The 57,671-nt window shown below is 67.1% G+C and carries 48 protein-coding genes and 2 riboswitches (2 of these 50 cut by a window edge); of the genes, 28 read left to right on the top strand and 20 right to left on the bottom strand.

The genetic code is table 11. From position 1 onward, the window contains the following. Both ACZYZE_RS11140 and ACZYZE_RS11135 read left to right on the top strand, forming a co-directional pair. Positions 1-1,491, top strand: partial view of an AMP-binding protein gene (locus ACZYZE_RS11140; protein ID WP_463907687.1) — the 3' portion only. 159 nt of this gene lie to the left of the window's left edge; 1,491 of the gene's 1,650 nt are visible here — the last part of the coding sequence; its start codon lies beyond the left edge, outside the window; the stop codon is at positions 1,489-1,491. Positions 1,492-1,501: 10 nt separating this feature from the next. Beyond that, the gene (locus ACZYZE_RS11135; RefSeq protein ID WP_463907685.1) at positions 1,502-3,883 is read left to right on the top strand and encodes a bifunctional salicylyl-CoA 5-hydroxylase/oxidoreductase; all 2,382 of its coding nucleotides are present in this window, start codon (positions 1,502-1,504) and stop codon (positions 3,881-3,883) included. A gap of 3 nt (positions 3,884-3,886) precedes the next feature. On the opposite strand, the gene ACZYZE_RS11130 is transcribed toward ACZYZE_RS11135, so the two are convergent. Then, on the bottom strand, positions 3,887-4,336 hold the full coding sequence (locus tag ACZYZE_RS11130; RefSeq protein WP_463907683.1) for an acyl-CoA thioesterase: 450 nt from the start codon (positions 4,334-4,336) through the stop codon (positions 3,887-3,889). 60 nt (positions 4,337-4,396) lie between these two features. Between ACZYZE_RS11130 and ACZYZE_RS11125 the strand changes: the two genes are divergently transcribed. The 4 genes from ACZYZE_RS11125 to dcd all read left to right on the top strand — a co-directional run bounded on the left by ACZYZE_RS11125 (position 4,397) and on the right by dcd (position 8,914). Further along, a complete protein-coding gene (locus ACZYZE_RS11125) occupies positions 4,397-6,151 on the top strand; it encodes a thiamine pyrophosphate-binding protein (protein ID WP_463907681.1) in 1,755 nt (584 codons plus the stop codon). Between the two features lie 142 nt (positions 6,152-6,293). Then, a complete protein-coding gene (locus ACZYZE_RS11120; RefSeq protein ID WP_459319436.1) occupies positions 6,294-7,604 on the top strand; it encodes an MFS transporter in 1,311 nt (436 codons plus the stop codon). A gap of 172 nt (positions 7,605-7,776) precedes the next feature. After that, positions 7,777-8,223: an SRPBCC family protein gene (locus ACZYZE_RS11115; RefSeq protein WP_459319435.1), complete on the top strand. Its 447-nt coding sequence runs from the start codon at positions 7,777-7,779 to the stop codon at positions 8,221-8,223. 115 nt (positions 8,224-8,338) lie between these two features. After that, positions 8,339-8,914: a dCTP deaminase gene (gene dcd, locus ACZYZE_RS11110; protein ID WP_459319434.1), complete on the top strand. Its 576-nt coding sequence runs from the start codon at positions 8,339-8,341 to the stop codon at positions 8,912-8,914. Between the two features lie 40 nt (positions 8,915-8,954). On the opposite strand, the gene ACZYZE_RS11105 is transcribed toward dcd, so the two are convergent. The 3 genes from ACZYZE_RS11105 to ACZYZE_RS11095 are packed head-to-tail and all read right to left on the bottom strand — an operon-like array spanning position 8,955 to position 12,082. Next, positions 8,955-10,151 carry a cation:proton antiporter gene (locus ACZYZE_RS11105; RefSeq protein WP_459319433.1) on the bottom strand — a complete coding sequence of 399 codons (1,197 nt, stop codon included), beginning with the start codon at positions 10,149-10,151 and terminating at the stop codon, positions 8,955-8,957. Positions 10,152-10,156: 5 nt separating this feature from the next. Beyond that, positions 10,157-10,639 (bottom strand): cation:proton antiporter regulatory subunit, encoded by a 483-nt coding sequence (locus ACZYZE_RS11100; protein WP_459319432.1) that lies wholly within the window; start codon positions 10,637-10,639, stop codon positions 10,157-10,159. A 39-nt stretch (positions 10,640-10,678) separates the two neighbouring features. Continuing rightward, positions 10,679-12,082: an MFS transporter gene (locus ACZYZE_RS11095; protein ID WP_463907677.1), complete on the bottom strand. Its 1,404-nt coding sequence runs from the start codon at positions 12,080-12,082 to the stop codon at positions 10,679-10,681. A 186-nt stretch (positions 12,083-12,268) separates the two neighbouring features. On the opposite strand from ACZYZE_RS11095, the gene ACZYZE_RS11090 reads away from it, so the two are divergent. From ACZYZE_RS11090 to mnhG, 6 genes are read left to right on the top strand one after another with little or no spacing between them, the layout of a single operon-like run. Beyond that, the gene (locus ACZYZE_RS11090; RefSeq protein WP_463907675.1) at positions 12,269-15,319 is read left to right on the top strand and encodes a Na+/H+ antiporter subunit A; all 3,051 of its coding nucleotides are present in this window, start codon (positions 12,269-12,271) and stop codon (positions 15,317-15,319) included. After that, complete coding sequence (locus ACZYZE_RS11085; protein ID WP_463907673.1) at positions 15,316-15,903, top strand: Na(+)/H(+) antiporter subunit C; 588 nt, start codon at positions 15,316-15,318, stop codon at positions 15,901-15,903. The genes ACZYZE_RS11090 and ACZYZE_RS11085 overlap by 4 nt, the downstream gene beginning before the upstream one ends. Then, positions 15,900-17,513 (top strand): Na+/H+ antiporter subunit D, encoded by a 1,614-nt coding sequence (locus ACZYZE_RS11080; protein ID WP_463907671.1) that lies wholly within the window; start codon positions 15,900-15,902, stop codon positions 17,511-17,513. Before ACZYZE_RS11085 ends, ACZYZE_RS11080 begins: the two co-directional genes overlap by 4 nt. After that, positions 17,510-18,055 carry a Na+/H+ antiporter subunit E gene (locus ACZYZE_RS11075; protein WP_463907669.1) on the top strand — a complete coding sequence of 182 codons (546 nt, stop codon included), beginning with the start codon at positions 17,510-17,512 and terminating at the stop codon, positions 18,053-18,055. Before ACZYZE_RS11080 ends, ACZYZE_RS11075 begins: the two co-directional genes overlap by 4 nt. Then, positions 18,052-18,330: an MrpF/PhaF family protein gene (locus ACZYZE_RS11070; protein WP_459319426.1), complete on the top strand. Its 279-nt coding sequence runs from the start codon at positions 18,052-18,054 to the stop codon at positions 18,328-18,330. Before ACZYZE_RS11075 ends, ACZYZE_RS11070 begins: the two co-directional genes overlap by 4 nt. Further along, positions 18,320-18,742, top strand: a complete 423-nt coding sequence (gene mnhG / locus ACZYZE_RS11065) for a monovalent cation/H(+) antiporter subunit G (RefSeq protein ID WP_463907667.1) — start codon at positions 18,320-18,322, stop codon at positions 18,740-18,742. Before ACZYZE_RS11070 ends, mnhG begins: the two co-directional genes overlap by 11 nt. Before the next feature lie 31 nt (positions 18,743-18,773). On the opposite strand, the gene ACZYZE_RS11060 is transcribed toward mnhG, so the two are convergent. Next, entirely contained in the window at positions 18,774-19,037 is a 264-nt protein-coding gene (locus ACZYZE_RS11060; protein WP_459319424.1) for a DUF4235 domain-containing protein, read from the bottom strand. Between the two features lie 37 nt (positions 19,038-19,074). Next, entirely contained in the window at positions 19,075-19,653 is a 579-nt protein-coding gene (locus ACZYZE_RS11055; RefSeq protein ID WP_459319423.1) for a heme-degrading domain-containing protein, read from the bottom strand. A 171-nt stretch (positions 19,654-19,824) separates the two neighbouring features. Then, positions 19,825-19,968: riboswitch (TPP riboswitch) on the top strand. Between the two features lie 67 nt (positions 19,969-20,035). On the opposite strand from ACZYZE_RS11055, the gene ACZYZE_RS11050 reads away from it, so the two are divergent. The 5 genes from ACZYZE_RS11050 to ACZYZE_RS11030 all read left to right on the top strand — a co-directional run bounded on the left by ACZYZE_RS11050 (position 20,036) and on the right by ACZYZE_RS11030 (position 26,057). Next, positions 20,036-20,683 carry an ECF transporter S component gene (locus tag ACZYZE_RS11050; protein ID WP_459319422.1) on the top strand — a complete coding sequence of 216 codons (648 nt, stop codon included), beginning with the start codon at positions 20,036-20,038 and terminating at the stop codon, positions 20,681-20,683. A 22-nt stretch (positions 20,684-20,705) separates the two neighbouring features. Then, positions 20,706-22,316 carry an ABC transporter ATP-binding protein gene (locus ACZYZE_RS11045; RefSeq protein WP_459319421.1) on the top strand — a complete coding sequence of 537 codons (1,611 nt, stop codon included), beginning with the start codon at positions 20,706-20,708 and terminating at the stop codon, positions 22,314-22,316. Beyond that, positions 22,313-23,116 (top strand): energy-coupling factor transporter transmembrane component T family protein, encoded by an 804-nt coding sequence (locus ACZYZE_RS11040; RefSeq protein WP_459319420.1) that lies wholly within the window; start codon positions 22,313-22,315, stop codon positions 23,114-23,116. Before ACZYZE_RS11045 ends, ACZYZE_RS11040 begins: the two co-directional genes overlap by 4 nt. A gap of 96 nt (positions 23,117-23,212) precedes the next feature. Next, positions 23,213-24,736 carry a UDP-N-acetylglucosamine 1-carboxyvinyltransferase gene (locus tag ACZYZE_RS11035; protein ID WP_459319419.1) on the top strand — a complete coding sequence of 508 codons (1,524 nt, stop codon included), beginning with the start codon at positions 23,213-23,215 and terminating at the stop codon, positions 24,734-24,736. A 127-nt stretch (positions 24,737-24,863) separates the two neighbouring features. Further along, complete coding sequence (locus ACZYZE_RS11030) at positions 24,864-26,057, top strand: glutamate--cysteine ligase 2 (protein ID WP_463907665.1); 1,194 nt, start codon at positions 24,864-24,866, stop codon at positions 26,055-26,057. 62 nt (positions 26,058-26,119) lie between these two features. On the opposite strand, the gene ACZYZE_RS11025 is transcribed toward ACZYZE_RS11030, so the two are convergent. The 7 genes from ACZYZE_RS11025 to ACZYZE_RS10995 all read right to left on the bottom strand — a co-directional run bounded on the left by ACZYZE_RS11025 (position 26,120) and on the right by ACZYZE_RS10995 (position 35,634). Further along, positions 26,120-27,328: an O-succinylhomoserine sulfhydrylase gene (locus tag ACZYZE_RS11025; RefSeq protein WP_463907663.1), complete on the bottom strand. Its 1,209-nt coding sequence runs from the start codon at positions 27,326-27,328 to the stop codon at positions 26,120-26,122. Continuing rightward, complete coding sequence (locus ACZYZE_RS11020; RefSeq protein ID WP_459319416.1) at positions 27,329-27,748, bottom strand: rhodanese-like domain-containing protein; 420 nt, start codon at positions 27,746-27,748, stop codon at positions 27,329-27,331. After that, positions 27,745-27,993, bottom strand: coding sequence for a DUF1737 domain-containing protein (locus ACZYZE_RS11015; protein ID WP_459319446.1), 249 nt, complete (start codon positions 27,991-27,993; stop codon positions 27,745-27,747). Before ACZYZE_RS11015 ends, ACZYZE_RS11020 begins: the two co-directional genes overlap by 4 nt. A 106-nt stretch (positions 27,994-28,099) precedes the next feature. Next, positions 28,100-28,214, bottom strand: a riboswitch (SAM riboswitch). A 134-nt stretch (positions 28,215-28,348) separates the two neighbouring features. Next, positions 28,349-29,119 (bottom strand): hypothetical protein, encoded by a 771-nt coding sequence (locus ACZYZE_RS11010; protein WP_463907661.1) that lies wholly within the window; start codon positions 29,117-29,119, stop codon positions 28,349-28,351. A 116-nt stretch (positions 29,120-29,235) separates the two neighbouring features. Further along, the gene (locus ACZYZE_RS11005) at positions 29,236-30,525 is read right to left on the bottom strand and encodes a heparan-alpha-glucosaminide N-acetyltransferase domain-containing protein (RefSeq protein ID WP_463907659.1); all 1,290 of its coding nucleotides are present in this window, start codon (positions 30,523-30,525) and stop codon (positions 29,236-29,238) included. A 37-nt stretch (positions 30,526-30,562) separates the two neighbouring features. Further along, entirely contained in the window at positions 30,563-31,501 is a 939-nt protein-coding gene (gene dapA, locus ACZYZE_RS11000) for a 4-hydroxy-tetrahydrodipicolinate synthase (protein ID WP_459319413.1), read from the bottom strand. Then, positions 31,498-35,634, bottom strand: a complete 4,137-nt coding sequence (locus tag ACZYZE_RS10995; protein WP_463907657.1) for a Pls/PosA family non-ribosomal peptide synthetase — start codon at positions 35,632-35,634, stop codon at positions 31,498-31,500. Before ACZYZE_RS10995 ends, dapA begins: the two co-directional genes overlap by 4 nt. A 1,654-nt stretch (positions 35,635-37,288) precedes the next feature. On the opposite strand from ACZYZE_RS10995, the gene ACZYZE_RS10990 reads away from it, so the two are divergent. The 4 genes from ACZYZE_RS10990 (at position 37,289) to ACZYZE_RS10975 (ending at position 41,504) form a co-directional block, all read left to right on the top strand. Further along, positions 37,289-38,194 carry a PIG-L deacetylase family protein gene (locus ACZYZE_RS10990; protein ID WP_463907655.1) on the top strand — a complete coding sequence of 302 codons (906 nt, stop codon included), beginning with the start codon at positions 37,289-37,291 and terminating at the stop codon, positions 38,192-38,194. Next, complete coding sequence (locus tag ACZYZE_RS10985; protein WP_463907653.1) at positions 38,191-39,135, top strand: ATP-grasp domain-containing protein; 945 nt, start codon at positions 38,191-38,193, stop codon at positions 39,133-39,135. The genes ACZYZE_RS10990 and ACZYZE_RS10985 overlap by 4 nt, the downstream gene beginning before the upstream one ends. A gap of 66 nt (positions 39,136-39,201) precedes the next feature. After that, positions 39,202-40,416, top strand: a complete 1,215-nt coding sequence (locus ACZYZE_RS10980; RefSeq protein ID WP_463907651.1) for a glycosyltransferase family 2 protein — start codon at positions 39,202-39,204, stop codon at positions 40,414-40,416. Beyond that, on the top strand, positions 40,413-41,504 hold the full coding sequence (locus tag ACZYZE_RS10975; RefSeq protein ID WP_463907649.1) for a hypothetical protein: 1,092 nt from the start codon (positions 40,413-40,415) through the stop codon (positions 41,502-41,504). Before ACZYZE_RS10980 ends, ACZYZE_RS10975 begins: the two co-directional genes overlap by 4 nt. A gap of 91 nt (positions 41,505-41,595) precedes the next feature. Here the strand turns inward: ACZYZE_RS10975 and ACZYZE_RS10970 are convergent, their stop codons facing one another. Continuing rightward, complete coding sequence (locus tag ACZYZE_RS10970) at positions 41,596-42,564, bottom strand: aminodeoxychorismate lyase (RefSeq protein ID WP_463907647.1); 969 nt, start codon at positions 42,562-42,564, stop codon at positions 41,596-41,598. 114 nt (positions 42,565-42,678) lie between these two features. Between ACZYZE_RS10970 and cls the strand changes: the two genes are divergently transcribed. After that, positions 42,679-44,133 carry a cardiolipin synthase gene (gene cls / locus ACZYZE_RS10965; protein WP_463907743.1) on the top strand — a complete coding sequence of 485 codons (1,455 nt, stop codon included), beginning with the start codon at positions 42,679-42,681 and terminating at the stop codon, positions 44,131-44,133. Positions 44,134-44,135: 2 nt separating this feature from the next. Here the strand turns inward: cls and pabB are convergent, their stop codons facing one another. After that, entirely contained in the window at positions 44,136-46,220 is a 2,085-nt protein-coding gene (pabB, locus tag ACZYZE_RS10960; protein ID WP_463907645.1) for an aminodeoxychorismate synthase component I, read from the bottom strand. Beyond that, entirely contained in the window at positions 46,217-46,798 is a 582-nt protein-coding gene (locus tag ACZYZE_RS10955) for a low molecular weight protein-tyrosine-phosphatase (RefSeq protein ID WP_463907644.1), read from the bottom strand. Before ACZYZE_RS10955 ends, pabB begins: the two co-directional genes overlap by 4 nt. A gap of 411 nt (positions 46,799-47,209) precedes the next feature. On the opposite strand from ACZYZE_RS10955, the gene ACZYZE_RS10950 reads away from it, so the two are divergent. Continuing rightward, entirely contained in the window at positions 47,210-48,019 is an 810-nt protein-coding gene (locus tag ACZYZE_RS10950; protein WP_459319404.1) for a S1C family serine protease, read from the top strand. 33 nt (positions 48,020-48,052) lie between these two features. Here ACZYZE_RS10950 and ACZYZE_RS10945 read toward each other — a convergent pair whose 3' ends face one another. The 3 genes from ACZYZE_RS10945 to ACZYZE_RS10935 form a co-directional block, all read right to left on the bottom strand. Continuing rightward, complete coding sequence (locus ACZYZE_RS10945; RefSeq protein ID WP_459319403.1) at positions 48,053-48,676, bottom strand: LysE family transporter; 624 nt, start codon at positions 48,674-48,676, stop codon at positions 48,053-48,055. 522 nt (positions 48,677-49,198) lie between these two features. Further along, positions 49,199-50,014 (bottom strand): class I SAM-dependent methyltransferase, encoded by an 816-nt coding sequence (locus ACZYZE_RS10940; protein WP_459319402.1) that lies wholly within the window; start codon positions 50,012-50,014, stop codon positions 49,199-49,201. A 36-nt stretch (positions 50,015-50,050) separates the two neighbouring features. Continuing rightward, on the bottom strand, positions 50,051-50,587 hold the full coding sequence (locus tag ACZYZE_RS10935; RefSeq protein ID WP_463907641.1) for a MarR family winged helix-turn-helix transcriptional regulator: 537 nt from the start codon (positions 50,585-50,587) through the stop codon (positions 50,051-50,053). A gap of 204 nt (positions 50,588-50,791) precedes the next feature. On the opposite strand from ACZYZE_RS10935, the gene ACZYZE_RS10930 reads away from it, so the two are divergent. Continuing rightward, positions 50,792-53,008 (top strand): MMPL family transporter, encoded by a 2,217-nt coding sequence (locus tag ACZYZE_RS10930; RefSeq protein WP_463907640.1) that lies wholly within the window; start codon positions 50,792-50,794, stop codon positions 53,006-53,008. A gap of 38 nt (positions 53,009-53,046) precedes the next feature. On the opposite strand, the gene ACZYZE_RS10925 is transcribed toward ACZYZE_RS10930, so the two are convergent. Then, positions 53,047-54,054 (bottom strand): NAD-dependent epimerase/dehydratase family protein, encoded by a 1,008-nt coding sequence (locus tag ACZYZE_RS10925; RefSeq protein ID WP_463907638.1) that lies wholly within the window; start codon positions 54,052-54,054, stop codon positions 53,047-53,049. Between the two features lie 124 nt (positions 54,055-54,178). On the opposite strand from ACZYZE_RS10925, the gene ACZYZE_RS10920 reads away from it, so the two are divergent. From ACZYZE_RS10920 to ACZYZE_RS10905, 4 genes are all read left to right on the top strand, one after another. Further along, positions 54,179-54,907, top strand: coding sequence for a TetR/AcrR family transcriptional regulator (locus tag ACZYZE_RS10920; protein ID WP_463907636.1), 729 nt, complete (start codon positions 54,179-54,181; stop codon positions 54,905-54,907). Between the two features lie 181 nt (positions 54,908-55,088). Continuing rightward, positions 55,089-55,439 (top strand): hypothetical protein, encoded by a 351-nt coding sequence (locus ACZYZE_RS10915; protein ID WP_459319397.1) that lies wholly within the window; start codon positions 55,089-55,091, stop codon positions 55,437-55,439. 294 nt (positions 55,440-55,733) lie between these two features. Continuing rightward, on the top strand, positions 55,734-57,596 hold the full coding sequence (gene dnaK, locus ACZYZE_RS10910) for a molecular chaperone DnaK (protein ID WP_463907634.1): 1,863 nt from the start codon (positions 55,734-55,736) through the stop codon (positions 57,594-57,596). A gap of 2 nt (positions 57,597-57,598) precedes the next feature. Next, a protein-coding gene (locus ACZYZE_RS10905; RefSeq protein ID WP_459319395.1) for a nucleotide exchange factor GrpE crosses the window boundary here: on the top strand, positions 57,599-57,671 show its start. It continues 602 nt past the right edge of the window; only the first 73 of its 675 coding nucleotides appear in the window; its start codon is at positions 57,599-57,601; the stop codon falls past the right edge of the window.

Genomic DNA, 57,671 nt, shown 5'->3' with positions numbered 1-57,671 from the left:
GGTGCCGACCGCCCGGCCCTGCTCACGCCCGACGGCGGGTCCTGGAGCTACGGGGAACTGCAGCGCCGCGCCAACCAGGTGGCACAGGTCCTGGTCGAGGACTTCGGGATCGTCCCCGGCAACCGCGTGATGCTGCGCTCGCCGAACAACCCGTGGCTCGTCGCGGCCTGGCTCGGAGTACTGAAGGCCGGCGGCGTGGTCGTCACCATCATGCCGGCCCTGCGCGCCGGCGAAATCCGGACGCTGCTGGAACTGACCCGTCCGGCCGCCGCCCTGTGCGACAGCCGGTTCCTCGAAGACCTCGCCGAAGCCGCCGGAAACGACGTGCCGGTGCTGGCCATGGGGGGCAGCACCGGCGCGGACCTCGTCGCCCGTTGTGCTGCCAAGAGCGGCGAGTTCAGCGACGTCCCGACGGCGGCGGACGACGTCGCGCTGCTCGGCCCGACGTCGGGCACCACCGGGACGCCGAAGATCACCATGCACTTCCACCGCGACATCCTCGCCAACGCGGACACCTTCGCCCGGCACATCCTGGCGCCCACGCCGGAGGATGTGTTCGCGGGGTCCCCGCCGCTGGCCTTCACCTTCGGGCTGGGCGGCCTTGTGGTCTTCCCGCTGCGCTTCGGCGCCGCCGCGCTGCTGACCGAACGCGCCACCCCGCTTGAACTGGCGGAGGCCGTGCACACGGCGAAGGCCACCATCCTGTTCACCGCCCCGACTGCCTACAAGGCGATCCTCAAGGAAGGCGCCGAGGGGCTGCTCGCCAGCCTCCGCACCGCCGTCTCGGCCGGTGAGCACCTGCCGGCCGAAACCTGGCGCACCGTCCATGAACGCACCGGACTGAAGCTGGTCAACGGCATCGGCGCCACCGAAATGCTGCACGTCTTCATCTCCGCGGCAGGCGAGGACATCCGCACCGGCGCCACCGGCACGGCCGTCCCCGGCTACCGGGCCACCATCCTTGACGAGGACGGCCGGGAACTCGGCCCGAACGCCGTCGGACGCCTCGCCGTCATCGGCCCCACCGGCTGCCGCTACCTCAACGATTCACGCCAGCTTGACTACGTCGTCAACGGCTGGAACGTCACCGGTGACACCTTCAGCCGGGACGACGACGGCTACTTCTATTACCAGGCCCGCTCCGACAATATGATTGTTTCCTCCGGCTATAACATCGGCGCCCCCGAGGTCGAGGCCGCGATTGACCGGCACCCGGACGTGATGGAAAACGCCGTCGTTGGCCGGCCCGACCCGGACCGGGGCAGTGTCGTCTGCGCCTTCATCGTGCTGCGCGAGGGCGTCGAGGCCGATGACGCCAAACGCAAGGAAATCCAGGACTTCGTCAAGCAGACCATCGCCCCGTACAAGTACCCGCGCCAGGTGAACTTCGTCGACGGCCTGCCCCGCAACCCCAGCGGCAAACTCCAGCACTTCCGGCTGCGCGAGCAGCTGGCCGCTGACACCGCCACCCCCGAACACCAGAACGTTTGAGAGGCACCACATGAAAATCGCAATCATCGGCGGCGGTCCGGGCGGACTGTACTTCGCCGCCCTCATGAAGCAGCTGGACCCGAACCACGAGGTCACCGTCTGGGAACGCAACGCCGCAAGCGACACCTTCGGCTTTGGCGTCGTCTTCAGCGACGAAACCCTCGGCGGAATCGGCAACGCGGACACCGTGATCGCCGAGTACATGTCCGAGCGCTTCGCCCGCTGGACCGACATCGACATCCACTTCAAGGACGTGCAGCACACCGTCGGCGGGCAGGGATTCGCCGCCATGAGCCGCAAGGAACTGCTGGAGCTGCTGCAGCGCCGCTGCGCCGAACTCGACGTCGACCTGTGCTTCAGCACCCTGGCGCCCGACGTCGAGGAACTCAGCCGGGACTACGACCTGGTCCTCGCCGCTGATGGCCTGAACTCCGCCGTCCGCTCCCGCTACGCCGAGGTCTTCCGGCCCAGCCTGGACGTCCGCAAGTCCAAGTACATGTGGCTCGGCACCGACCTCGTCTTCGAGGCGTTCAAGTTCTTCGTCAAGGACACCGAGCACGGTGTTATGCAGATCCACGGCTACCCCTACTCGGACGAGGGCAGCACCTTCATCGTCGAAATGCACGAGGACGTCTGGCGCAGCGCCGGCTTCGACGCCACCGAGCACCAGGCCTTCGCACCCGGCGAAAGCGACGAGGCGGCCGTGGGCGCCATCCGCACCATCTTCGCCGAGGAGCTGGATGGCCACGAGGTCCTGGTCAACAACTCCAAGTGGATCAACTTCACCACGGTCCGCAACGAGGCCTGGCGGCACGGCAACATCGTGCTCCTCGGCGACGCCGCCCACACCGCGCACTTCTCCATCGGCTCCGGCACCAAGCTGGCCATGGAGGACTCCCTCGCCCTCGCCGCCTGCCTGCACGAGCACTCCGGGCTCGGGGCCGCCCTGGAAGCCTACGAAACGGAGCGCCGGCCCGTCGTCGAATCCACCCAGCGCGCCGCGCAGGCCTCGCTGGAATGGTTCGAGAACATCGGCATGTACAAGGACCAGAACCCGGTGCAGTTCTGCTTCAACCTGCTCACCCGCAGCCGCCGGATCACCTACGACAACCTCAAGCTGCGCGACCCCGCGTTCGCGGCCCGGGTGGACGAGGAATTCGCCCGCACCCAGGGCATCACGGGCAGTGCGCCCGCCATGTTCCAGCCGTACCGGATCGGCGGGCTGGAACTGAAGAACCGGATCGTTGTCTCACCGATGGACATGTACTCCGCCACCGACGGTGTCCCGGGCAACTTCCACCTGGTCCACCTTGGCAGCAAGGCCCTCGGCGGTGCCGGCCTGGTCATGACCGAGATGGTCTGCGTCTCCGAGACCGGCCGCATCACGCCGGGCTGCGGCGGCCTCTACAACGAGGCCCAGCAGGAGAGCTGGCGCGCGATCGTCGACTTCGTGCACCACCGCTCGACGGCGGCCATCGGCGTCCAGCTGGGACACTCCGGCCGCAAGGGCTCCACCAAACTCATGTGGGACGGCATCGACGAGCCGCTGCCCGAGGGCGGCTGGGAGCCGGTGGGACCTTCGGCCATCGCCTACGGCCCCGGCAGCCCGGCCCCGCGCGAAATCGGCCGCGCCGAAATGGACCAGGTCCGGGACGAGTTCGTTGCCGCCACCATCCGTGCGGCCGCCTCGGGCTTCGACCTGCTGGAGCTGCACTGCGCGCACGGCTACCTGCTCTCCTCGTTCCTCTCGCCGCTGGCCAACCGGCGCACCGACGACTACGGCGGATCGCCGGAAAACCGGCTGCGCTACCCGCTGGAGGTGTTCGACGCCGTCCGCGCCGCCTGGCCGGCGGACAAGCCGCTGACCGTGCGGCTTTCGGCGACGGACTGGGCGCCCGGCGGCAACGATGAGCACGACGCCGTCGCGATTGCCCGGGCGTTCGTGGAGCACGGCGCCGACGGGGTGGACGTCTCCTCCGGCCAGGTGGTCAAGGAGGAGAAGCCGGCCTACGGCCGCAGCTACCAGACCCCGTTCGCGGACCGCATCCGGCAGGAAGTGGCGCACAAGGCAGGCGTGGCGGTGATCGCCGTCGGGGCGGTGTCCTCCTACGACGACGTCAACTCGATCCTGCTGGCAGGCCGGGCGGACCTCTGCGCCCTCGGCCGCACGCACCTGTTTGACCCGCAGTGGACGCTGCACGCGGCGATTGAGCAGGACTACCGCGGCCCCGGCGCCGACTGGCCACAGCAGTTCCGGGCCGGCGGCCGGAAGCCGCCGTCCGCGCGGACCGACGCCGTCCGGCCGCGGCTGGCATTGGTGCGGGAGCCGGAGATCGCCGAATTGCCGACCCACCTGCGCTGGACGCCGGCGAAAGTGCCGGCGTCGGTGTAGCAGCTAGCCCTGGCTAGCGGCGTCGCGGGCGGTGACCTTGGCCGTCAACTCGGCCGGCCACGGGCTCGCGGCCGCGGCGCCCTGGGCTACATGGGCCGTGACGAAGGATCCGTGGGCGGCGAGGACACGGGGCTCGCCCCGGAATTCCTCGCCCCACACTTCAAAGCCGAACGTCATGGACGTGCGGCCGATTTTTTCCACCACTACGGTGGTGGTGACCCGCTGGCCGAAGTACAACTTCGCCCGGTAGTTGAGCTCGTGGCGAACCCGCGGTGCCGACGGAAAATACTCCGGCAGATCCAGCTCCCGGAAGAGCCGGGCTTCGCAGGCCTCTACGAAGCGGAGCACCGCCGAATTGTGCTGGTGGCCCGCAGCATCGGTATCCACCCATTCGATGGTCCGTTCCAGCGACGCCGCCGTCGCAGTGCGGGGGAGGGGCCCGGTGGGGTTCATGGATGCCGCCTGGAAGTTCGAAGAGCAGGAACAGTGCATTACTTAGTGGGAGGTAAGTCCATGCTATTAGCTTCACAAGATTCCCCCGGCGCGCTGGAAGCAGCCGTCGAGGCCCCGCAGCAGACCGCGACCGAAACCGTGGCCCAGCTGGTCGGCCGCACCCTGGCCGGGCTCGGCGTCGGCCATGTTTTCGGCGTCGTCGGCAGCGGCAACTTTGAGGCAACCAACGCCCTGCGCCACGCCGGCATACCCTTCACCGCCGCCCGGCACGAGGGCGGCGCTGCCACCATGGCGGACGCCTATTCGCGGATGTCCGGACGCGTCGGCGTCGTCAGCACCCATCAGGGCTGCGGGCTGAGCAATGCCATCACCGGCATCGGCGAGGCGGCCAAGAGCCGCACGCCGCTGATCGTGCTGACGGCCGACACCCAGGGCTCCGCGGTCCGCTCCAACTTCAAGATCGACCAGGACGCCCTGGCCCGCAGCGTCGGCGCCGTGAGCGAGCGGATCCATTCCCCGGCCACCGCGGTCGCTGATACCGTCAGGGCCTTCCGCACGGCCCGGAACGAGCGCCGCACGGTGGTGCTCAACCTGCCCCTCGACGTCCAGGCCGCCCCGGCGCCGGCGGCTGTCTCCGAGACAGGTGCTGCTGCGCCCACGGTTACTGCCGCCCGGCCCATCCGCCCGGCCGCCGAGAGTGTCCGACAACTCGCGCATCTCATCAACGCCGCCGAGCGCCCGGTATTCGTGGCAGGCCGCGGTGCACGGAACGCGCGGGAGGAACTGCTCAGCCTCGCCGCCCACGCCGGCGCCCTCGTGGCCACGTCCGCCGTGGCGAACGGGCTGTTCCATGATGAGGACTTCAACCTCGGGATCTCCGGCGGCTTCTCCTCACCGCTCGCGGCCGAGCTGATCCAGCGCGCCGACCTGATCGTTGGCTGGGGCTGCGCCCTGAACATGTGGACCATGCGGCACGGCCACCTGATCTCGGACGGGACCGCCGTCGTCCAGGTCGACGTCGAGGATTCCGCGCTCGGCGCCAACCGCCCCGTCCACCTGGGCGTGGTAGGGGATGCCGCGCTGACGGCGGCGGACGTCCTGGCCGAGCTGCACACGCTGCAGCCGGACCCGGCGGAGCGGTACCGCACGGCAGCCAACGCGGGGGCCATCGCCGAACGCTCGCGCTGGAACGACGTCGAAACCCCGGACCTCTCCGGCGGCGGACGGATCGATCCGCGGGTGCTCACCCGCGAACTGGACGCCATCCTGCCCGCGGACCGGATCGTTTCGATCGACTCAGGCAACTTCATGGGCTACCCCAGCACTTATCTGAAAGTCCCGGACGAGTTCGGCTTCTGCTTCACCCAGGCCTTCCAGTCGATCGGCCTCGGGCTCTCCACCGCGATCGGCGCCGCGCTGGCCCGGCCGGACCGGCTGCCCGTGCTTGGCGCCGGGGACGGCGGCTTCCTGATGGGCATCAGCGAGCTGGAAACCGCGGTCAGGCTGTGCCTGCCGCTGCTCTGCATCATCTACAACGACGCCGGCTACGGCGCCGAAGTCCACCACTTCGGTGCGGCCGGCGCTGACGGTGGCGGCCCCGCCGTCGACCTCGGCGCCGTCACCTTCCCGGACACGGACATCGCCGCGATCGCCCGTGGCTTCGGCGCGGACGCGGTCACGGTCCGCGACGTCACCGACCTGGCGGCGGTGCGCAGCTGGGTGCACGAGCGGCCGGCCCGCCCCCTCGTGATCGATGCCAAGATCGCGTCCGACGGCGGCGCCTGGTGGCTCGCGGAGGCGTTCAAGGGGCACTGACACGGCTCCGGCGAGACCATGACGATCGTTATGCAAACGATATATACTGATTTGTTTACTGTCGGAATCAAAGAGTGACACAGTGGATACAGCATGTGAGCTACCACACAATTCCTTCGCAACATCAACGAGAGGTACATCCATGACGCAGTCAATGTCGACTGAGTTGCGCAACGAGGCATCATCCCGCTGGAAGGGCCACTCGGTTCTCATCCTGTGCTTCCTGGCCATCGTGTTTGATGGCTACGACCTGGTGGTCTACGGCTCCACCGTGCCCACCATCCTGAAGTTCCAGGACTGGGGCATCAACCCCGCACAGGCGGGGCTGATCGGTAGCCTGGCACTCGTCGGCATGCTGGTGGGCACGCTGTCCGTCGGCATCCTGACCGACAAGCTGGGCCGCCGCCGCATCATGCTGGCCTGCATCGCCTGGTTCTCCGTCTGCATGCTGCTGACCTCCCTCGCGCCGTCCGCGGAGGTCTTTGGCCTGCTGCGCTTCCTGACCGGCCTGGGCCTGGGTGGCATCGTCCCGACCTGTATCGCGCTGACCGTGGAATACGCCCGCAAGGAACGGCGCCAGATCGCCAACGCCGCAATGTTCAGCGGCTACTCCGTCGGCGGCGTCGCCGCCTCGCTGCTCGCCATCAACCTGCTCCAGCACATCGACTTCCGCTGGATGTACGCCATCGGCGCACTGCCGCTCGTCACGCTGCTCCCGTTCGCCTGGAAGTTTCTGCCGGAATCGGTCGCCTACCTGGCCCGCAAGCAGCGTACCGACGAGGCCAAGGCCACCGCGGAGCGCTACGGCCTGGTCTACTCGGACATCGTTACCGCCGAGGACGTCAAGACCGGCCCCGAGGCGCCGAAGTCCGCCATGAAGACGCTCTTCACCCGCAAGTGGGTCCGGTCCACGATCCTGTTCGCGCTCGCCAACTTCTGCGGGCTGCTCCTTGTCTACGGGCTGAACACCTGGCTCCCGCAGATCATGCGCCAGGCCGGTTTCCAGCTCGGCGATGCCCTGACATTCCTGCTGGTGCTCAACGCCGGTGCGATCGTCGGGTCCATCAGCGCCTCGGTGCTGGCAGACCGGATCGGAATCCGGAAGGTCGTCACGGCATCCTTCCTGCTGGCGTTCGTTGCCATCCTGATGCTCAGCCTGAAGCTCCCGCTGGCCATCCTGCTCGTGATCGTCGCCTTCGCCGGCCTCGGTTCGGTCGGCACACAAATCCTGGTGGGTGGCTACTGCGCCACCCACTATCCCCAGTCCCTCAGCGCGACCGCCCTGAGCTGGTCCCTCGGCATCGGACGCATCGGCGCAATTTGCGGCCCGCTGATCGGCGGACTGATCGCCGGCCTGGCCTTCGGCTGGGAAGTGAACTTCTACATGTTCGCCGTCTTCGCCGTGATCGGCGCCGGCGTGGTCTTCTCGGTGCCGAAGCTGACAGAGAAGTAGGCAACCGGAATGGGCACCCAGACGTAATACAGCAGGGGAGTCCATAACTGTTCGATAAAGGCCCGCCGCGCGGCAGCGTGCGGCGGGCCTTGCTGTCTATCCTGAAAGAGTTAGCTGCAGTCTCCGGGGAAGCGGGCTACGCCCGTCAGCCGTCCCCAGAGCAAGGATTTCCGTGGCATTCGCAGAGTACGACGTCGTCATCCAGCGTGATGCCTTGAGCGTGTACAACTTCCTGGTGGATGCGGAAAATCTGCCTCGCTGGCGCGCCGGAATCCGCAGCATCGAGCTGGAATCAGGCGCCCCCGGGTCAAAGGGTGCCGTCTACCGGCAGACCCTCGCCGGCCCGCGCGGCCGCCCCATCGCCGGCGATTTCGAGATCACCGAAGCCCGGCCGGGGGCGGAAATCCAGTACAGGGTCCTTGTCGGCCAGACGCGCCCGCACGGCGGCTATTACCTCAGTACCGAAGGCCAGCGCACGCGCGTCCGCTTCGCCCTGGAGTGCGAGCCGCGCGGGATCCTCGCCCGGCTGAAGTACCCGTTCCGTCGGCAGATGAAGGCCGAAGTCTGCCAGTTGGAGCGGCTCAAGACGTTGCTGGAAGATATACCCGAAACGGAATAGATGCCATCCGGGCGTCAGTCCGGCGGGGACCCGGGCGTCCTTGCCGGCGGCCGTTCGGTCCGTAACACTGGCACCCCGCGCGCCCGCCTTGGACGAGTACGGTAATTTTGAGACTGTGCTGATCTCAGACCGCGACATTCGCAAAGAAATTGACTCCCAACGGATCGTTTTGGAGCCGTTCGACCCTGCCATGGTCCAGCCATCGTCAGTGGACGTCCGGATCGACAGGTTTTTCCGGCTCTTCGACAACCACAAGTACGCCCACATTGATCCGGCGGAGGAACAGCCCGAGCTGACCCGCCTCGTTGAGGTTGAGTCCGGCGAGCCCTTCATCCTGCACCCGGGCGAGTTCGTCCTGGGTTCTACTTACGAGACAGTGTCCTTGCCGGACGACATCGCCGCCCGGCTTGAGGGCAAGTCGTCGCTGGGCCGGCTGGGCCTGCTCACGCACTCGACCGCCGGCTTCATCGATCCGGGGTTCTCGGGCCACGTCACCCTGGAGCTGTCCAACATGGCGACGCTGCCGATCAAGCTGTGGCCGGGCATGAAGATCGGCCAGCTGTGCTTCTTCCGGCTCACCTCGGCCGCAGAGCACCCCTACGGCTCCGGCGAATACGGCAACCGTTACCAGGGCCAGCGCGGCCCGACAGCGAGCCGCAGCCACCTGAACTTCCACCGCACCGACCTGTAGGCCGCGCCGACCTCTAGGCCGCGCCGGGCAGGACGGCTGCCTAGACCCCGCCGGCCGTACGCACTGCCGGTGGCTGTGCCGGCCGCCGCAGCTTCGCGACGATGGGTTCCACGTACTTTGCCGCCAGTGGACCGGTGATGGCCATGATCAGCACATAGGCCGTGGCAAGGGCCGCGAGCTGCTGCGGGACCACGCCGGACGCCACCGCCAGGCCGGCAATGACGATCGAGAACTCGCCGCGGGCAATCAGCGCCGCGCCGGCACGGAAGCGGCCGGGCACACCGATCCCTGCCCGCTTCGCCGCCCAGATTCCGGTGATCATCTTGGTCGACGCCGTCACCAGGGCCAGCAGGAGGGCCCAGCCGAGGACCGGCGGGATGGTCGAGGGATCCGTGTTCAGGCCAAACACCACGAAGAAGATGGCAGCGAACAGATCCCGCAGCGGCTCGAGGATCCGGGTGGCGTTGTGCGCCGTCACACCGGAAATGGCAATCCCGAGCATAAAGGCGCCAACGGCGGCGGAGACCTGCATGGCGGCAGCCAGCCCGGCCACGAGCAGCGCTGCGCCGAGCAGGTTGAGCAGGAACACCTCGGAGTTTTCGCTGTGCACAGCCTTTGAGACATGGTGGCCGTGCCGCAGCGCGACGAGCAGCACAACGGTGACGACGGCGAGGGAGATCCCCACGGTCTGCAGCCCCACGACGAAGCTGACGCCGGCCAGGGTAGCCGTCAGGATCGGCAGGTAGACCGCCATGGCCAGATCCTCAAACACGAGGATGGACAGCACCACCGGAGTCTCGCGGTTGCCGATCCGGCCCAGATCGGTGATCACCTTGGCCGCGATGCCGGACGAGGAAATATAGGTGACGCCGCCCATCACCATGGCACCTACGAGGCCCCAGCCCAGCATGACGGCCAGCCCGGCGCCGGGGAGGAAGTTCAGGACCAGGTCCAGGACACCGGCCTGCCAGGACCGGCGCAGCCCGGTGACCAGCTCGGCAGCGGAATATTCCAAACCGAGCATAAGCAGCAGGAGAATGACGCCGATCTCGCTCGAGAGATGCGTGAACTCGTGCATCCCCTCGAGTTTCACGAGCCCGCCGGAGCCGAAGAACAGTCCGCCAACGAGGTACAGCGGGATCGGGGACATTCCGATCCGCCCGGCCAGCCGGGCCAGCAGGCCCAGGCAGAACACGACGGCCCCGAGTTCGATCAGGGTCAGTGCGAGCGGATCCATGCCGTTTAGCCGTTGCGCAGGATAGCGGCCGCTGTATCCAGGCCTTCTTGCGTTCCCACCGCAACGAGGAGGTCACCGGGGTGCAGGACGACGTCGGGCCCCGGGGAGGGGACAACTTCGCCTTCGCGCATGATGGCCACGATCGAGACGCCGCTGCGGGTCCGGATGCAGGCCTTGCCCATCGGCTGGTTGTGGAAGGGAGATCCGGCGCCGATAGAGAATTGCCGGGTGACGATCCCCGGGACTTCCCGGTGCGCTTCCGAGAGCTGCATCGCCAGGCGCTGGCCGCCCAGGAGGTTGCCCAGGGCCGCGGCCTCATCGGCGGTCAGCGGGATGGACGCCTGGCAGGTGTCCGGATCGTCCCAGGTAGAGACGATGAGTTCGGTCTGGCCTTCCCGGTATTCAACGACGCCGATCCGGCGCCCCGAGGCGGTCATGAAGTCCTTGCGCCGGCCGAGGCCGGGGAGGTCAGTCTCATCCACGTTCATGCCTTCAGCCTAGTGCGCGGTGCGGCTTTTCGCGCAGGATCAGGCTTCGGGGACGACGGCGATTTCCACCTTCCCCGGCGGCTTGACCGGCAGCAGCACCAGGAGTCCTGCGAGCAGCACCACCATGATGCCGAGGATGCCCCAGCGCTGGGCTTCGCCGGCCGGCACGAGCGGGGCGGCGACGGTAATGCACAGGGTGAAGAGGGCCGGGGCCAGGAAGCTGACGGCCCGGCCCGTGGTGGCGTACAGGCCGAAGAGTTCGCCGGACTCGCCGTGCGGGGCGAGCCGCGCCAGATAGGCGCGCGAGGAGGACTGTGCGGGCCCCACGAAGAGGCACAGGAACAGCCCGAAAACCCAGAAGGTCGTGGTGCCGGCCCACTCCGTGCCGAAGAAAACATAGCTTCCGTTGCCGAGGACCAGGATCACGGAGCCGGCAATCAGTAAGCCGATCAGGGAGCCGATGATGACAGCCTTCGGCCCGATCCGGTCATCCAGGAAACCGCCGAGGATGGCGCCCACGGCGGCCACAACGTTGCCGAAGATGGCGAAGAAGATGACTTCCTTGAGCTCGAAGCCAAAGGTGCCGGCCGCGATGATCCCGCCGAAGGTGAACACGGCAGCGAGCCCGTCCCGGAAAATTGCGCTGGCCAGCAGGAAGAAGATGGTGTGAGGGCTCGTCTTGTAAATCGCCCGGATCCGGCGCACCAGAAGGCCGTAGGAAGCCAGGAAGCTGATTCCGGCGCCTTGTTTGGTCCTGGGTAGTTCCGGGACGGCGAACAGCACCGGCAGGGCAAAGATGACAAACCACAGGGCGGAGAACACGGCCACGAGACGGATGTTCAGGCTGTCCTCGGTGGAGGAACCGAACCAGTCGAAGCTGGGCTGGACGAAGAGCTGAAGCACAATGAGCAGCGCCACGATGCCGCCGACGTAGCCCATGCCCCAGCCCAAGCCGCTGACCTTGCCGATGTTCGTCGGGGTGGAGATCTGCGTCAGCATGGCGTTGTAGTTGACGCCCGCGAACTCGAAGAACACATTGCCCAGCGCAATAAGCGTCACACCCAGCAGCAGGAATTCCGGGCGCGGGAAGACAAAGAAGCAAAGACCGGTCAGGAGCGCCACGGCGGCCGTGTTGACGCCCAGCCACAGCCTGCGGCGTCCGCCGGCGTCGGAGCGCTGCCCGGTGACGGGCGCCAGCAGGGCGATGGCGGCGCCGGCGATGGCCAGCGCCCCGCCGAGGACGGCGGAGGCCTGGTCCTCGCCGCCGAATGCCCTGGACGTCAGGTAGACCGTGAAGACAAAGGTGGTCATTACTGCGTTGAAGGCTGCGGAACCCCAGTCCCACGCGGCCCATGCAAGGACCCGCCCCTTGTTGGCGACCTGGCTTCCCGATTCCAGTTCCGAGGGCGGTCGCATTGACTCGGGGGCGGGGGCGGAGTTCATAGCGTGAATAGTATCCGCCGGCGGTGAACTCCGGCAGGACAAACAGGGCGGTTTCACGGAAGCCGTGTGTAGGACCGAGGGAAAAGAATTTGTCGACGCTTGGTAAACTGTCCGCACTGAACCTAACGACTACCCGCCTGCTCCAACTTATTGACAATCGAATTCCTGACGTTGCGGAGATAACCAGTGATCACAGTCCTTGCCGTGCACTTTGCGGTGGCTGCTGTGGCGCCGTTTATCTTCCGGAGATTCGGCAGGAACTCCTTCTACGCCCTCGCCGCGGTCCCCGCCGGTTCGTTCGTCTGGCTCATCCTGCAGCATGGCGCCGTCTACGCGGACGCGGGAACTCCAGGCGCAACGGCAGAGGTGCTGCCGTGGATCCCCGACCTTAAACTCGAGCTCGCCTTCCGGATGGATGCCCTGGCCTGGGTCATGTCACTGCTGGTCCTGGGGGTCGGCGCGCTGGTGCTCGCCTACTGCGCCCGCTACTTCAAGGACAAGGACGACTACCTGGGCGGATTCGCCGCCCAGCTGCTCGCCTTCGCCGGCGCCATGTTCGGCCTGGTCACCGCCGACGACCTGCTCCTGATGTTCATCTTCTGGGAACTGACAACGGTACTGTCCTACCTGCTGATCGGCTACGCCCGGACCCGGTTGTCCGCGCGCCGCTCAGCGCTGCAGGCCCTCGTGGTGACTACAGCCGGCGGCCTGGCGATGCTTGTGGGCCTGGTCATGCTGGGCTTCAGCGCCGGAACATACCGGATCTCCGCCATCCTGGGGCAGGCCCCCACACTGGTCAACGGACCCGCCGGGGCGGCCGTGGGCGCCGCCGTCGTCCTGATCCTGATCGGCGCGATCACGAAGTCGGCCCTCGTCCCGTTCCACTTCTGGCTGCCGGGCGCCATGGCCGCCCCCACCCCGGTGAGCGCCTACCTGCACGCCGCCGCGATGGTAAAGGCGGGCATCTACCTCGTGGCGCGGCTCGCCCCGGGCTTCGCCGAAACGGCGTTCTGGCTCCCGGTGGTGCTGGGCCTGGGGTTGGCCACCATGCTCGTGGGCGGCTACCGCGCCCTCCGCCAGACGGACATCAAGCTCATCCTGGCCTACGGCACCGTCAGCCAGCTGGGCTTCCTGACCATGGTGGTGGGACTCGGCAAACCCGACGCGGCACTCGCCGGCCTTGCCCTGCTCCTGGCGCACGGGCTGTTCAAGGCCACGCTGTTCCTCGTGGTGGGCATCATCGACCACCAGGCCGGAACCCGCGACATCCGCAAGCTCTCCGGTGTCTACGGCTCCTCCCGGGCGCTGGCCGTGGTGGCCGCGATCGGCGCCGCCTCGATGGCCGGTCTCCCGCCGCTGGCCGGCTTCGTCGCCAAGGAATCGGTCTTCGAGGCCTTTGTCCACTACTCCGCGGACCCCGCCGCGGGTCCCTGGGGCATGGTGATCCTGATCGGCCTGGTCCTGGGCTCCGTCCTCACCTTCGCCTACAGCGCACGTTTCATGTGGGGCGCCTTCGCGGTCAAGCCCGGCGTCGAGGCCACCCCGTTCAAGCCGATCAAGCCGGCGTTCCTCGCCGCCCCGGCCATCCTGAGCGTCCTGACCATCGTGTACGGCGTCTGGCCGGACCCCGTGGACGGCTGGATCCAGCCGTACGCCGCACTCTTTTCGAGCAGCACGGTGAACGGTCCGGCGGCCGACGGCGGCGCCGCCGGCCATTTGGCGCTGTGGCACGGCTTCACGCCGGCGCTGGGGCTGACTGCCATCACCTTCGCCTTTGGCCTGGCCATGTTCTACGGCCGGAACGCGATTTCCCGGGCGCAGGACCTGGTTCCCGGCTGGATCGACGCCGACCGGAGCTACCAGCTGGCCATCGGAGCCCTCGACGACGCCGCCGTCTGGGTCACCGGCCGGACCCAGCGCGGCTCGCTGTTCTTCTACCTCTCCGTCATCCTTACCGTGGCGTTCGTCCTGCCGCTCACCGCGCTGGTCCTCGCCAACAAGCCGCTCCCCGGTGACGTTTACTTCATCGACCCGAACTCCCCGCTGCAGATTGTGGTCGGCGCCGGAATCGTGATCGGGGCACTCGCCGCCGTCCGGGCCAACAAGCGCTTCCTGGCCGTGCTGATGGTCTCCGTGACCGGCTACGGCATCGCCCTGATGTTCGCCCTGCAGGGCGCCCCCGACCTCGCATTGACCCAGATGCTCGTGGAGACCATCGTCCTGGTGGCGTTCGTCCTCGCGATGCGCAGCCTCCCCGCCGAACTGCGGGACCGCACCGGCGGAAAATACCGTGTCGCCCGCGTGATCATTGGCGCCGCCTTCGGCGTCACGATGATCTTCGTCGCCATCTACGCCCTCGGCGCCCGTGTGGCGCAGCCCGTCTCGCTCGAGTTCCCGAAGCTGGCCTACGAGGGCGGCGGGGGACTGAACATCGTCAACGTGACCCTCGTGGACATCCGGGCCTGGGACACCTTCGGCGAGATCTCCGTCCTGGCCCTCGCCGCGACGGGCGTGGCGAGCCTCATCTTCGTCCGGGGCCGCGGGGACCGCATCCGCCCCTCTTCCACCGCGGACGAAGGGACAGTGGGCCGCCGCACGGCCGTCCCGGGCAACACCCGCGACGACGCCGCACTGGCCATGAGCCGCCGCTTCGCCGCCGCCAGCCGCGACGCCTGGCTCGTGGCCGGGCGGACCTTGGCGCCGGAACGCCGCTCGATCATCTTCGAGGTGGTCACCCGGCTGATCTTCCACTCGATGATCGTGTTCTCCATCTATCTCCTCCTGGCCGGCCACAACCTGCCCGGCGGAGGTTTCGCCGGCGGCCTCACCGCCGGGCTGGCCCTGACCCTCCGCTACCTCGCCGGCGGACGCTACGAACTGCGCGAAGCCACCCCGATCAGTGCCGGAACCCTGCTCGGCATCGGACTCGCGACGGCGGCGGCCTCCGGAGTAACGCCCCTGCTGCTGGGCGGCCAGGTATTCCAGAGTGCCATCATCGAGCTCTGGCTCCCGGTGTTCGGGGACATCAAGTTCGTCACCTCGACGCTCTTCGACATCGGCGTCTATATCGTCGTCATCGGCCTCGTGCTGGACGTGCTGCGCAGCCTCGGCGCGGAGATCGACGAGCACTTCGAGGAGCAGTCGGCGGAATCATCCGAGGACCAGGAAAGCGGCGGAGCCGCCGCGGAGGCCGCCGACGCAGAACCAGCGGAAACCACTGCCGGGGGGAAAGCATGAGCGTCAACCTGACCCTGCTGACGGTCATGGGAGCCCTGTACGCGTGCGGCATCTACCTGATCCTGGAACGCAGCCTCACCCGGGTCCTCCTGGGCCTGATGCTGCTGGCCAACGCCACCAACCTGCTGATCCTGGCCACCGGCGGCTACGCCGGGCTGGCGCCGCTGTTCAGTAAGGACACGGACCCGCGGGACTACAACGATCCCCTCCCGCAGGCGCTGATCCTCACCTCGATCGTGATCTCCTTCGCCGTCACGGCGTTTATGCTCGCCATGATCTACCGGACCTGGGTCCTAGCCCGCCAGGACGAGATCCAGGACGACGCCGAGGACCGCCGCGTCGCCGAAACCCCCAGCTTCGACGCCGAGGACGACTCCGTCATCCCCGCCGAAACCTCCGAATTCCCGCTCACCATGATCGGCTCGGATGGCGACGGCATTTCCAACACCCCCGGAAACAGCGCTGCCGCAACCGCCACCGTCACGGTAGGCGACCGCAAGCTGACAGTCGAGGACGCTGCCGCGGAAGAACAGCCAGGCTCCCTAAACGTCACCCCACCAGGCCAGGAAGGAGGGGATAAGTGAACATCGCAAGCTTCGCCCCGCTCGCCGTCGTACTTCCCCTCCTCGGCGCCGCCCTGACCTTCCTGCTGATCCGGCACTCCCGGGCCCAGCGGACCGTCAGCATCGGGCTGCTGTCCCTGACGCTTCTGCTCGAATGCCTCCTGCTCGCCTCCGTCTGGGACGGCGGCACCGAGGCGGTCAACATCGGCGGCTGGCTGCCGCCCTGGGGCATCGTGATGGTGGTGGACCAGTTCTCCTCGCTGATGCTGGTGGTCTCCTCCGCCGTCAGCCTCGCCGTGCTGATCTACGCCACCGGGCAGGGCATGGCCGACGGCGACCAGGACGCGCCGGTCTCGATCTTCCACCCGACCTACCTGATCCTGGTGGCCGGGGTATCCAACGCCTTCCTGTCCGGGGACCTGTTCAACCTCTACGTGGGGTTCGAGATCCTCCTGACGGCCAGCTACGTGCTGATGACCCTCGGCGGGACCGGTCCGCGGATCCGGGCGGGCGTGACCTATGTGGTGGTCTCGGTGGTCTCCTCGGTCCTTTTCCTGATCGCGATCGCGATGATTTACGGCGCCACCGGAACCATCAACATGGCCGACCTCGCCATCAAGCTCGCCGACCTGGACCAGGGCACCCGGACACTGCTGCACGTGATGCTGCTGGTGGCCTTCGGGATCAAGGCCGCAGTGTTCCCGCTGTCCTTCTGGCTCCCCGACTCGTATCCGACGGCTCCGGCACCCGTCACCGCGGTGTTCGCCGGGCTGCTGACGAAAGTGGGCGTCTACGCCATGGTCCGCACCGAAACGCTGCTCTTCCCGGGCGACACCCTCAACTCTCCGCTTATGGTGGCCGCGCTATTGACCATGCTGGTCGGAATTCTGGGCGCACTGGCCCAGAGCGACATCAAGCGGCTGCTGTCCTTTACGCTGGTCAGCCACATCGGCTACATGGTGTTCGGCCTGGCCATGTCCTCGGTGGCCGGCCTCGGTGCCGCCGTCTTCTATGTGGCCCACCACATCACTATCCAGACCAGCCTGTTCCTGGTGACCGGACTGATTGAACGCCGCGGCGGAAGTTCCTCGGTGGACCGCCTGGCCGGGCTGGCCAAGCTCAGCCCGGTGCTGGCGGTGCTGTTCTTCATCCCCGCCATGAACCTGGCCGGGATCCCGCCGTTCTCCGGCTTCCTGGGCAAGCTCGGGCTGCTGCAGGCCGGCGTGGAACTCGGCACGCCGCTCGCGTTCGCCCTGGTGATCGGCGGAGTGCTGACCAGCCTGCTGACCCTGCTGGCGGTTGCCAGGGTCTGGAACCGTGCGTTCTGGCGCAAACCCGAGGACGCGGAACACCCGGACCCCGTACTGCTGTCCGCTCCCGGGGACGCAGCCACGGGGGACCGGGCCGGGAAGACCAACGTCACCCTGTTGCCGCGGACCATGGTGGGCTCCACCCTGGGACTGGTGGTCTTCGGCGTCGCACTGACGGTGTTCGCCGGGCCGCTGTTCCGGGTTGCGGACCAGTCCGCCGGGGAGATGCTGGACCGGACCGCCTACATCCAGGCCGTGCTGGGCGAGGACGCACCCGTCCCCGCGCTGTCACAGCCGCAGCATCCGGGGGATGGCAAATGAGCCGGAAGCGGATCTCGCTGCGCCAGGAACTGCCCCTGCTGGTCTGGCTGGTGGTTGTCTGGTGCTCCCTCTGGCAGGACTTCAGCCCGGGCAATCTGCTCTTCGGTGCCCTCATCGCCATCGTCGTGGCCAGGCTGTTCTACCTGCCCCCGGTGGAACTCGGCGGCCGCTTCAACCTGTTGCGGGCCATCCCGTTTGCCCTGATCTTCCTCGTCAGGGTCGTGGCAGCGAGCTTCCAAGTCCTGTACCTGGCCGTCGCCAAGGGTCCCAGGGTGATCAGCGCCGTCGTCGCCGTCCCGCTGCGGAGCCACTCCGACCTGTTGGTGACCGCCACCGGACACGTGATCTCACTGATCCCCGGCTCGCTCGTGGTGGACGTGGACCGGTCCACGTCGACGCTCTACATCCACGGCATCAACGTCCGTGATGCCGCGGATGCCGCCAAGCTCCGCAAGGACGTCCGCGACACCGAGGCCGGGCTGATCCGGATCATGGGCACGAAAGACGAACTATCCGCACTGAAGCAGGAGGCGGGCCCATGATGCAGCTTGTCCTGACCGTCACTTCGGTGGTGTTGTCCCTGGCCGCCGCGGGCGCCATCATCCGGATCTCGCGGGGCCCTTCGCTGCTGGACCGGGTACTGGCGGCCGACGTGCTGCTCGCCATCCTGGGCGCGGCGCTGTGCATCGACATGGCCGTGAACCGGCACCTGAACAACCTGATGCTGGTGGTGGCCGTGTCCATCATCGGGTTCATCGGATCCGTGACCGTGGCCAGATTCGTGGCCGACCGGCGGGAGCATACCCGTGAATCCTGAATCGTTCCCCGGCGACACCGTGATCGACGCCGTCTCGGCCGTCTTTATGGTGGTCGGAGCGCTGATGTCCCTGGCCGCGGCCGTGGGCCTGCTGCGCTTTCCGGACCTCATGAGCCGGATGCATGCCGCCACCAAGCCGCAGGTGCTCGGACTGTTCCTGCTGCTTTCCTCCGTGGGGCTGCAGATGCGCAGCTGGTGGGTGTGGCCGGTGCTCGTGGTGGCCTGGATCTTCCAGCTGCTGACCGTGCCGGTATCCGCGCACATGGTGGGCCGGGCCGGCTACCGCACCAAACACCTGCACCGCGAACTGCTGAGCAGCGATGAGCTGGAAGCCGTGGTGCAGCACGCGGCGAATACGCGCGGCCTCACGGACGACGGCGACGGCGGCGCCGCGCCTACCGACGAGCGGTGATGGCTAGACGATGCGCCCTAAACCAGGCGCCTTAAACCAGGTCTTGGGACTTGGCGAAGCGGGTGACAGCGCGCTGGGTGCCGCGGTTCGCGAGGACCTGGATGATGGCGCTGACCGAGGCGGAGATCAGCGCGAAGGTCAGGGCCGAGCGCAGGGTGGTGGGAACGTCGTCGTCGTGGCCCTTGGGCGGCTTGTTGCCGGTGGACTTCTCCCAGACGGTGTCGACGAGCTTGGTGCCGACGAAGCCGGCCAGCAGGCTGATGCCGGTGCCGAGCAGTTTGATGAAAATGTTCATTCTTCGCAACTCCTTGCGGGAGGAAACAGGGCTTCCCCTAGCCTAGCGTTCCCGGCCCGGTGCCGGGACCCCAGGCTGGCGGTCCCGTCTGGCCGAGGATTTCCGACAGTGCTTCCACCACCAGCTCATGATCGGCTTTCTGCGGCAAGCCCGAAACCGTGACAGTGGCTATGGCCCCGGTTCCCCGCACATAGATGGGAAAGGCGCCGCCGTGCGCCGCGAACACCTGCTGGTCGAACCAGGCGTTGTCCTCGATCCTCCCGCCGGCAGCCCGCGCCCGAAGACCCACGAGCAGGGACGGGACTTCGTAGCGGACGGCCGTGCGCTGCTTGGCCCTGATCCAGCGTTCGTTGTCCGGGGTGGCACCCTCCAGCGCCGCGTGGAAGAGCACCTGCTCACCTTTGGTGATGTCGATGGCGATGGGGTGCGAGCGTTGCCTGCCGAGTTCGACCAGGAGGAGCCCGAGGTCCAGGGCATCGTCTTTGCTGAACGACTGGAATTGCAGCTCGTCGATTTCGGCCAGGATGCGGCCGATGAGTGCCGCGAGGGATCCGTGCGGCTGGGGTTCCGCGGAGTCCGGGTCGTAGCCGGGGGAAGACTCTGGTGGGTTGGTCATGTGATCCAGCCTCCGATACTTGGCCGTCTTTGGCCAGCCCTGCCGGCTCTGCGAACCGGGGTGTCCGGCCGGGTGGAACCTGCGGCAGCGCGGGCCGCAGGATTGTGACGGCGGGCCACGGAATTCGCGGCGCAGCGGGTGTAAACTAGGCAACGCCCACAAGGGCGATCTTTAATACGACAGGGGAGCGCCGCCGTCGGGCATCACTGGAGAAATCCAGCGGAACCGCAGGTGGGCGCTGAGAGTGCGGACAGCCGCAGACCCTCGAACCTGATCCGGTTAGTACCGGCGCAAGGGAGTCGAGTTCTCAGAGTGCCCGGAGGGGCGGCGGAAGCCGTGACCCGCCGGGACACTCTCCCCTCCTGTTCCTCAGGAGGACGACATGACTGATACATCCGCAAAGCATGGTTCTGCACGGAAGGTACCCACCCGGCCCGGTCACAACTGGCGTGTGGTGGATATTGTGGTGGCCGCGTTGATCGCGGTGGCCGGGGGCGTAATTTTCTGGGCCTGGTCCCAGGGCGCCAACCTCATCTCCGCCCCCGTCAACGCGTTCTACCCGCCGCTGACCGGGCTCTACGCTGGTGGCTGGATGATCCCGGCGGTGCTGGGCATGCTCATCATCCGCAAGCCGGGCGCCGCCCTGTTCTGCGAAGCCGTGGCCGCCACCGGCGAGCTCATTATGGGCTCGCAGTACGGCACCACGGTGCTCATCTCCGGCCTTCTGCAGGGCCTCGGCGCGGAACTGGTGTTCGCCGCGTTCGTTTACAAGAAGTTCAACCTGCCGGTGGCCCTGCTGGCCGGTGCCGGCGCGGGCCTGTTCTGCGGACTGAACGATTCGTTTATGCCCTGGGGCTGGAATATTGCGTACGCCGGCGGCGACAAGCTCGCCTACATCATTTTCACCGCCATCTCCGGCGCCCTGATCGCCGGCGGACTGTCCTGGCTCGCCACCCGCGGGCTGGCCAGGACCGGGGTGCTGAGCTCCTTCGCGTCCCGCAAGGCCGCATCGGAACCCGTCTTCTCCTGATAGCCATAGCCGCACACGACTGATGACATCTGAGACGGCCGGCCGCCCGGCCGCGATCACCGCGCGCGGCTGGGGCTGGCGGCACGCAGGGAGGGCCAAACCTGCCGTCAGCGGCCTGGACCTGGACATCCGGCCGGGCGAACGCGTGCTGCTGCTGGGGCCCTCCGGCGCCGGCAAATCCACGCTGCTCCATGCCCTGGCGGGGGTGCTGGGCGATGGTTCCGCCGGTGACGCCCCGGCGGACACCGGGGACTCGGACGAGACCGGCAGCCTCCTGATCGACGGTGCCCCGCCGCGGGCACAGCGCGGCCGGGCCGGGCTGATGCAGCAGGATCCCGAGACCCAGGTGGTGCTCTCGCGCCTCGGCGACGACGTCGCGTTCGGTGCGGAGAACCTGTCCGTGCCCCCGGCGGAGATCTGGTCCCGGGTAGCGGAAGCACTCGACGACGTCGGGCTGGGCCGGCTGCCGCTCGACCATCCGACGTCGTCTCTCTCCGGCGGCCAGAAGCAGCGACTGGCGCTCGCCGGCATCCTGGCGATGCGCCCCGGGCTGATCCTGCTGGACGAACCCACCGCGAACCTGGACCCCGCCGGCGTCCTGGAAGTCCGCGACGCCGTGGGTCGCTGCCTGGACAAGACCGGCGCAACCCTGGTGGTGGTGGAGCACCGGGTCTCGGTCTGGAAGGGCCTCGTGGACCGGATTGTGGTGCTGCAGCCAGGATCGGCCACCGACGCCGCCGTGCTGATCGACGGTCCGCCGGACCGGGTCCTGGCACAGGCACGGGACATGCTCACAGCTGCGGGCGTCTGGGTGCCGGACTATGTGCCGCAGACCCGGGCACGCACCACGGAAGGTTCCGGCAGCGGCACCTCCGGGGCCGGATCCGCGGGGAATTTGCTGCTCGCCGCCGGGGACCTCGCTGTCTCCCGCGAACGTCCCCGCCGGGCCGGTCTCCGCGGCGGGTTCCGCACCGTCGCGCCGGAACCCGTGCAATCCGGCATCACCGCCCGGATCCGCGCCGGAGAAGCGCTGACCATCACGGGCCCCAACGGCTCGGGGAAGTCCACGTTCGCCCTGACCCTGGCGGGCCTGCTCGCGCCGGTGTCCGGCAAGGTGTCCGCCACACCGGAACTGAGCGCAGGCGCCGGGATCGATCCGTACACGTGGAAGGCGCAACAGCTGATCGCCAGGATCGGCACCGTATTCCAGGAGCCTGAGCACCAGTTCGTCACCGGCCGTGTGCTTGACGAGCTGATGTTCGGGCCCCGGCACCTGGGCCACGGCGAAGATCGGGTGGACGAACTGCTGGAACGACTGCGGCTGACCAAGCTCGTGGACGCCAACCCCTACACCCTCTCCGGCGGCGAAAAACGGCGCCTCTCCGTGGCCACTGTGCTCGCCGCGCACCCGCGGGTGCTCGTCCTGGACGAGCCGACCTTCGGCCAGGACGCCAACACCTGGGCCGAGCTTGCCTCCTTCCTCTCCGAACTTCTCGACGCAGGCACCGCCGTCGTATCCGTGACGCACGATGCGGAATTCACCGAAGTCCTGGGCGGCACCGAGCTCAGCCTCCGTGCCCCGGAGTGCGAAGGACCTGGGCACCGCGAACCGGGGAAGGTGGGCGCGCCATGAGGGAAGAGCAGACGCTGCGCGGAAACCACGCACTCCTGACCCGCGCCAACCCGCTGGCGAAGTTCGCCGCCGTCGTGCTCATCACGATGGTCCTGGCGCTGTCCATCGACTGGGTGTCCGCCTCGGTGGCGCTCACTTTCGAGCTGGCGCTTTTTCCGCTGGCCGGGCTGACCCTCGGCCTGCTCTGGCAGCGCGGCTGGCCGCTGGTCCTGGCGTCGGCCCTGGGCGGGTGGAGCACGACGATCCTGGCGCCGGATTCCGGGGGCATACTGTTCGACGCCGGGATCTGGTCCATCAGCGAGGGATCCCTCGAGCTGGGGCTGGGTTTTATGCTCCGCGGACTGGCGATCGCCCTGCCGGCAGTGCTGCTGATGAGCTGCACCGACCCCACTGACCTCGCCGATGCCCTCGCGCAGAACGCGAAACTTCCGCACCGCTTCGTCCTGGGCACGCTGGCCGCGATGCGGCTCGTGGGGCTCATGGCCGAGGAATGGCAGACCATCGGCATGGCGCGCCGTGCCCGCGGCGTGGGCTCCCGCGGAAATCCGGTGCAGCGGCTCCGGGCCACGCTGGGGCAGAGCTTCGGGCTGCTGGTCCAGGCGGTCCGGCGTGCCTCCCGGCTGGCGGTCACCATGGAGGCACGGGGGTTTGGCGGCTCACAGCGGACGTGGGCGCGGACATCGACCTACAGCATCCTGGACGTGTGGGTGCTGCTGGGCGGGCTGGGTATCGCCGTGGCTTCCGCCGCCGCGGCACTGGGGGCCGGGACCTGGAATATGGTCTTCCTGACGCGGCAGTAGCGGGCAGTATCGCACAGTACGGATATCCCTGTGAGCTTAACGGCATTCCGGCGGCAATCCCCGGGGTGAATAACTCATCCGTGATATTTTCTTGTGATGACTCAACAGACTGCTGAACATGTAGGTGTGCTGCTCCGCGATGCCCGCGGCCAGAAGGGCTGGACCCAGGGACAGCTCGCCGCCGAGCTGGGAACCAGCCAGAGCGCCATCGCCAGAATGGAACAGGGCAAGCAGAACCTGAGCCTGAAAATGATCCAGCGGCTCGAGTCGATCTTCGGCCGCACCATCGTCAAGGTGGGCCGCCCGGCCATGGCCCACCTCCGGGTCGAGGGCGGCCGCAGGCTCTCCGGCGCCGTTGACGTCAACAGCAGCAAGAACGCCGGCGTCGCCCTGCTCTGCGCAAGCCTGATCAACCGCGGCACCACGACGCTGCGCCGGCTGGCCCGGATCGAAGAGGTCAACCGGATCGTGGAGGTGCTGACCAGCATCGGCGTCGAATGCACCTGGCTCAACGCCAGCGATCTGCAGATCCGCCGTCCCGCCGTCCTGGACCTCGGCTCCATGGACGTGGAGGCTGCCCGCCGCACCCGCAGCGTGATCATGCTGCTGGGTCCCCTGCTGGACGAATCCAGCGAATACCGGCTGCCCTACGCGGGCGGTTGCGACCTCGGCACCCGCACCGTGCAGCCGCACATGCAGGCGCTGCGCCAGTTCGGCCTCAGCGTGGACGCCAAGTCCGGCTTCTATGCGGTGCAGGCACCGCCGTCGGACGGGCTCGACCGCTCCTTCGTGCTGGGCGAACGCGGCGACACCGTCACCGAGAACGCCATTATGGCCGCCGCCCACCGCCGCGGCACCACGATCATCCGCAACGCCAGCCCCAACTACATGGTGCAGGACCTGTGCTTCTACCTGCAGATGCTCGGCGTCGAGATCGACGGTGTGGGAACCACCACCCTGAAGATCACCGGCCGGCCTTCGATCGACGTCGACATCGAATACTTCCCGTCCGAGGACCCGATCGAGGCGATGAGCCTCATCACCGCCGGCATTGTGACGAACTCGGAAGTGACCATCCGCCGCGTCCCCATCGAGTTCATGGAAATCGAACTTGCGACGCTGGAGCAGATGGGCCAGCGGCTGGAGGTGTCCGGCGAATACCTGGCCCGCAACGGCCGCACGAGGCTGGTCGACGTCACCACCAGGCCGTCCGAGCTGCGCGCGCCGGAGGACAAGATCCACCCGATGCCGTTCCCCGGCCTGAACATCGACAACCTGCCGTTCTTCGCGGTCATCGCCGCGAATGCCAAGGGCCAGACGATGATCCACGACTGGGTCTATGACAACCGCGCGATCTACCTGACCGAACTGAACAAGCTCGGTGCCCAGGTGCAGCTTCTCGATCCCCACCGGATCTACGTCAACGGACCCACCAAGTGGCGCGCGGCCGAGGTGGGCTGCCCGCCCGCGCTCCGCCCCGCCGCCTGCCTGCTGCTGGCGATGCTCGCTGCCCGCGGCGTCTCGGAGCTGCGGAACATCTACGTGATCGAGCGCGGCTACGAAGACCTGGCCGAGCGGCTCAACACCATCGGCGCGAAGATCGAGTACTTCCAGGACTGACCCGGCTGACCCGGCTGGCCCAAGCAACGCGGGGTCACTCCGCGCCCGTCCGGCGGCCCGGCATGGGCGCGGAGCGACCCCGCGTTGGGGTAGCGCGCTTGGACGGGTCCTGACGCACAATAGATGCATGCGCACCTTCGGCGTGGAGGAAGAACTGCTGATCGTCGACCCGGAAACAGGGATGCCCCTTGCCCTGGCCGACGTTATGCTGCCCACTCTGGTCCCGCCAAAGCCGGACACCGGCCGGGACGTGTCAGCTGCGGCGCCCGAGCCGCCGGTCCACGAGGACGCGGGGTTCAGCTTCGAACTCAAGCTCGAACAGATTGAAACCCAGACGCCGCCGTGCCTGGACTACGCGGAGCTGCTCCGGCAGGTCAACCAGGGCCGAGCCCGCGCAGACCAGGCCGCACGGGAACACGGCGCCCGCATCGCTGCCCTGGCCACCTCGCCCCGGGGCTCCGCGACCCACACCACGCCCAAGCCGCGCTACGTCACCATGCAGGAACGCTTCGGGCTCACCGTCCGGAACCAGCTGACCTGCGGCTTCCACGTCCACACTTTCGTGGAGTCCCCGGAAGAGGGGGTGGCGGTGATGGACCGGATCCGCGACAAGCTGGCCGTGCTGATCGCCCTCAGCGCGAACTCGCCCTACTGGAACGGCGCAGAGACAGGATTTGAAAGCTACCGCACGCAGGCCTGGAACCGCTGGCCGGGCTCGGGCCCCACCATGATCTTCGGCAGTCTTCCGGCGTACCGGAGGGTGGTGACCCGGCTTGTGGACAGCGGGGTGCTGCTGGACGAGGGGATGATCTATTTCGACGCGCGGCTCTGCCGGCACCATCCCACCGTTGAGGTTCGGGTCTCCGACATCTGCCTCCGCGCCGAGGACGCGGCGCTGATCGCGGTGCTGGTGCGGGCACTCGTGGAAACGGCGTGCCGGGAATGGCACGACGGCGTCGAACCCGCCCCCGTGCCCACGCTGCTGCTGCGCATGGCGGCCTGGCAGGCCAGCAATTGCGGGCTGCGCGGGCAGCTGCTGGACTTCGGCACCTTCACGCCCGCCCCCGCCCGGCAGGTCGTCCATGCCTTCGTGGACTATCTGGCCCCCGTGCTGGCGGACCAGGGCGAGCTGGACCTGGTCCGGGAGGGCGTCGCGCGGATCCTCGCCGAGGGCACCGGCTCGCAGCTTCAGCGCCGGCCGTACGCGCAGGGCGGACTGGTCGCCGTCGTCCGCCGGGCCATTACGCTGACAGTGCAGGGAACCGGCACCGGGGTTCCCTCCGGCGAGGCGTCCTCCCTGGGCCGGGTTCGCCGCGGCTGAACAGGGCGGCTGAACAGGGCGGCGCCGAGTGGGCAGTTCGCGGCAGTGTTTTGCAAGCAACCCTAGACCCGCTTGAGTGCCTGTCCGAGGTCGCGGATCAGGTCATCGATGTCTTCCAGCCCCACGGAGAGCCGCACCACGCCGTCGCCGAGCCCAATCGCCGCGCGGCCGTCCGGTCCCATGGCGCGGTGTGTTGTTGTGGCGGGGTGGGTGATGAGGGACTTCGCATCGCCCAGGTTGTTGGAGATGTCGATGATCCGGAGCCCGTCCAGCAGGGCGAACGCGGCGTCCTTGGCGGAGCGGCCCGGCGGCGGCGAGAGCTCGAGCGTGAGCACCGTGCCGCCGGCCTTCATTTGCTTCGCGGCCAGCTCGTACTGCGGGTGCGATTTCAGCAGCGGGTATTTCACCCAGTTCACCGCGGGCTGCTCCTCAAGCCATTCGGCCAGCCGCAGTGCGGAGGCGGAGGAGTGGTTCACCCGCAGTGCCATGGTCTCCAGTCCCTTGGTGAGGACCCACGCGTTGAAGGCGGAGAGCGCCGGGCCGGTGTGGCGCATCAGCTGCTTGACCGGCCCCTCGATGAACTCCCTCGTGCCCAGGATCGCGCCGCCGAGCACCCGGCCCTGGCCGTCGATGTGCTTGGTGCCGGAGTAGACGATCACGTCCGCGCCGAACTCCCCGCAGCGCTGCAGCAGGGGAGTGGCGAAAACGTTGTCGACGACGACGGTGGCGCCGGCGGCGTGGGCCAGTTCGCAGACGGCGGCGATGTCCACAATTTCCTGCATCGGGTTCGACGGCGACTCGAAGAAGACCGCCGTCGTCGGCTCGGCCAGTGCAGCCCGCCACTGCGCCAGATCGGTGCCGTCCACGAAGACCGTCTCCACGCCCCAGCGCGGCAGGATCTCGTTGAGGATCACGAAGCAGGAGCCGAACAGCGAACGGGCCGCGACCACACGGTCGCCGGCGGCCAGCAGGGCGCCGAGGGCCGTGAAGACAGCGGACATTCCGGACGCCGTCGCAAAGCACGCCTCGGTGCCTTCGAGCAGCCGGAGGCGTTCCTGGAAGGTCGCCACGGACGGGTTGCCGTAGCGGGAGTAGACGAAGCGCTCGTCCTCACCTGTGAAGGCGCGCTCCGCCGCGGCGGCGGATTCGAAGACGAAACCGGAGTTGAGGAAAATCGGCTCGGTGGTTTCCTGGAAGCCGGTGCGGTCGAGTCCGCCGCGGACGGCCCGCGTGTCGGGGCTCCAGCCGGCGGCGTCGGGGTTGAATGTCATCTAGTGCTTTCCGCGGTTGGTGGGCAGGCCCCGGTTCTTCCAGCCGTTGACGGTCCGTTCGCCGTGCCGGTCCGGTTCGCCTTCGAATCCTTCGAGGACGTTGTACGAGGTGAAGCCGGCCTCGGTGGCGGCATTCGCGGCGGCGATGGAGCGGGCGCCGGAACGGCACAGGAAGACCAGTTCGGTGCCTTGCTCTTGGGGGGCCTGCTGCTTGAGCTGCTGGAGGAACTGCGGATTGGGGATGCCGCCGGCCAGGGTCCACTGGATGAACAGCGGATCGTTCCGCAAGCCGTTCGCGGACGCGGTGTCCGGAATGCCGATGTGCGCCCACTCGCCTTCGGTGCGGACGTCCACCAGGAGGGCGCCCGCCTCGAGCCTGGCCCAGGCTTCCTGCGGGCTGAGGTCCCCGGCGTAGCTCACGCGTGGCCCTCGATGGTCTCTTCGTAGCCGAAGCCGTCGCTGTCCAGATCATCGACGGCGTTGGCGACGGCGGCGTCCGCGCTGGCGATTGCGGCCGGCAGCACCACTGCCTGGGCAACGATGACGCTGCTGCCGTTGAACGTGGCGGAGGGGCCTCCGTGCAGCACGTATCCCTCGGCCAGGGCAGTCGAAACGCGCTCGCAAAAGGCGCGGTCGTCGGGGCCGGTGAACAGCCGGTAGGCCAGCTTTTCCCCGGCCGTTGCGGCGGGTGTGCCGGGGGCGGCGGGGGACGGGGCGGGTGCTGTGCTTGGGACAGCGGGGGCGGACGCGTCAGGCACGACGGATCTCCTTCTTTCACGCTTGCAGCTCGAATGGTCGATATGCCGAGTATTCACCTGAGGCACCCCGCCGCGAAAGGGAGGGTTGCCGACCGGCCAGTCAGGGCTTGGCACCGGGTCTCATTACTCCCCAAAAACGTAACACCTCCGACGCCGGCCCGCACCGCCGTCGTCATGTTAAGTCACGGGAACCGGTCAACGCGGGGTCACTTACGGCCCATCCCGCCCCCGGCGATGGGCCGTAAATGACCCCGCGTTGCTGTTACAAACGGCGCTGCCGGAGGTTCCGAGCAACAACGAAGGCACCGGTCAGGAGTGCGACGGCGCCCAATCCGGCGGCCAGGGTCTTTACTGGCAACTGTGGCATGGCGGACTTGGGGCTTGCCGGGATTCCTGCATCGCCAGTTTTCGGGGCGGGTGCGGTTTTAGCACCTGCGGTGAACACAGCCGGCTCCACTCCCATCACGATCCGGTCTCCGGGCGTTGCCCTTTGAAGGAGCCGGGTCACCGTGTGCAGGTCGGTGGAAATGCATCCCACGGTGGGCGAATTGCCGGCGTGAAGGAAGATGGCGAATGACGCACCCTGGACCGTGGGCATGTCGGGTTCACGGTTCCAATTGATGACCGCCGCCTGCTCGTAGTCGCCCTGCCGAAGATAGAACCACAGGTTCTCGTCCGCACCGCCATCCTCACCTTCAAAGTACTGGTTGTACGTCGGGCCTGGCTCCCCGCCCCACCGCGAGTCGCGATTAATGGTGTGGTACTTGAGGGCCGTTCCTGGATTTGCCCTGCCAAGCGCCTCCGTGAAGGAGAATGACCCCGACGGCGAGTAGAGAGTGTCCTGCCACATCTTGCCCGGCGGGGCGAAACCGGATCTGCCCGCAAAACCCGTGCTTTGCCACTCCTGGACATACGCTGCTCCAGTGTTGACGCACCCGGTAATGAGGACCTCAATATCGCCATAGGATTTCGCCGTGGCGAACGTCACGCGGTCCGCCTCGTAGGTGGCGTGCCGCACTTCCCCTGCGTTCAATCGCTCACACGGGTTCGTGACAAGCCCCGGTGGAGGCGCGGCCAAGCTCGGAGCTGTCGATAGACCCAGCACCGCTGAAATGGCAATGGGCACTGCCACCAGAAGCCTCATCATTGCTATTGCGAACCTCGCTGAATGTCATCGCCAGTCGACGTGGGCGCTACGTCGCGCGCGAGGTTTACGGGATCAGCTTCCGTACTGCTGCGAGAGGCTGCGGCGGAGTGTATGGGCCCGTCTGCAGCAGAATCTCCTTTGTCGAGCACCCGGCGTCGCGCGCGATCGGCGCCGCTGGACACAAGACGTTCCAGGGGTCCCTGCTTGCCGGCTGTGACGTTCCTCCAGATGATGGCGAAAAGAGCCGCGGCGACCAGCTGGACTGCCAGGCATACCCCGGGCCGGTCCAGGAGGAAGCCGGTGGAAAGGATGATGAGGTGCGCCGAGTACAGGGTCAGCGTCATTCCGCCCATTACGGCCAGCGGCATGAGCGCCGGCGCGGCCTTGTTGCCGAGGATCAGCATGGCGCCGAGAACTGCCGCAGCGATACCGATGGTGTTGAGTAGTTCCAGCGGAGTGGATGAATACGGTGACAGGATGGCAAGCCACCACCACGACGTCGTCGGGAGGCCGGGATCGGGACCCCAGATCTGGACGTCACGAATTCCTTCGGTTCCCAGCCAGGGGGTGGATTCCAGCAGGCGGGTTCTGCCGCCGAAGGGTCCCAGCAGGAGCTCGGACACGAGCCATGCGCCCGCCGCGAGTCCGAGCCCGCCGAGAGCCACTTTGACCTGCAGGGCGTGGGAACGCAGGTCAAGTCTGCCAAGAGCAAGACCGGCGCAGATATAGGCCATCCAGGGGATCGCGGGGTAGGTTCCGGACACGAGCAGCGTGGAGATGGTCGCCGTCGGCTCGGTGACAAGTGAGGCGAATGTTGGATCGAAACCGTCGAGGGTTGGCAAGTCGTCGCGAACCGCCTGCATGATGATGGGCCCGAGTACGGCAAAGACAACGGCAGCGAATGCGAGGGCGCGGGGGCCGAACCCCAACAGCGGAATCGCCATGAGGAACAGCACCCCGTAGTAGGCCAAAATGATTGCCGCCGGCGGGTTCAGAGAGGCGATGAGCAGGCCGATGGAGAGGATAACGACGGCGCGTACGGCCAGGGACGATTTCGCGGCCGTAAGCGCCCGGCCCCTGAGCGGGTTCATCCCTCCGGAGGTGAAGGTCAGCGAAATCCCGGCCAGCAAGGCGAATAGGCCGGCCGATGCCCCTGAAAAGATGGTCCAGGTCAAGGTCGGTTCGAAGTTCTCGTCAACCCCGGGCAGGATGTGGATTGCCATCATGCCGATCAGGGCGATTCCCCTGGCGACGTCGACGCCGATGAGGCGCTGCTTTGTGGTCGATGTCATGGCTGTCCTTTGCTCAAGATTTTTCCGATCCAAACCGTCATGCTGGTTGCGAGGATGAGACCCTCGCTGTCGCCAGGTCCAGCATCAAGACCCTGATTTCTTCATCGGTGAGACCAACCAGCGGCAGCCGTACCGGGCCGCCAGGAAGGCCTCGCGAGGCCAGCGCTGCTTTGACTGAAGCGGCGGCGGGCGCACGGAACATCCCTCGATAGACCGGCAGTAACTCACGGTGGATTTCCAGTGCCTCCGCGACGTGTCCCCGGGTGTAGCAGTCGAGGAGGTCGCGCAATCGGTTGCCCACGACGTGGCCCGCCACGGAAACGAACCCTACGGCGCCGATGGAGAGCAAAGGCAGGTTCAGCGCGTCGTCCCCCGAGTAGTAGGCAAGGTTTGTCCTCTCCATCACCCAGGAGGAGGACTCAAGATCGCCCTTGGCGTCTTTCACCGCAAGGATGCGGGGATGGTTGGCAGCTGCCACGAAAGTATCCGGCTCGATCGCGACCCCCGTCCGCTTCGGGATGTCGTAGAGGATCACCGGAAGCGAGGTGCTGTCGGCAATGGCAATGAAATGTTCCAGGATTCCTCGTTGTGAAGGGCGCGAGTAGTACGGCGCGACCACCAGCAGCCCATCTGCTCCCTGTGATGCGGCAGCGATCGCCATGGAAACGCTGTGGCGGGTGTCACCAGCACCCACCCCGGCAATGACTTTCGTGCCGCTGCCCCTGACCGCTTGCGTCACCTGGTGAACCATCGACATCTTTTCCGAGTCTGATGTGGTTACTGATTCTCCCGTGGTGCCGTTGACTACGATGCCGTCATTCCATCCGGGCTGAGTCAACCACTTCGCAAGTGTTGACGCACCGGCTTTGTCCAGCTCGCCGCCATGGCCGAACGGCGTGACCATCGCGGTGATGACGGATCCAAAGGCACGGTGCGCTGCCGCCGAATTGTTTGTGCCATGGTCGGTGACGGTCAATTTTCTACACTCCCTGGTTCTTGCATGACGGACCGTGGATCAGCGGTTGGCTGTGGAACTGCCTTGTTGTTGTCCACGTGCGCCCTATGCCGCTGGTGGAGACGGGCTTCGTTTGGCGGCCAGTGGCGAATAGGGTTTCCGGCCCAGTGGGTTCGCGTCGGAACGATTTCCGAACGCATCACCAGGGAGGCCGCACCAACAGTGGCGCCCTCCATGACCGTGCTGCCCGGCAGCACAATGCTGTTCGGGCCCAAGGTGGAATCGGCCCCGAGCCGGATCCTGTCCATCCGCATGATGCGATCGTGGAACAAGTGTGTCTGCAGCACTGTTCCGCGGTTCACACTGACCCCGTTCCCCAAGGTGATCAGGTCGAACTCAGGCAGCCACCAGGTCTCGCACCACACACCGCGACCAACTTTGGTCCCCATCAGACGCATCCACCAGTTCAGGACAGGTGTCCCGAGGCTCATCCGGATGAGACCGGGAACCGCCAGCGATTCGGAGAAGACATCGGCGAGCTCATTGCGCCAAATGAAGGAGGTCCAGAGCGGGTACTCAGTGACTTCAAAGCGCCCCACCAAAACCCATTTCGCAGCCAGGGCGACAAGGCAAGCAACGATGGCGCTGGCCAGCAACACCGGCCCGGACCACAGCGCGGTAACGACCAGCCCGGCTTCAAGGTAGATCACGGTGAGCACCCATACGGTCATCAGGGCGAGCCATGCCGTGATGACCGCGGGAAGAATCCGGAACGCTTCGACTGCCCCGCGTGCAACCAGCAGCCGACGTGAGGGGTTGTAGGTCCGGGAAGAATCACCCTGGTCCACCGGCCGGGGAAGTTCTACGGCTGGACGCCCGAACCAGGAAGAGTTCGCCGGCATGTCTTTTGGCGCAGAGGACAGGACCGCCAGCAGCGAGTTGTCGGGAACATTGCGGTCCGGCCCCACGATCGCGGAGTTGCCCACGAAGGATTTTTCTCCAACGCCTGACGTACCGAGGTGAAGCCAGCCGTTGCGGACACGCTTTGAGGAGACCATGGAGTGATCTGCCAGGAACGATCGGTCGGCGAACTGCGTAAGGTGCGGCAGGGTCTCGACGGTCGAGACTTCCACGTGTTTGCCTACCCGGGCGCCAATCATCCGCATCCACACCGGGGTGAACAGGCTGGCGTAGATGGGGTAAGTGGAAATGAGTGATTTCGTCAGCAACGCTTCAGTCAACCAGGTCGCCCACGCGGCACTACCATGCATTGAATGAAAGCCTTGCTTCATGAGAACGCTCAAAGCGCGCACCAGCGCTGCGGTCAAGGTGAGATAGACAATGACGGTGGCTATCAGGAACACCGGGCTCCACGCCGCCAGGGTCCACAGGGCGTTTTTAAGGGAACCGCTGCCATGAATGGCCGTCAGGGCCAGGAATCCGCCCGGGATAACAGACACCAGGGGTAAAAGGGTCAAGCCGAAGAGCGAGATCGGGTAGAGAAGCGAGATCAAAGGTGATGGACGGCGATGACTTGGGCTGGAGGGCCAATCGTTGCCAGCGTCCCCCACGTGCTCCATCTGCGATCCGGCCCAGAGCTGCCCAGCTGGCACCACCCCGGTCACGGAAGTCCCCGGTGCAACCTCAGCGCCGGCTCTGACGTGCGCATCGTTCAATAGCGTGGAGCGCATCCCAACGCGTGCATTCTCATCCACTCGAACGCGGCCCACATGCAGGCGATCACCGTCAAGCCAGTGCCCGGCCAGATCCACTTCATATTCAATCGATGCGCCGGCCCCGAAGGTTGCGAGACCGGAGACGGGAGGCATGGCATCTAGGTGGATGCCTTTGCCAACCTTGCATCCCAGCGCGCGGGCGTACCAGGAGGCCATAGGAGTGCCCATCAGCGGTTCCAGTTTGCAGTAAGTGACAACCCGTTCGACGGCCCACAACCTCAAGTGGGTTGATCCTCCCCGAGGGAAAGTTCCGGGTCGGATCCCGGCGAGCAGGAGACGTGCGGATGCTACTGCGAGTAGAAAACGGAAGGGAAGACTGTAGAGCACAATCCACGCCAGCGCTGTCGGCAGGAGCGGCGGATTCGGAACCCAGGGGCTATCCGTGGCCCGAAAGAGGATGATACAGACAATCATGATGCCGGTGATGTAGCGCAACCCCGTGATGGAGTAGAGAGCAAGGATCACCGGGGCCTGGACCAAACCGATCCATGCCGGAGTGGGGGCAATGTGCCGCTCCGCCGTGACCGAACTGGTGCTCCCCGTCAGATGGCTTGCCAGCTCACCGAGGGTTGGATATGCGTAGATGTCGGCAATGGAGACGTTCGCGTAGCGGACCCGAAGCGATGAGACAAGCTGCGCGGCCGCCAGACTCGCTCCCCCGGCGGCAAAAAAATTGCTCTCCTCGGTAAACGGCAGTGGACCGAGCAGGTCCCTCCATTGCTGAGCCAGCCAGCCCAGTTCACCCGTGAGCTCCCTGACCGGGGTGTCGGAATCGGTCACCAGTGGCCAGGGAAGGGCTTTCCTATCAACCTTCCCCGAGGTCTTCACGGGGAGTTCCGTGACAATGCCAAGAGTGGGAACCAGTTGCGCGGGCAGCTTCTCGGCAAGGAGTGCCCGGCATTGTCCAAGATCGATGATCGAGCCGTTTGCCGGCACCAAATACCCTGCGAGGACTTTGTTGCCACTGGGGCTCATCTGGATGGCTCCGGCGGCTGCTGCCACTCCCGGCAGTTCCGCGAGGGCCTGGTCAATTTCACCCATCTCGACTCGACGGCCGGCCAGCTTGACCTGTTCATCCGCCCTTCCGACGAACACCAGCCCGGCCGGATCCGCGAGCACGATGTCGCCGCTGCGGTAGGCCCGCGGCCACCCGAGTGAAGGCAGCGGGGCATACTTTTCGGCGTCCTTCGCCGTGTCCAGGTAACGGCCGAGCCCTACGCCGCCGATAACCAGCTCGCCCTCCTCCCCCCACACAACCGGTTTTCCGTCCGCATCGACGACGGCGAGGGCATACCCGCACAACGGAAGCCCAATCCTCACGGGCGGCGTGCCATCGACCAGCGCGCCGCAGGCAATAACCGTTGCTTCGGTGGGGCCGTACGTGTTCCAGACTTCGCGTGATGGGCCGGCCAGCCTGGCGACAAGGTCGGCAGGGCACGCCTCGCCACCAAAGATGAGCAGCCGAACCTTGTCCAATGCCTCGCTCGGCCATAAGGCTGCGAGAGTTGGGACCGTCGACACGACCGTGATATTTCGACGTGCCAGCCAGGGACCGAGATCAGCGCCGGAACGGACCACGTCCCGGGGAGCGGGAACTAGGCACGCCCCGTTCCGCCAGGCTAACCACATTTCCTCGCACGAGGCATCGAATGCGACTGACAATCCGGCCAGCACGCGGTCACCGGGCCCGAGCGGGTTGCTGACACAGTACAGTTCCGTTTCGGCATCGACCAAGGCGGCTGCCGAGCGGTGCGTGATGGCCACACCTTTCGGCTTGCCGGTGGAACCTGAGGTAAAGATGATCCACGCATCGTCTTCACAGTGCGCTTCCGGGCTATGTCCCAGGGTGCGCACACCGCCAATGAGAGTGAGTTCAAGGTGCTGGCCGATCACGGCGCATACACCTGCCTCAGACCAAACCGTCTCGGCCCGGTCTTCCGGTTCGTCGGCGTCAACGGGAACATAGGCACCGCCCGCAGTGAGTACCCCGAGGATTGCAATATAGAGATCCACAGAACCTGACGGAACACGAACGCCAACACGGTCTCCTGCGCCGATATTCGCGCTCCACAATCGTCGGGATAGGTCCGCGATCCGCTCGCCCAGGGCTTCATAGGTCAACAACACCGTGCCGTCATCCAACGCCGGAGCAGCAGGGTACCTCGCAATGGTTTCCTGGATGATGTCGACAAGGGTCCGCGCCGCCGGAGCTTCGGTAACCGGAAAAATTGCTGCATCCGAAGCTTTGTTCGGCTGGCCGCGCAGAAGGCTGGGCGCAGCGGGAACCGCCATCGGTTCAAATGACGTTGCATGGTCGAAGGGCCGCACCGCAGCACTGTCGTGATTGCGGCCGCCAACCACTGGTTTTGCCGGCACTAAGCCGCGATGGGCTGTTCCTGAACTGTGGGTGAAGTCCAATCACGCTCTCCTTAGAACTGGTGAATCAAACTGGTTTCTACAGGACGCAGTCAGAGGCACAGCGGAGGTCAACATGGTCTGCCTGAAGCTTTGGTCCTCGGTAGATCCCAGGCGGCACAATGCCAGCGACGCCCACTAGCGGGACGGCAGGCCTCGGATTGATACGCGCGTGCGGAAAACACCCCCCCAGGGTCATCGGCTATTGCTCCGTGCCCTTCGAACTATATGGACAGCGCTAGTGCCGCCCCCGAGTAGTCGCTACCCCTATTTATCTTCAGGACTACCCACCGGGGGTCTCACCGGACAAGTACAGGGGAGCAAAGCAATCCTCACGGCACGGATCCGCGCCGCTGGCGGATCCGTGCCGTGAGGCCTGGCCATGTGCCCGTCGCACATGGCATTTTCACGGTCCGCGACGTCGGCGCGTCGCGGACGTGGGACCGGCACTTGTGCCGTTTCGGTCATGGTGTGGCGTAGCAGGACACGCCTGCGGCCGCCACGGCGGAACACCGGGTCTCCGCTGATAATTTAGTCCGTCACCGCGCGTAGGCGGGTCCTGGCCGGCCGACGTCGACCTGCCTCACCGGCCGGAGCCGCACGCCTGGCAGCCAGCGGCGGCCGACGCACCAGGCACCGCCTCAACCATGGGAGCGTCCAGCGGACTCAGCCGCGAATGTTTGACAATGTTCCCACCGGCAGTACCGAGGGCTTCCTACGCAGAGTCACTGGCTCCGCCACCCATCGCATGAGACCGCCATCTTTCCTTCACCTCGTCGGAGAGATCCTCCCAAGGCGGCGCCGCCGGCATCCAAAGGCCTGCCAGCAATTTGAGGCGCTCCTCATACAATGCCTTCCCGAGGTCTTCAAGGTCAGCCATCATTGCGAACCCGGGCTGGTGTTTGAGGCGGAAAACCAGTCGCCCGTCCTGTGGCTGACTGCATGCTCCTCCATTGACAACTGACTTTCTTACTGGTCACAAACTGATGCCGCTCCCATCAGCTCTACGGGCCTATCCAACGATCTTATGCCCATTGCACGTGTGAGGAACCACGGCACTGTTACAGGTGGAAGAAGTCTGAATTGCCGCGGTATCGCTTCCGCAGCTTTGCATCAGCACGGGTCCGTGACGCTCGGGGAAGCCTTACGTCGAAGCTAACGGCATGAGGCTTTTTCTGGCCGGATTCACGCCAAACCTGAACCACACCTGAATAGGCAAGGCCCATTTAGCCGATCCGTGTATTCCCTCCGGGTAGCCGGCGCACTCAATGCGAGTACTACCTAACACCGGGGCGAATTCCTCGCGAACCATTCAGGTAGTGCCTACTCGGGTCTTCTGATAGGTCTCTCGCCTTTACTGGAAGAGCAAGTCCAGGGTCTCCAGAAGGTCTCAAAATGCCACGCTACATGCCGGGGGGCAAAGGCGCTGCGCCACATAAGCGCTGGTCAATGCCCATAAGTGCGCTCGCAGCCGCTCATGGCTGCGACGGCCGCCGGGATGCGCCCTGCCGGAGCTGCCACGGACTCGCGCAAGAAATGGCACACCTACCGTCCCCAAGGCCTGGCCCGTTTATGCGGCCGGATCTGATGATCCAACAATTTAGCCCGGCGCAGCATTAGTGGCTGCCGGAACTTCAACGAAGGAATTGGATTTCTCATGGTCTCGATTTATGTTTTGCTCATTGTTTTCCTGATGACTTTCCTGGTCGCCGCCGCGCTTGGGCGGTCCTGGTTCCACCGACGGCTGCGCCGCCCGGAGCTGCTCCGCAAGATTTCCCTCATTGTCGGGGGCACGCTGCTTGCGGCAAACCTGGCCTGCTTTATCCTTCAGTCGCCGGAGTTCTGGCGGACCGCCGACTTCACTGCGACCCTTGGAGCCCTCGCGGCGCTGGGTGTGGCCATGACGGCCTTGCGCACCGGCGGAGTGCCGGCCCGGCAGCCGCGCCGGGTGCTCGCCATCGGCGCCCATCCCGACGATCTCGAACTGGCCTGCGGCGGAACCCTGGCCAAGTTCGTGGACTCCGGACACGAGGTGCAGGGACTCGTCATGAGCGACGGCAAGCGCGGCGGCGACGCCCTGGAACGCTCGCTTGATGCACAGCGCGGCGCGGCCTTTATGGGCCTTACCGGGATGACCCACCACAACTTCACGGACACCGAGCTGAACCGGCACGGCCAGGACATGGTCGGCGTCATCGAGGCCGCGATCGCACGGTACAACCCGGACATCATCCTCACGCACTCCAACCATGACCAGCACCAGGATCACCAGGCCGTCCACATGGCCACCCTGCGGGCTGCCCGCCAGCACCACTCGATCCTCTGCTACGAAAGCCAGTCGGCCACCCGGGAGTTCAATCCGAGTGTGTTCGTGGACATCGACGACTATGTGGACGCCAAGGTCCAGGTGGTCAAGATGCACAGCGACCAGCTCGCCAAGCCCTACATGACGGCCGAGCGGTTCCGCGGCATCGCTTCCTTCCGCGGCGGACAGGCCCGGCGCAGGGTCGCCGAAGCCTACGAACCCGTCCGTCTCCTGAGCACGGAAATGGAAAAGCTGTGAAGCCCCGTGTCCTGGTCACCGGCGCCGGCGGCCCCGCCGGACGGGCCATCGCCTCCCAGCTGAAGGCGCACGGCATTCCCGTCCTGGGCACGGATATCCGTGAGCTTCCGGCCGGGTCGGGCATCACCGTTGTGCCTGTCCCGCCGGCCTCGGACCCGGAGATGGTCTCGGCCCTCCGCCGACTCGTGGTCCAGGAGGGAATCAACCTGCTCATCCCGACTGTGAGCGAGGAACTGCCGCAGCTGGCGGCATTCCGAGCCGCGTTCGGAGCCGACGTCCGTGTCATTATCGGCGACCCCGGGCCGGTGGCCCTCGCCAACGACAAGCTCTTCACGGCCTGGCAGCTGCACTCCGCCGGGGTCGCGGTGCCGCGCTTCGGAGTGCCCAGGGACTTCGCCGACGCCGACGCCGCCATGGCTGCCCTCGGCGGCCCCGTCGTCGTCAAGCCCCGGGTCTCCCGCGGCGGGCGCGGCGTGCTCGTCGTCGACGGCAGCGGGGAGGTCGACTGGCATCACCTGCCGGAAGGCCAGATCGTCCAGGAGTTCATCCCGGGCACCGAGTACGGGCCGATGGTGTTCGGCACGCCGGCGCACAACGGTGCCGCCCCGTTCGTCGTCGTCGTCGAGAAGACCGAGCTGGCCCAGGGCAACGTGGGCAATGCCCTGAGCACCCGCCGGGCCCAGGCCGGTGAGGCCATCGACGTCGGTAATGTGGCGATGGCCGCCGTCCGTGCGCTGGGCCTCACCGGCCCGGTCGACGTCGACGTCCGACGCCGTGCCGACGGGACCCCGGTGATCCTGGAAGTGAACGCCCGGTTCGGCGCGAACAGCCAGCGGGCCCCCGAACTGCTCGACGCCGTCCTGGCGTCGTTTGCCCTTCCATCCTTCAACCCGGCGTCCTTCCGGCAATGCACGGGAGCGTACGCCAATGTCCTGGTTTGATGCAGCCGTTGCCTCATCCATCCCGGGGCCGAGTTCCTGCTGCTTATTATTGGCCTGCCGATCCTGGTGTTCGGGCTTGTGAAGCTGCTGGTGCTGCCGCTGTCGGTCTGGTTTGAACTCCGGGCCGCCCGACGGCGCCGCCGCGGGGCGCCAACCCTGCTGGATGAATGGCCCAGTGTGTCGATCATCGTTCCGGCTTTCAACGAGGCGACGGTCATCGAGAACTGCGTCCGCTCCATCCAGCTCACGCGGTACGACCGGTACGAGGTGATCCTCGTGGACGACGGTTCCACGGACAACACAGCCGGGCTGATGGCCAGCCTCGCCGCGACGGATCTCCGGATCACGGTCCTGACTCAGGCCAACGCCGGCAAGGGAGCTGCCCTGAACCTGGGTATCCGCAAAGCCACCGGCGACGTCCTCATGTTTGTCGACGCCGACGGGATCTTCGCCCGGGGCACCGTCAAAGGGATGCTTCAAGGCTTCGCGGACAAACGGACCGGGGCCGTCTGCGGCGATGACCGGCCGGTGAACCTGAACCGGGTCCAGACCCGGATGCTGGCCTTCATCAGCCACGTCGGCACCGGAATGGTGCGGCGTGCCCTGACCATGATCGGCTGCCTGCCCATCGTCTCCGGGAACATCGGCGCGTTCCCCCGCACCATCCTCGAGGAGATCGGACCGTTCCGCGAGGACACAGTGGGCGAGGACCTGGAGCTGACCTGGCGGGTGCACAAGGCAGGCTACCGGGTGGTCTTCGCACCGAGGGCGCTGGTCTATGCGGAGTCGCCGTCGACCCTCCGCGCCCTCTGGCGCCAGCGCGTCCGCTGGGCCCGCGGGCTGTTGCAGACCATGGGCGTCCACCGTCGCATGATCGGCAACCTCCGGCACGGCCGGTTCGGCGCGTACCTGCTGTTCAACACCATCACCATGGTGGTGCTTCCGGTGCTCCAGATCATCCTCCTCCTGGATCTGGTCCTCCTGGGCGTGGTGGGCCGAAGCCCGCTCGGCGGTGACGCCTGGGCCGTCCTCGGCTGGCTGGGGCTGGTCGTCACACTAGCGCTCACGGTGTTTGCCAAGGCCATGAACAGGGCGTGGAAAGACCTGCGCCATGTCTGGGCGCTCCCGCTTATCCCGCTCTATTCCGTGTTCACGAGCCTGACCATGGTGGCCGCGCTGGTCCAGGAAGTACGCGGCAAGGAAGCGGACTGGAACAAGCTCACGCGGACCGGGGTGGTCAGCGTCACCGCACCCGCGCCGCGCACGGCGGTCCGCGTTTGAGGCGCGGACTGGCTTTCCTGACGTTGCTGTCCGTGCTGTCCGTGCTGGCGCTCGCGGCGGCGGGATGCGGGGGCCCCCGGGGGGCGTCTGCGCCGGCCGCGGAGCGCACGGTCGGCGTCGGCTACGAAACCGTGGTCGACGCCGCCTCCACGCTGCCGGCCCTGGCCCGGCGTCTCGACGAGGTGAACGCCAACGGCGTCACCATCAGTGTCGGGCGGCTGGACTGGACGGCCTTCCCGTGGGACGCCCACCCAGAGATCGAGGCCGTGCCAGGCCGGGACCACGTCGCCGAAGCGGTCAAGGCCCTTGGCACCGGCGCTAACGGCGAGAAGCGCAGGATCACCCTGACCATCGATCTGCTGGTTCCGGGCTGGATCAGCGCCAACCCCGGCCTCGCAGGCATCAACTTCGACGGCACCCGCTCGAGGGATTTCGCCAGTGTTACCGCCCTCACGACGGGACCCGTCGGGGAGCGGCTCGTGGAGTTCGTGGCCGAGGTGACGCAGCGCTACCGGCCCGACGCGGTGGCCCTGACGGAACTGATGTTCGACAACAACACTTATGGCGGCGATGACCGCGATGCCTACAGGCTGGCCAGCGGCGCCGCGGACTGGCCACGGCTGGCGAACGGGGACATCGACGTCGAACACGCCAGCATCGGGTCATGGCGGTCCAAGGCGGTGGCCTCCCTGGTGGGCAGGGCATCGGCGGCGGCGCACGCCAACGGTGCCACGCTGGACATGGACGTCAGGGCGCCGTGGCACGATCCGGCCGGCGACCGGCCGGGGAGCGGGCATGACTATGCGCTGCTCGCCTCGGCCGCGGACCGGCTCGTGGTGTGGAACTACTTCGGGCTCAACGACACCGCGCCGTACTACTCCGCCGATCTGGCGACGGCCATGGCCAAGCGGTCAGACAAGTTCGTTATCTCGGTCGGGATGTGGGCGAAGGAGGGCAGTATCTCCGCCTCGGAGCTGGCGAGCGGGCTGGAGGCGTCCGTCTCCGGCGGGGCGACCGCCGTCGCCGTCACCCCGTCCAGCATGCTCGACGACGATGACTGGCGCGCGCTCAAGAAGGCCTGGGCCTAAAACGGCCACAGCGAAGCAACGCGGGGTCATCTAGCGCCCATCCCGGGCCGTGGGATGGGCCGTAAGTGACCCCGCGTTGGGGTAGGGCGGGTTATTCGATGGTGGCGTAGAGCACGTTGAGCTCGGCCGTGAGCTGCTGGCGCAGCTCCGGGGTGCCGATTTCCTTGCCGTCGATGTGGTTGACGGGCGCCAGCAGCCGGATGCTGGAAATTAGCCAGACGGCGTCGGCGTCGTACAGGTCTTTGGGCTCCAGCGGGCCGTAGCCCAGCTCCCAGCCGGCGGCCTTGGCGGCTGTGAAGAGGGCGCCCTGCGAGGTGCCGGGCAGGATCCCGCTGTCCAGCTGGGGCGTGATGAGGCGCCGGACGGTGCGGACACCGCCGGCGCCGTCGCCGGACGTTTCCAGGTGGGCGAGCAGCACTGTCGACGTCGGGCCCTCCAGGACCCGGCCGTCCGCGGAGACGAAGATGACGTCTTCGGCGCCCTGATGCCTGGCGTAGCGCAGCGCGGCCATGTTGACGGCGTAGGAGAGGGTCTTGGCGCCCATCAGCAGCCAGGGGGCGCGCTCGCCGACCTCGCTGTCGTAGCCGCGGTCCAGCAGGATGACGTCGATGCCGGTCTCGCGCTGGCGGCGTCCGGCGGCCCCGGGGGCCGAGGCCTGGACCCAGCAGTTCGGCGTATTTGCGCCCTCGACGCCGCGGGTCACGAGGAGCTTCACCACCAGCTCGTCCGTGCCGTCGTCTTCACCCGGCGCGGCGGAGGAATGCCGGCCCCGGTACTCGCTGACCGCCGTCCCGATCGCCCGCCGCCAGGCGTCCTGGGCAGGAATGTCCAGCTCCAACAGCCTGGCGGATCCGGCGAGTCGGCTCAGGTGCGCCTGGAGCTTGCGGGGCTTCCCTCCGACGGCAAGGAGGGATTCGAAGACGCCGTCGCCGCGCGTGGCGCCCTGGTCCGTGGCCATCAGCTGAGGTATCGAGGCGTCGGCAACTCGGCCGGTTTCGAACGCGGGATCCAGAAAAACCAGAACCGTGACGGGGCCGGGACTTGAGGCGGGAGAAGTCATGGTTTCAGCTTAGTGCGGCAGGCCTCGGATAGGATTTGCAGGTTGCCCGATTCGGAACTCTTCCGCGGGGCCTGGGACTTGAGGGGTTCGCCTGTGCTGTGGCCATTTTCGCTGATGGAGACGCTCCCGTCCTGGGCGATCCTCATCCTGACCCTGATCGACCTTGCCATCCGGGTGCTGGCACTCGGCATCATCCCCGGAAACCGCCGGCCCACCACCGCGATGGCGTGGCTGCTGATCATCTTCTTCGTCCCTGCCGTAGGCCTGGTGCTGTTCCTCCTCTTCGGCAACTTCCGGCTGTCGCGGAAGCGCAGGGCGCAGCAGGACGCCGTGAACAAGCGGGTCCGCGCCGGCACCTCCGAGCTGGCGGACCTCGAAAGCCGGTACAGCGGTCCGGAATGGGTGGCGTCCGCCGCGGAGCTGAACAAGACCCTGGGCTCGCTGCCCATGGTGGACGGCAACAGCGTGGAGCTGCTGCCCGGCTACCCGGATTCTGTTAAGGCGATGGCCGCGGCTGTCCGCGGGGCCGAGTCCTTCGTCAACGCGGAGTTCTACATCCTGAGCTCGGACCATGTCACGGACGAGCTGTTGACCGCGATGGAGGAGGCCGCCGCGCGCGGCGTCGAAGTCCGTCTCCTGTTTGACCACCTCGGCACCCTGCGGATCAAGGGCTACCGCAAACTGATTGCCCGGCTGAAGGCCGGCAAGATCCGCTGGCGGCCCATGCTGCCGCTCCGGCCCGTGCACGGGCAGTGGCGCCGGCCGGACCTGCGCAACCACCGCAAGATCATGGTGATCGACGGCGAGATTGCCTTCACCGGCTCGCAGAACCTGATCGAACCGTCCTACAACAACCCGCGGCACCGCAAGGCGGGCCGCGAGTGGGTGGAGCTGATGGCCTGCCTGCGCGGCCCGATCGTCACCACGCTCAACGTCGTCTTCGCCACCGACTGGCTCAGTGAAACGGACGAGTCGCTCGAGGACCAGCTCGCGCACCGGCCCGAACTCGACGCCGGAGCCATCACGGCGCAGGTGGTACCCAGCGGCCCTGGCTTCATCACCGAAAACAACCTGCGGCTCTTTAATACCCTGATCTACTCGGCGCAGCACAAGGTCTCGATCTGCAGCCCCTATTTCGTCCCGGATGACTCCTTGCTCTACGCGGTAACGACGGCGGCGCAACGCGGCGTCGACGTCGAACTGTTCGTCTCGGAAAAAGGCGACCAGTTCCTGGTCCACCACGCCCAGCAGTCCTACTACGAGGCCCTGCTCGAGGCCGGGGTGCGGATCTACCGGTACAAGGCCCCGTTTGTGCTGCACGCCAAGCACTTCACCATCGATAACGAGGTCGCAGTACTCGGCTCCAGCAACATGGACATGCGATCCTTCTCGCTGAACCTTGAGGTCTCGGTGATGCTCCTGGGTGAGGACATCGTGCAGCGGATCCGGGCCGTGGAGGACAGCTACCGGGACATCTCGCACGAACTCGTCCTCGATGACTGGATGAAGCGTCCGATGCTGGTCAAGTATGTGGATAACGTCGCACGGCTGACCGCGACCCTGCAGTAGCGTCAGCCGGGCGGGAACCGGGTGCCGAGCGCGGAGAGGACGCCGAAGGCCTTGGTCCGGATCTCCTCGTATTCCTCCTGCGGCACGGAATCGGCCGTGATCGCCCCGCCGACGCCGAGGCTCAGTTCGGCCCCGCCGCCGGCCTGCTCCGTGACCACCAGGGTCCGGATCGCGACGGCGAGGTCGGTGGCGCCGTTGAGCGAGAAGTAGCCGATCGCGCCCGAATAGACGCCGCGGGGTGCAGCTTCGAGCCGGTCCAGGATGGCCATGGTGCTGACCTTGGGGGCGCCTGTCATGGACCCGGCGGGGAAGCAGGCCGCGACGGCCTCGGCGCGCGGCGTGCCGGGTTTGAGCCGCGCATCGATGGTGCTGACCATCTGGTGGACGGTGGCGTAGCTTTCGATCGCGCACAGCCGGCTGACGGACACGGAGCCGGGCACGGCGAAATGGCTCAGGTCGTTGCGTAGCAGGTCCACGATCATGATGTTCTCGGCCCGGTCCTTGGGCGATGATTCGAGGTCCCGCCGCAGCAGCCCATCCCGCGCGGGGTCGGCGTCCCGGCCGCGGGTTCCCTTGATCGGCTCGGCCCGCATCCCGCCGTCGGCCGCGATCCGCAGGAAACGCTCCGGCGAGGTGCTGGCCACTGTCAGGTCCCCGAAGCGCAGATAGCTGGCAAACGGGGCGGGATTCCTCCGGCGCAGCGCCAGATAGGCCCGCCAGGGGTCCAGTTCCCCCGGATTCACGGGTGCCGTCAGGGCGGTGGTGAGGCAGACCTCATAGCTGTTGCCCTCCGCGATCTCATGCTGGGCCGCGGCGATCTTGGACTTGTACGAGGCTTCCGAGTCGCGCGCGGCGAAATCCGGACCGGCGGAATGTACGACGGCGGCAGGTTCGACGGCGCCGCGTCCGCCGGCAGGCACCGCGGACGCCACCGCCACGGCCTCCGCCACCGCGGCCCGGGCAGTCTCCAGCCAGTCCCCGGCGCCGGCGGTATCCAGCACCAGCAGCCACACCGTTCGTTCGCGGTGGTCCAGCACAACGGCGCGGCCGGCGAATATCAGGCTGGCATCGGGTGTGCCCGCGGTGACGTCGCTGCCGCCGGTCTCGCGCTTGAGCTCATAGCCGAGGTAACCAAGCCAGCCCAGGGTGAACCCGCAAGGGTAGCCGTCGGGCGCGCGGAGGGCCCGGCGGCCCCAGACGCTGTCCAGCCAGCGGAAGAACGCTCCCTCAGTTGTTACCGAGGAATTTCCGACGCTCACGGAAGTCCGGCCGGAACTGTGCCGGACCGCCTGGCCGAAAGGGCCGGCGTCGTCCGCCAGGATGCTGAAGCGGCTGCGTTCCGCGGCTTCCGGCGCGGGGCCCCCGGGCGATGCCCCCGCAGGGTCCAGGGACGAGTCGAGCCACACCGCGTTCCGTGAGCGGGCGAAGAGCAGCTCGAAGAGCCGGGCGGCGTCGGGGGCGGCGTCGATCCGTTCGGCCCAAAGCCGGAGGCCGCGGCGGGCTGCGAGCTCGGGCAGCAGTGCCGGGGCCACGGCGGGCAGGTACTGGAGGGCCTGCAGCACCTCCTCCGGGGCAGCGCCGTCCGCGGTGTTGAGCACGCGCACATCGGCGTGGGCGGGAACGTCATCCGCGGCCAGCCACTCCTGCTCCTGGGCCGCCCACTGCTCCCAGAAGGGAGCGTAGCTGTCGCCGTCGCGGGCCAGGGCCCTGGTGCGGCGGTCCTGCTCGGGCGCATCGGCCCAGATCACCGCGTCCACGTAGGGCCTGGCGGCTTCGGCGGCGGCGCCGACGCCTTCGACCAGGACGATCTCGGCCGGCCGGGTGGTGCGGGTTTCGCCGTCGTAGTGGGCGTTCCAGTCCCAGCTGACCCACTCGGCTGACTCGCCGCGGCGGAGCGGGGCCAGGACCGTGGAGACATAGCGTTCAATGCCGGCGGCGAGTCCGTTCCAGCCGGGGTAAATGTCCTCCAGATGGAACAGCGAGACCTTGTGGTGCTCGCGGAGCCGTGCCGCCAGTTCGATCGCGAGGGTGGTCTTGCCTGCGCCCGAGCGTCCGTCAATGGCGATGATGACGGGTGCAGGACTCATGAAATAGAGCGTACCCGCTGCTGTGCATTGGGTTGATCACTGCCGGGATGTTGCCCGTCCGGCCGTTGCCGGCGGGCGAGCTCCGCCCGGACATACTCCACGATTCCCGGGACCGCGGCGCGGATCAGGCTCCAGGTGATGTCGAAGTCCGTGTGTCCGCCGTACCAGGGGTCCTCGATGCCCTGGTCCAGGGGGTCGCCGCCCGCGACCGCAGGGTCGAAGCTGCGCAGCATCCTGATCTTGCCGATGGACTCGCTGTCCGGTGCCGCCTGCCGCAGCCAGCCGTAGTGGTCCACATCCAGCGCGAGGATCAGCTCGCGCGTCCGGAACCATTCGGTGCGCCACTCCCGCGCCACATGGCGCTCGGAGGAGATGTTGTGGGCCGAGAGATTGCGGGCGGCCCGGGGATCGATCGGCCGGCCCACCTCATAGGCCGTGGTTCCGGCCGAATCCACCACGGCGCCGGTGAGCCGCCCGGCCGCGAAGGCCTCGGCCAGCATCAGCTCTGCCATCGGCGAGCGGCAGATATTTCCGGTGCAGACCGCGATGATCCGGTACTGGCTCGACACTGAGGACATAGTGCAAGCATGAATGACGCGGCCTCCTCTTGGCTAGCACCCCCGGTCCAGGTATTACAAAACGCGTCAATCGACTGGGATGCGTTGTCAATTCCTGCGGGCGGTGCCGCGGGCCCTTTGCCCCTACCTGATCGCGGGCAGGAGGGGGACGATTTGCCCATGACGCCGGAGACGAACGGCCCATTCCCCGGGGAATCGCCGGATGGCGCCGCACCCCCGTTCGACGGCGGGTCCAGGGATCCGTTCGACGGCGGCACTCCGTCGCCGGCGCGCCGGTACTCCGGAGCCGGGCACGGCGGCGCCGAACCAGGGCCTCCGCCTCTTACCCCGGTACCTGCCGCGGTTCCTGCCGCCTCGGCAGCGTCAGACGGGCCGCAAGGGGCTCCCTGGCAGACCCCGAATCGCCGGTTTGTGCCGGGCCTGTTCCGGCTGCTGGCGCTGCTCGTGGCCTCTGCCCTTGTCGGTGCAGGCGCCTCTCTGCTCGTGGCGCGGGCCACCGGCTGGGGCAAGGAAACCGTGGTGAAGCAGTACATCGCCACCAGCGGTGCCATCTCCGGACACCCCGCCGACATCAAGGTGCTGCTGGCTACTGCCCTGCCGTCCGTCGTCGCGGTGAAGGCTGTCAGCAACCAGTCGAACCCCTTTTTCAATCCCCGGGGCGGGGGAGCGGTCACGGCGGAGGGGACCGGCGTCGTGGTGGGGAGCGGAGGCGAAATCATCACCAACGCCCACGTTGTCAGCGGCGCGTCGACGGTGACGGTCACATTCAATGACGCCTCCGAACGGGCCGCCACGATTGTCGCCTCGGACAACGGAAATGACCTCGCCCTGCTCAAGGTCGGCGGAGTGGAGGATCTCCCGGTCCTGGAACTTGGCGATTCGGATTCCATCGCGGCCGGCGACGGAGTTGTGGCCGTCGGCTACGCCCTGGGGCTGGAAGGGGGACCGAGCGTCACGGCGGGAATCATTTCAGCCACCGGGCGGACCACAAGCACCGAGACGGGCTTCGGGACCAGCCAGACGCTGTCCGGACTGCTACAGACGGACGCCCCCATTAGTTCGGGGGACTCCGGCGGACCGCTGATCGACGCGGCGGGCCGTGTGATCGGCATCAACACCATGGTTGCGACCTCCACCGCATCGACGGCGGTGAACGGCATCGGCTTCGCGATCGCGTCGAATACGGTCAAGTTGCTGCTCCCGAGCCTGCGCGCCGGCTGACGCGGTACCGGCTGGCCCTTGGCGGGTCTGCGTTTAGTGCATCAGGGCCAGCATGGCCCCGACCGCGACGAACAGGACGCCGAAGCTACGGTTCAGCATCCTCTGTCCGCGGGCGTCGTGGGTGAAGCGCTGGAAGGACGTGGCCGCGGCGGCGAAGAAGAACCACATCACCAGGATGTCGATCACGATCACGGTGGCAGACAGCGTCAGGTACTGCGGCAGGAGCGGTTCCTCCGGGCGGATGAACTGCGGCATAAAGGCCAGGAAGAACACGATCGCCTTGGGGTTCAGCAGGTTGACCCACAGGCCGCGGCGGAACATGGAGAACGCGGGCTCGTTGCGGAGCGCGGTGGACTTCTCCTGGTCCAGATCGGGTTTGTGCAGGAACTGCCGGATGCCCAGGTAGACGAGGTAGGCGGCGCCGGCGTAGCGGATCACGTTGAAGGCTACCGGCGAGCTGGACACCAGGACTCCGACGCCGAGGGCCACGATCACGATGTGCACCACCAGTGCGGCCTGCTGGCCGAGGATTCCCCAGATGGAACGCCGGAAGCCGGAGTTCAGGGAGTTGCTCATGGTGTTGATGGCGCCCGCGCCGGGCGTGAAGCTGATCAGGACGCCGGCGCCCGCCAGGGCCAGCCAAAGGGAGGGTTGCACTGATTCAGTTTACGGCCGCGGGCAGGAAGGAAATTGCGGCCGTGTCACCTTCCGCACGCTAGTGGGCGTTTTCGTTAGTTCGTCGGGGGTCCAGGTCCCAGGGTGTGGGATGGCCGGGCTCAGGGACATGCCCCGCGCCGGGGCCGGCGGGTGGACATAGTCCGGTTATGCCCGGTCCCGGCTGCGAAGAATGGGCATGTCCCCCCGCAGCCCGGCTCTCCGCCGCCGGACCCACCCAACGCCTGGCTGGACCAGCCCCATGCGCCATGCCATGACGGTCCTGCCCGGTTGCTTCGGCGCCCGGCGCCAAACGCGCCCGGGAATCCGGGCTTTGCCCGGGCCGGCAGGCGGCCGGGCGGCGGGCAACCGGGAAGGAGCGCGCCCGCTGGCTGCCTGCGCCCGGCAGAGTAAGCGAAAATGCCCACCGGACATGCCCCGCGCCGCGGCCGGCACGGGGACATATTCCCGCTATGCCCGGTCCCTGGCGCGGAGAATGGACATGTCCTCCCGGCGCGAAGAACTTCAAGCCCGGGCGATCACCTCGCCGTTGGGGATCAGGAACCAGCCGTCGTCCGTGGAACCCCAGCGGTGCCAGCCGGCCGAAATCCGGGCCAGGTCGGCGGCGTTGGCGAAGCCGTATTCAAGGGCCTGGTCCGCGAAGGCCGAATGCAGCACCCGTTCGCCCCACACCCGGGCCTGCCACCGGCGCTGCTGCCCGGTGGCGTAGAGCCAGTTGCTGCTCGAGGGGGCGACGTCGGTGAACCCGGCGGACTGTGCCCACGAGACCAGACGGCGGCCTGCATCGGGCTCGGCCCCGTTGCGGCGGGCGATCCGCTGGTACAGCTCCATCCATTCGTCCAGTTCCGGGATGGCCGGAAACCAGCTCATGGCGTGGAAATCGGCGTCGCGTACGGCCACGATTCCGCCCGGCTTGGCCACCCGCCGCATCTCCCGCAAGGCCGCCACCGGGTCAGTGAGATGCTGCAGCACCTGATGGGCGTGGACGACGTCGAACGTCTCATCCTCGAAGTCCAGGTCGTAGATGTTGCCGGCCACAAACTCGGCGTTCTGCACGCCGCGCCCGGCCGCGAGGGAAGTCGCCTGGGAGATTATTTCGGGGGAGCGGTCCAGGCCTGTGACTTTGCCGGGGAAGACGAGCCCGGCAAAATCGCTGGTGATGCTGCCCGGTCCGCAGCCAACATCAAGAACCGAGACCCCCGGGGTGAGGTACGGGATCACAAACGCCGCGGAGTTCTCCGCCGTCCGTGAGGCGTGGGCGCGGACCACCGACTCGTGGTGGCCGTGGCTGTAGACATCGTCGGGCTGCTGCGCGCTCATAGTGAAACGCTACCGCCCGGCCCGGCGAACCGACAGCTACGGCGAGTCAGCGGGGGGAGGTGAGCCCGGCGGAGCGTCCAGAACCGATCCCTGGGCTGCCTCCTCCGCTGCGCTGATGGTTGCCGCGGTCATGGCCGTCATAAAGCGGGTGGCGATCTCAAGCTCCTCGGGCGTGAACCCTGCCATCGCGGCCCCCATATGGCGGGCCAGCGGGAAGAACATGGCGCCGCCGTCGCGGTAGGCCTTCGGGGTCATGCTGAGTTGGACTTGCCGGCGGTCGGACCCGTTGCGTTCCCGGACCACATGCCCGGAGCCATGCAGCCGGTCGATCAGCGCCGTGGTCGCCGGCGAGCTGAGGTTCAGTTCCTTCCGGAGGACCCCGGGGGTGACTATCTGGTGCCTGGCGGCGTACTTCATGATCACGGCCAGGGCATTGAGGTCGGTCCGGTGCATGTCGTTGCGGCCGCCGGCGGAATCCACATAGCGGTTGGCTTCGAGGGTGAATTCCTGGAGGATCCGGACCAGCGGAGGGGGACCGCCGGGTCCCGGGCGTCCGGATGCGTCAGCTGACACGTGGACTCTCCTCCTTCCCTTGCCTACTGGACACGCCTTCATAACCGGCGCCCTCCGGAGTTTACTGCAGTGGCGGAATCCATCGGAGTCAGGAAGGTCCCGCAATACGCCCCAAAAATTAAGCAAATCCGGGTTATCTCCATAGTAGAGATAGTCTATGATGGACTCAATTCTACTCCTCCGAGGCAAGCACCAGAAGGAACCATGAAAAAGACCTCCAGCACCACCGCCCGCACCCCGTTCTGGCTGCGCTGGCTGGTTCCCGTCTTACTCGTGGTGACATGGCTGGCCATCGCCGGAATCGGCGGACCCACCTTCGGCCGGCTAAGCGAGGTCTCCTCCAACGACCAGGCGTCCTTCCTGCCCGCCGGGGCCGAAGCCACCGCGGCGCAGGACTGGCAGGCCAAGTTCCGTGACTCCAAGGAGATCCCGGCCGTCATTGTGATCGAGAGCGATTCCGCCTTCACTCCCGTCCAGCTCGGCGAGGCCGCCGCGCTCAAGGGCAAGCTGGAAGCCCTGCAGGCCGGCAGCACCGTCATCGGCCCCATCCCGTCCGAGGACTCGAAAGCGGTCCAGTTCGTGGTGCCCATCGACTCCGCCGGCGAGGTCAAGGACGTCGTCAAGGAGCTCCGCGATGAGGTGAAGGCCTCCGCCCCGGAGGGAATGCAAACCTTCGTGACCGGCCCGGCCGGGCTGACGGCTGACCTCGTCAGCGCCTTCGCCGGTATTGACGGGATACTGCTGCTGGTCGCCCTTGGCGCGGTGTTCCTGATCCTGCTCATCGTCTACCGCTCGCTGCTGCTGCCGATCGCCGTCCTGTTCACCTCCGTCTTCGCCCTGTGCGCCGCTATCCTGCTGGTGTTCGGCATGGCGAAGCTCGGCTGGATCCAGCTCAACGGCCAAAGCCAGGGGATCCTGTCCATCCTGGTGATCGGCGCGGCCACCGACTACGCCCTGCTCTATGTGGCACGGTTCCGCGAGGCGCTGACGCATAACACCAACCGGACCACCGCCGCGCTGACCGCCTGGAAGGCCTCCTGGGAGCCCATCCTGGCCTCGGGGGCCACTGTCATCATCGCCCTGCTCTGCCTGCTGTTTTCCGACCTCAACTCCAACAAGGCCCTCGGCCCCGTGGCGGCGGCCGGCATACTGTGCTCCCTTTTTGCGGCCCTGACCCTTCTGCCCGCCATGATGGCGCTGCTGGGACGCACCGCCTTCTGGCCGTTCCGCCCCAAGCTGCTCCCCGAAACGGATCGCGAACCTGAGCTGGTCACCGGCCTCGAAGGCCAGAGGGGCCTGTGGCGCGCCACAGCCTCCCTCGTTTCCCGGAAGCCCCGTATCGTCTGGGTGGCATCAGTGCTGCTGCTCCTGGTGGCCTCGGGCGGCATCCTCCAGCTCAAGGCCAACGGCGTCCCGCAAACTGACGTCATCCTGACGGCCTCCAACGCCGTCGACGGCCAGGACGCGTTGGCACGGCACTTTGACGCGGGGTCAGGCAGCCCCGCGGTGATTGTGGCCGACGAAGCGAAGGCGCAGGCAGTGCTGGACGCGGTCAAGGCGGCCGACGGCGTCGGGGACGCCTACCTCCTGGCCGACGGCGGCGTACCAATCATCACCGGTGCGGCATCCGCCCCCGGTGCCCCCACAGCCCCGGCCGTGCGGGACGGAAAGGTGCTGATCAACGCGACGCTGAACTTTGCCGCGGACTCCAACGAGGCGGAAAATGTTGTTGTGTCTCTCCGGCAGGAGCTGAAAAAGGTCGACGGCGGTGCCCTCGTCGGCGGCGTGACCGCCACGGCGCTGGACACGAACACCACGGCCCAGCGGGATCTCGTCACCATCATTCCGGTGGTCCTGGCCGTGATCCTGGTGATCCTCATGCTGCTGCTGCGCTCCGTGCTGGCTCCGGTCCTGCTGGTGGCCTCGGTGGTCCTGTCCTATGGTGCGGCGATGGGTGTCTCCGCCATGGTGTTCAACAACTTCTTCGGCTTCCCGGGAGCGGACGCCACGGTGCCGCTCTTCGGCTTCGTCTTCCTCGTGGCGCTGGGCGTCGACTACAACATCTTCCTGATGAGCCGGGTCCGGGAAGAATCCCTCAAACACGGCACCCGGGCCGGGATCCTGCGCGGCCTGGTCGTCACCGGCGGCGTGATCACCTCGGCCGGGGTGGTCCTCGCGGCCACCTTCGCAGCCCTCGGCGTCATTCCGATCATGTTCCTGGTGCAGCTCGCCTTCATCGTGGCGTTCGGTGTGCTGCTGGACACTGTGCTGGTCCGGTCGCTGCTGGTGCCCGCCCTGGCGTACGACATCGGCCCGCGGCTCTGGTGGCCCAGCAAGCTCGGCCGCGCGGAGACGGACGCGGCAGCGCGGGCGGTGCCTGCCGCCGAGGAGACCGAAAGTGCGGCCGCCGCGGTCCGCTAGCTGCTGCCGGCCCATCGCAACCCACACCGCGGCCGCCGTCACCGTCCCTGGTCCCGCCACCAGGCCACGGTGGCGGCGGCCGCGTCCCTGAGCGCCGTCGGCCGCAGCCCCAGGGCTGCCTCGCTGGCGCGGGAGTCCAGCACGAATGGCCGATCGAACTGGTACAGCGTCTCGGCCAGTTCCCGGGTACCCGGCGAGACCAGCCCCATCGCCCGCAGCACCCAGCCCGGCACGGCCGAGACCCGCGGCTTCGGGGCGTCCGCCGCGGCGGCGAACGCGTCGGCGATCTGCCGCTGGCTCAGCGCCGGCCCCGTCGGGGCATGCCACACCCTGTTCCACAGCGACGGGTCCTGCGCGGACCTGATCATGGCCGCCGCCAGATCCGGCACGTACGTGAAGGAATGCGGGAGATTCGCGTTGCCGATCACCATCAGCGGCTTTCCTGCCAGCACCGGCCGCAGCATCCGCTCGCCGGCGTGGGCCGTGCGCACCCGCGGGCCGAAGAAATCGCTCGCCACCACGCTCACGGTGTCCGCCGAGGAAGCCGCCCGGGCCCCGAGCAGGGCCGTGCGGAGGCCGCGCTTCCCGCCCTGCGCCCCGCGCGGACCGGCTTCGGCCAGGGGCCGATCCGGCTCGCTGTAGGAGTAGAGGCTTTCCGGGAAGACAACGACGGCGCCCTCCCCGGCCGCAGCGGCCAGCACCGTCTGCTCGGCGCCGGGCAGTTCCTCCGCCCACACCCTGGCGCTGTACTGCGAGCCGTGGATGCAGTGGAAAACGGCCTTGGCGCCGTGGAACAGGGTGCCGAGTGAGGCGGGGTCGGACACATCGACGGCCAGTCTTTCGACCTGCGGGTGGTCGGGCCCGTTGCCGGACCGGGTGAGCACCCGCACCTGGTGGCCCGCGGCGGCGAGCTGTTCCGCGACGGTCCAGCCGACGGGTCCGGCTCCGGTGACGACATAGCGGGATGACCCTTCAGGCCGGGTGATTTCACGCTCTTCAGTGGTGGGCGCTGTTTTGGTGGGCTCTGGGGCTTCGAACGCTGGCATCGGGGTCTCCTCGTGGCTAGGGAGAGCAGTGCTCTCCAGCTCCAGAATGGAATCATCCGGCACAGAAGTCAAGAGCGCTGCTCTCTTATGTTGACGCTGCTCTGTTTTGTGGCAAGCTGGGGTCATGAATTCGCCCGCCGCCAAGCCCCCAACCCCGCGCGAGCGGGCCCGCGTCCGGACCATTGAGGACATTTTGCGCCTCGGCCGGGAGCATCTGGCGCTCCATGGGGCGGCCGCGCTTTCCCTGCGCGCCGTAGCCCGGGATCTCGGCGTGGTGTCGTCGGCGGTCTACCGCTACGTGGCGAACAGGGAAGAGCTCCTGACCTTGCTGCTGATCGATGCGTACAGTGAACTGGGCGACGAGGTGGACGCCGCCGTCGGGGCCCTCCCGGAGGAGGACTTTGCCGGGCGGTTCAGGGCCTTGGGTGCTGCCGTCCGGAGGTGGGCCCTGCGCGAGCCTGCCCGCTATGGACTCCTCTTCGGCAGTCCCGTGCCCGGCTACCGGGCCCCGGCCGAACGGACCATCGGGCCCGGAACCCGGGTAATCCTTGCCCTGATGACCATCCTGGACGGGGCCCACCGCGCCGGCCGGCTGGCCGCTAAAGGCGGGCCGGACGCCGTCGTGCCGCCGCTCGCGGCTGACCTCGAGCGGATCCGCAGCGAGATGGGCCTGGCGGTGCCGGACGGGCCGCTGGCGCGGGGTGCCCTGGTGTGGACCTCGCTGTTCGGGGCGGTCAGTTTCGAGGTCTTCGGCCAGTACGGCGCAGACACCTTTGCTGCCCCGGATGAGCTCTTCGACCATCATCTGACCGTGTTGGCGGACCTCGCGGGCCTCCGCCCCTCGGCGCACTAGCCGGCGCACTAGCCGGCGGACCGCCCGGCGGACCGCCCGGCTGACTAGGGGGCTGCCCCAGCTGGCCGCCCGGCCCTGCCGGACCATGATTGCCCTGCCCCCTGTCGCCTCCCCGTGGCGCTCGATAGACTGCCACTGCGCCCGCCCGGGCGTGCCCGATGCTTCCAGGAAGGATCCCTCCATGTCTGAGAATAGTGAGTCCGATCGAACGGCAGCGCACGCCGAAGGCAAAGAGGCCGAAGCCGAACTTGCCGAGGGGCAGTACGTCGAGGGCGACTACGGCGCGGCGGGCGTGACAGGCGAGAATCCGGCTGCCGCAGAAGAAGGCGAATACCCGGCCGGTGACTACGGCACGGCTGGCGTGGCCGACGGGGCCGCCGTCGGCGATGCCGAGGGTGAGTACCCCGAGGGCGACTACGGCAAAGCCGGCGCCGTCGGCAAAACACCGGCCGTCGTCGAAGACGGCGAGTATGAGGAAGGTGACTACGGCGCGGCGGGAACCGCCGGACAAGCACCCCGTACGGACCGCTAGGCAGGGACTTCGCGCAGAGCGAAACCGCCGCGTGTGGCGCTTCCTCTGCGCGGAATTCCGGGGAAGTTGGCACGCCGGGACGCCTTTCTGTCCGGCTGAAATCCAAAGTTGAGCGTACCCGACTCAACTTTGGATTGACTTTGACTGCGGCCTGAGTAAAGTTGAGTGCAGATCGCTCAATGACTGGGCGAGCACCGATCTCGGCAGGCCCGGTCGTCGGGCCCCGGCCCGATCGCCGGGCAGCAGCTCGATCACCGGAGCCAGCAAGTTTCCAAGAAAAGAAGGAAGCAACACATGTCACGTGCAGTAGGTATTGACCTCGGAACAACCAACTCCGTCGTCTCCGTTCTCGAAGGTGGCGAGCCCACCGTCATTGCCAACGCCGAGGGTGGCCGCACCACGCCGTCGGTTGTTGCATTCTCCAAGTCCGGCGAGGTGCTGGTCGGCGAGATCGCCAAGCGCCAGGCCGTCAACAACATTGACCGCACCATTGCTTCCGTCAAGCGCCACATGGGCACCGACTGGTCCGTCGCCATCGACGACAAGAAGTACACGGCGCAGGAAATCTCCGCCCGTATCCTCATGAAGCTCAAGAACGACGCCGAGTCATACCTGGGTGAGAAGGTCACGGACGCCGTGATCACCGTCCCCGCGTACTTCAACGACGCCGAGCGCCAGGCCACTAAGGAAGCCGGCGAAATCGCGGGCCTGAAGGTGCTGCGTATCGTCAACGAGCCCACCGCGGCCGCACTGGCCTACGGACTGGACAAGGGCAAGGAAGACGAGCTCATCCTCGTCTTCGACCTCGGCGGCGGAACCTTCGACGTCTCCCTCCTCGAGGTGGGTAAGGACGAAGACAACTTCTCCACCATCCAGGTCCGCTCCACCGCCGGTGACAACCGCCTCGGCGGCGACGACTGGGACCAGCGCGTTGTCGACTACCTCCTGAACCAGCTCAAGGTCAAGGGTATCGACCTGTCCAAGGACAAGATCGCCCTGCAGCGACTGCGGGAAGCAGCGGAGCAGGCCAAGAAGGAACTCTCCTCCTCCACCAGCACCAACGTCTCCCTCCAGTACCTCTCCGTCACCCCCGACGGCCCGGTTCACCTGGATGAGCAGCTGACCCGCGCGAAGTTCCAGGACCTCACGAAGGACCTGCTCGAGCGCACCAAGAAGCCGTTCCACGACGTCATCAAGGAAGCCGGCATCAAGCTCTCCGAGATCGACCACATCGTGCTCGTCGGCGGTTCCACCCGGATGCCGGCCGTCTACGACCTGGTCAAGGAGCTCGCCGGTGGCAAGGAGCCGAACAAGGGCGTCAACCCGGATGAGGTCGTCGCCGTCGGCGCCGCCCTGCAGGCCGGCGTTCTGAAGGGCGAGCGCAAGGACGTTCTCCTGATCGACGTCACCCCGCTCTCCCTCGGCATTGAAACCAAGGGCGGCATCATGACGCACCTGATCGAGCGCAACACGGCCATCCCGACCAAGCGCTCCGAAACCTTCACCACGGCGGATGACAACCAGCCGTCCGTGTCCATTCAGGTCTTCCAGGGCGAACGCGAGTTCACCCGCGACAACAAGCCGCTGGGCACCTTCGAGCTGACCGGGATCGCTCCGGCTCCGCGCGGCGTCCCGCAGGTTGAGGTCACCTTCGACATCGACGCCAACGGCATCGTGCACGTCTCCGCGAAGGACAAGGGCACCGGCAAGGAACAGTCCATGACCATCACGGGCGGTTCCAGCCTCTCGAAGGAAGACATCGACCGCATGGTCAAGGACGCCGAGGAGCACGCAGCAGAGGACAAGGCCCGCCGCGAGGCAGCCGACACACGCAACACTGCCGAGCAGCTCGCCTACTCCGTGGACAAGCTGATCGCCGACAACACCGACAAGCTGCCGGAAGAGGTCAAGACCGAGGTCCAGGCCGACGTCGACGCGCTCAAGGCCGCCCTCGAAGGCACCGATGACGCAGCGGTCAAGACCGCGTTTGAGAAGCTGCAGGCTTCCCAGACCAAGCTCGGCGAGGCTATCTACGCCCAGCCCGGTTCCCCTGACGGTGCAGCCGGCGCCCAGGGCGCCCCCGCCGGGGATCAGGCAGCAGGAGCCGACGAGGACATCGTCGACGCCGAGATTGTTGACGAAGACGAGAAGAAGTAATCATGCCGCATCACGGTAACGAAGAAGAGCACGGTTCTTCGGAGAACCGTCGCGACGCGGAACAGCGGGAAAACG

The organism is Pseudarthrobacter woesei, assembly GCF_055412745.1.
The sequence above is the reverse complement of the archived record's forward strand: the minus strand, read 5'-3'. Positions and strand labels throughout refer to the sequence as shown.

Coding starts and splice junctions, on each gene's coding strand:
- ACZYZE_RS11135 (WP_463907685.1), top strand. CDS start 1,502: ATGAAAATCGCAATCATCGGCGGCGGTCCGGGCGGACTGTACTTCGCC.
- ACZYZE_RS11130 (WP_463907683.1), bottom strand. CDS start 4,336: ATGAACCCCACCGGGCCCCTCCCCCGCACTGCGACGGCGGCGTCGCTG.
- ACZYZE_RS11125 (WP_463907681.1), top strand. CDS start 4,397: ATGCTATTAGCTTCACAAGATTCCCCCGGCGCGCTGGAAGCAGCCGTC.
- ACZYZE_RS11120 (WP_459319436.1), top strand. CDS start 6,294: ATGACGCAGTCAATGTCGACTGAGTTGCGCAACGAGGCATCATCCCGC.
- ACZYZE_RS11105 (WP_459319433.1), bottom strand. CDS start 10,151: ATGGATCCGCTCGCACTGACCCTGATCGAACTCGGGGCCGTCGTGTTC.
- ACZYZE_RS11100 (WP_459319432.1), bottom strand. CDS start 10,639: ATGAACGTGGATGAGACTGACCTCCCCGGCCTCGGCCGGCGCAAGGAC.
- ACZYZE_RS11095 (WP_463907677.1), bottom strand. CDS start 12,082: ATGAACTCCGCCCCCGCCCCCGAGTCAATGCGACCGCCCTCGGAACTG.
- ACZYZE_RS11085 (WP_463907673.1), top strand. CDS start 15,316: ATGAGCGTCAACCTGACCCTGCTGACGGTCATGGGAGCCCTGTACGCG.
- ACZYZE_RS11075 (WP_463907669.1), top strand. CDS start 17,510: ATGAGCCGGAAGCGGATCTCGCTGCGCCAGGAACTGCCCCTGCTGGTC.
- ACZYZE_RS11070 (WP_459319426.1), top strand. CDS start 18,052: ATGATGCAGCTTGTCCTGACCGTCACTTCGGTGGTGTTGTCCCTGGCC.
- ACZYZE_RS11060 (WP_459319424.1), bottom strand. CDS start 19,037: ATGAACATTTTCATCAAACTGCTCGGCACCGGCATCAGCCTGCTGGCC.
- ACZYZE_RS11055 (WP_459319423.1), bottom strand. CDS start 19,653: ATGACCAACCCACCAGAGTCTTCCCCCGGCTACGACCCGGACTCCGCG.
- ACZYZE_RS11050 (WP_459319422.1), top strand. CDS start 20,036: ATGACTGATACATCCGCAAAGCATGGTTCTGCACGGAAGGTACCCACC.
- ACZYZE_RS11045 (WP_459319421.1), top strand. CDS start 20,706: ATGACATCTGAGACGGCCGGCCGCCCGGCCGCGATCACCGCGCGCGGC.
- ACZYZE_RS11040 (WP_459319420.1), top strand. CDS start 22,313: ATGAGGGAAGAGCAGACGCTGCGCGGAAACCACGCACTCCTGACCCGC.
- ACZYZE_RS11035 (WP_459319419.1), top strand. CDS start 23,213: ATGACTCAACAGACTGCTGAACATGTAGGTGTGCTGCTCCGCGATGCC.
- ACZYZE_RS11030 (WP_463907665.1), top strand. CDS start 24,864: ATGCGCACCTTCGGCGTGGAGGAAGAACTGCTGATCGTCGACCCGGAA.
- ACZYZE_RS11025 (WP_463907663.1), bottom strand. CDS start 27,328: ATGACATTCAACCCCGACGCCGCCGGCTGGAGCCCCGACACGCGGGCC.
- ACZYZE_RS11005 (WP_463907659.1), bottom strand. CDS start 30,525: ATGACATCGACCACAAAGCAGCGCCTCATCGGCGTCGACGTCGCCAGG.
- ACZYZE_RS10990 (WP_463907655.1), top strand. CDS start 37,289: ATGGTCTCGATTTATGTTTTGCTCATTGTTTTCCTGATGACTTTCCTG.
- ACZYZE_RS10970 (WP_463907647.1), bottom strand. CDS start 42,564: ATGACTTCTCCCGCCTCAAGTCCCGGCCCCGTCACGGTTCTGGTTTTT.
- cls (WP_463907743.1), top strand. CDS start 42,679: ATGGAGACGCTCCCGTCCTGGGCGATCCTCATCCTGACCCTGATCGAC.
- pabB (WP_463907645.1), bottom strand. CDS start 46,220: ATGAGTCCTGCACCCGTCATCATCGCCATTGACGGACGCTCGGGCGCA.
- ACZYZE_RS10955 (WP_463907644.1), bottom strand. CDS start 46,798: ATGTCCTCAGTGTCGAGCCAGTACCGGATCATCGCGGTCTGCACCGGA.
- ACZYZE_RS10940 (WP_459319402.1), bottom strand. CDS start 50,014: ATGAGCGCGCAGCAGCCCGACGATGTCTACAGCCACGGCCACCACGAG.
- ACZYZE_RS10930 (WP_463907640.1), top strand. CDS start 50,792: ATGAAAAAGACCTCCAGCACCACCGCCCGCACCCCGTTCTGGCTGCGC.
- ACZYZE_RS10925 (WP_463907638.1), bottom strand. CDS start 54,054: ATGCCAGCGTTCGAAGCCCCAGAGCCCACCAAAACAGCGCCCACCACT.
- ACZYZE_RS10920 (WP_463907636.1), top strand. CDS start 54,179: ATGAATTCGCCCGCCGCCAAGCCCCCAACCCCGCGCGAGCGGGCCCGC.
- ACZYZE_RS10915 (WP_459319397.1), top strand. CDS start 55,089: ATGTCTGAGAATAGTGAGTCCGATCGAACGGCAGCGCACGCCGAAGGC.
- dnaK (WP_463907634.1), top strand. CDS start 55,734: ATGTCACGTGCAGTAGGTATTGACCTCGGAACAACCAACTCCGTCGTC.